The organism is Nonomuraea wenchangensis (genome assembly GCF_900111685.1).
Classification (GTDB): domain Bacteria; phylum Actinomycetota; class Actinomycetes; order Streptosporangiales; family Streptosporangiaceae; genus Nonomuraea; species Nonomuraea wenchangensis.
Genome location: NZ_FOHX01000026.1, coordinates 1 through 57523, shown reverse-complemented (window position 1 = coordinate 57523; position 57523 = coordinate 1). Strand labels below are relative to the sequence as shown.

General features: G+C 72.5%; 51 protein-coding genes (1 of these 51 cut by a window edge). 22 read left to right on the top strand and 29 right to left on the bottom strand.

What is annotated here, in order from left to right; all coding sequences use genetic code 11:
- A protein-coding gene (locus BMW85_RS45165; protein ID WP_091093855.1) for an NsdA family TPR-like regulatory protein crosses the window boundary here: on the bottom strand, window positions 1-574 show its start. Its footprint begins 977 nt before the window's first position; only the first 574 of its 1551 coding nucleotides appear in the window; its start codon is at window positions 572-574; the stop codon falls past the left edge of the window.
- Window positions 575-848: 274 nt separating this feature from the next.
- Between BMW85_RS45165 and BMW85_RS45160 the strand changes: the two genes are divergently transcribed.
- The 4 genes from BMW85_RS45160 (at window position 849) to BMW85_RS45145 (ending at window position 4498) form a co-directional block, all read left to right on the top strand.
- A complete protein-coding gene (locus BMW85_RS45160; RefSeq protein ID WP_091093854.1) occupies window positions 849-1133 on the top strand; it encodes a hypothetical protein in 285 nt (94 codons plus the stop codon).
- 453 nt (window positions 1134-1586) lie between these two features.
- Complete coding sequence (locus tag BMW85_RS45155; protein ID WP_091093853.1) at window positions 1587-2582, top strand: mechanosensitive ion channel family protein; 996 nt, start codon at window positions 1587-1589, stop codon at window positions 2580-2582.
- A gap of 9 nt (window positions 2583-2591) precedes the next feature.
- Window positions 2592-2972, top strand: coding sequence for a globin (locus BMW85_RS45150; RefSeq protein WP_091093851.1), 381 nt, complete (start codon window positions 2592-2594; stop codon window positions 2970-2972).
- A 17-nt stretch (window positions 2973-2989) separates the two neighbouring features.
- Window positions 2990-4498: a glycoside hydrolase family 13 protein gene (locus tag BMW85_RS45145; protein ID WP_091093850.1), complete on the top strand. Its 1509-nt coding sequence runs from the start codon at window positions 2990-2992 to the stop codon at window positions 4496-4498.
- A gap of 3 nt (window positions 4499-4501) precedes the next feature.
- Here BMW85_RS45145 and BMW85_RS45140 read toward each other — a convergent pair whose 3' ends face one another.
- From BMW85_RS45140 to BMW85_RS45130, 3 genes are read right to left on the bottom strand one after another with little or no spacing between them, the layout of a single operon-like run.
- The gene (locus BMW85_RS45140; RefSeq protein WP_091093848.1) at window positions 4502-5665 is read right to left on the bottom strand and encodes an MFS transporter; all 1164 of its coding nucleotides are present in this window, start codon (window positions 5663-5665) and stop codon (window positions 4502-4504) included.
- On the bottom strand, window positions 5665-6081 hold the full coding sequence (locus BMW85_RS45135; RefSeq protein WP_245775466.1) for an acyl-CoA thioesterase: 417 nt from the start codon (window positions 6079-6081) through the stop codon (window positions 5665-5667). Before BMW85_RS45135 ends, BMW85_RS45140 begins: the two co-directional genes overlap by 1 nt.
- A gap of 22 nt (window positions 6082-6103) precedes the next feature.
- Window positions 6104-7537 carry an MFS transporter gene (locus BMW85_RS45130; protein ID WP_091093847.1) on the bottom strand — a complete coding sequence of 478 codons (1434 nt, stop codon included), beginning with the start codon at window positions 7535-7537 and terminating at the stop codon, window positions 6104-6106.
- A gap of 75 nt (window positions 7538-7612) precedes the next feature.
- Here BMW85_RS45130 and BMW85_RS45125 point away from each other — a divergent pair, with 75 nt between their 5' ends.
- Both BMW85_RS45125 and BMW85_RS45120 read left to right on the top strand, forming a co-directional pair.
- Entirely contained in the window at window positions 7613-8512 is a 900-nt protein-coding gene (locus BMW85_RS45125; RefSeq protein ID WP_091093845.1) for an SDR family oxidoreductase, read from the top strand.
- Between the two features lies 1 nt (window position 8513).
- Complete coding sequence (locus BMW85_RS45120) at window positions 8514-9332, top strand: MaoC family dehydratase (RefSeq protein ID WP_091093844.1); 819 nt, start codon at window positions 8514-8516, stop codon at window positions 9330-9332.
- Window positions 9333-9341: 9 nt separating this feature from the next.
- On the opposite strand, the gene BMW85_RS45115 is transcribed toward BMW85_RS45120, so the two are convergent.
- Window positions 9342-9953 carry a TetR/AcrR family transcriptional regulator gene (locus BMW85_RS45115; protein WP_091093842.1) on the bottom strand — a complete coding sequence of 204 codons (612 nt, stop codon included), beginning with the start codon at window positions 9951-9953 and terminating at the stop codon, window positions 9342-9344.
- A 115-nt stretch (window positions 9954-10068) separates the two neighbouring features.
- On the opposite strand from BMW85_RS45115, the gene BMW85_RS45110 reads away from it, so the two are divergent.
- Both BMW85_RS45110 and BMW85_RS45105 read left to right on the top strand, forming a co-directional pair.
- On the top strand, window positions 10069-11223 hold the full coding sequence (locus tag BMW85_RS45110; RefSeq protein ID WP_091093841.1) for an acyl-CoA dehydrogenase family protein: 1155 nt from the start codon (window positions 10069-10071) through the stop codon (window positions 11221-11223).
- Window positions 11224-11227: 4 nt separating this feature from the next.
- A complete protein-coding gene (locus BMW85_RS45105) occupies window positions 11228-13315 on the top strand; it encodes an acetate--CoA ligase family protein (RefSeq protein ID WP_091093839.1) in 2088 nt (695 codons plus the stop codon).
- Between the two features lie 49 nt (window positions 13316-13364).
- Here BMW85_RS45105 and BMW85_RS45100 read toward each other — a convergent pair whose 3' ends face one another.
- From BMW85_RS45100 to BMW85_RS45090, 3 genes are all read right to left on the bottom strand, one after another.
- Window positions 13365-14492 carry a thiolase C-terminal domain-containing protein gene (locus BMW85_RS45100; RefSeq protein WP_091093838.1) on the bottom strand — a complete coding sequence of 376 codons (1128 nt, stop codon included), beginning with the start codon at window positions 14490-14492 and terminating at the stop codon, window positions 13365-13367.
- The gene (locus BMW85_RS45095) at window positions 14489-14908 is read right to left on the bottom strand and encodes a Zn-ribbon domain-containing OB-fold protein (RefSeq protein ID WP_091093836.1); all 420 of its coding nucleotides are present in this window, start codon (window positions 14906-14908) and stop codon (window positions 14489-14491) included. The genes BMW85_RS45100 and BMW85_RS45095 overlap by 4 nt, the downstream gene beginning before the upstream one ends.
- Window positions 14909-15020: 112 nt before the next feature.
- Window positions 15021-15533: a VOC family protein gene (locus tag BMW85_RS45090; RefSeq protein ID WP_091093835.1), complete on the bottom strand. Its 513-nt coding sequence runs from the start codon at window positions 15531-15533 to the stop codon at window positions 15021-15023.
- Window positions 15534-15697: 164 nt separating this feature from the next.
- Between BMW85_RS45090 and BMW85_RS45085 the strand changes: the two genes are divergently transcribed.
- Window positions 15698-17011, top strand: a complete 1314-nt coding sequence (locus tag BMW85_RS45085) for an MFS transporter (RefSeq protein WP_091093833.1) — start codon at window positions 15698-15700, stop codon at window positions 17009-17011.
- A gap of 118 nt (window positions 17012-17129) precedes the next feature.
- Here the strand turns inward: BMW85_RS45085 and ettA are convergent, their stop codons facing one another.
- From ettA to BMW85_RS50115, 11 genes are all read right to left on the bottom strand, one after another.
- Window positions 17130-18794 (bottom strand): energy-dependent translational throttle protein EttA, encoded by a 1665-nt coding sequence (gene ettA, locus BMW85_RS45080; protein WP_091093832.1) that lies wholly within the window; start codon window positions 18792-18794, stop codon window positions 17130-17132.
- A gap of 280 nt (window positions 18795-19074) precedes the next feature.
- On the bottom strand, window positions 19075-20601 hold the full coding sequence (locus tag BMW85_RS45075) for a GGDEF domain-containing protein (RefSeq protein ID WP_091093830.1): 1527 nt from the start codon (window positions 20599-20601) through the stop codon (window positions 19075-19077).
- A 745-nt stretch (window positions 20602-21346) separates the two neighbouring features.
- The gene (locus BMW85_RS45070) at window positions 21347-21904 is read right to left on the bottom strand and encodes a single-stranded DNA-binding protein (RefSeq protein ID WP_091093829.1); all 558 of its coding nucleotides are present in this window, start codon (window positions 21902-21904) and stop codon (window positions 21347-21349) included.
- Window positions 21905-22083: 179 nt separating this feature from the next.
- The gene (locus BMW85_RS45065; RefSeq protein ID WP_091093827.1) at window positions 22084-23709 is read right to left on the bottom strand and encodes a GTP-binding protein; all 1626 of its coding nucleotides are present in this window, start codon (window positions 23707-23709) and stop codon (window positions 22084-22086) included.
- Window positions 23706-26426: a dynamin family protein gene (locus BMW85_RS45060; protein WP_245775465.1), complete on the bottom strand. Its 2721-nt coding sequence runs from the start codon at window positions 26424-26426 to the stop codon at window positions 23706-23708. Before BMW85_RS45060 ends, BMW85_RS45065 begins: the two co-directional genes overlap by 4 nt.
- Complete coding sequence (gene cobA / locus BMW85_RS45055; protein WP_091093824.1) at window positions 26423-27655, bottom strand: uroporphyrinogen-III C-methyltransferase; 1233 nt, start codon at window positions 27653-27655, stop codon at window positions 26423-26425. Before cobA ends, BMW85_RS45060 begins: the two co-directional genes overlap by 4 nt.
- Window positions 27656-27748: 93 nt before the next feature.
- On the bottom strand, window positions 27749-28744 hold the full coding sequence (gene speB, locus BMW85_RS45050) for an agmatinase (protein WP_218156223.1): 996 nt from the start codon (window positions 28742-28744) through the stop codon (window positions 27749-27751).
- Between the two features lie 45 nt (window positions 28745-28789).
- Window positions 28790-29866, bottom strand: coding sequence for a nicotinate-nucleotide--dimethylbenzimidazole phosphoribosyltransferase (gene cobT, locus BMW85_RS45045; protein WP_091093822.1), 1077 nt, complete (start codon window positions 29864-29866; stop codon window positions 28790-28792).
- A gap of 31 nt (window positions 29867-29897) precedes the next feature.
- A complete protein-coding gene (locus BMW85_RS45040) occupies window positions 29898-30737 on the bottom strand; it encodes a sirohydrochlorin chelatase (protein WP_091093821.1) in 840 nt (279 codons plus the stop codon).
- 70 nt (window positions 30738-30807) lie between these two features.
- Window positions 30808-31986, bottom strand: coding sequence for a bifunctional cobalt-precorrin-7 (C(5))-methyltransferase/cobalt-precorrin-6B (C(15))-methyltransferase (locus BMW85_RS45035; RefSeq protein WP_091093819.1), 1179 nt, complete (start codon window positions 31984-31986; stop codon window positions 30808-30810).
- A gap of 84 nt (window positions 31987-32070) precedes the next feature.
- The gene (locus BMW85_RS50115) at window positions 32071-33159 is read right to left on the bottom strand and encodes a GNAT family N-acetyltransferase (RefSeq protein ID WP_177241213.1); all 1089 of its coding nucleotides are present in this window, start codon (window positions 33157-33159) and stop codon (window positions 32071-32073) included.
- Window positions 33160-33236: 77 nt separating this feature from the next.
- Between BMW85_RS50115 and BMW85_RS49050 the strand changes: the two genes are divergently transcribed.
- Together BMW85_RS49050 and BMW85_RS45025 are read left to right on the top strand one after the other, a co-directional pair.
- A complete protein-coding gene (locus tag BMW85_RS49050) occupies window positions 33237-33644 on the top strand; it encodes a DUF2795 domain-containing protein (protein WP_143082623.1) in 408 nt (135 codons plus the stop codon).
- 3 nt (window positions 33645-33647) lie between these two features.
- Entirely contained in the window at window positions 33648-34658 is a 1011-nt protein-coding gene (locus BMW85_RS45025) for a baeRF2 domain-containing protein (RefSeq protein WP_091093816.1), read from the top strand.
- A 12-nt stretch (window positions 34659-34670) separates the two neighbouring features.
- Here BMW85_RS45025 and BMW85_RS45020 read toward each other — a convergent pair whose 3' ends face one another.
- Genes BMW85_RS45020 through BMW85_RS45010 form a run of 3 tightly spaced genes read right to left on the bottom strand, consistent with a single transcriptional unit; the run spans window position 34671 to window position 37343 of the window.
- Window positions 34671-35234 carry a LutC/YkgG family protein gene (locus tag BMW85_RS45020; protein WP_091093814.1) on the bottom strand — a complete coding sequence of 188 codons (564 nt, stop codon included), beginning with the start codon at window positions 35232-35234 and terminating at the stop codon, window positions 34671-34673.
- Window positions 35221-36615, bottom strand: coding sequence for a lactate utilization protein B (locus tag BMW85_RS45015; RefSeq protein WP_091093812.1), 1395 nt, complete (start codon window positions 36613-36615; stop codon window positions 35221-35223). Before BMW85_RS45015 ends, BMW85_RS45020 begins: the two co-directional genes overlap by 14 nt.
- Window positions 36612-37343 carry a (Fe-S)-binding protein gene (locus tag BMW85_RS45010; protein WP_091093810.1) on the bottom strand — a complete coding sequence of 244 codons (732 nt, stop codon included), beginning with the start codon at window positions 37341-37343 and terminating at the stop codon, window positions 36612-36614. Before BMW85_RS45010 ends, BMW85_RS45015 begins: the two co-directional genes overlap by 4 nt.
- Before the next feature lie 87 nt (window positions 37344-37430).
- Between BMW85_RS45010 and BMW85_RS45005 the strand changes: the two genes are divergently transcribed.
- Window positions 37431-38108: a FadR/GntR family transcriptional regulator gene (locus tag BMW85_RS45005; RefSeq protein ID WP_245775464.1), complete on the top strand. Its 678-nt coding sequence runs from the start codon at window positions 37431-37433 to the stop codon at window positions 38106-38108.
- Here the strand turns inward: BMW85_RS45005 and BMW85_RS45000 are convergent.
- Complete coding sequence (locus BMW85_RS45000; RefSeq protein ID WP_245775463.1) at window positions 38102-39487, bottom strand: sulfatase family protein; 1386 nt, start codon at window positions 39485-39487, stop codon at window positions 38102-38104. The two genes, BMW85_RS45005 and BMW85_RS45000, sit on opposite strands and share 7 nt — an antisense overlap.
- A 126-nt stretch (window positions 39488-39613) precedes the next feature.
- On the opposite strand from BMW85_RS45000, the gene BMW85_RS44995 reads away from it, so the two are divergent.
- Window positions 39614-40615 (top strand): LLM class F420-dependent oxidoreductase, encoded by a 1002-nt coding sequence (locus BMW85_RS44995; RefSeq protein ID WP_091093806.1) that lies wholly within the window; start codon window positions 39614-39616, stop codon window positions 40613-40615.
- Window positions 40616-40620: 5 nt separating this feature from the next.
- Here BMW85_RS44995 and BMW85_RS44990 read toward each other — a convergent pair whose 3' ends face one another.
- Complete coding sequence (locus BMW85_RS44990; RefSeq protein WP_091093804.1) at window positions 40621-42570, bottom strand: FtsX-like permease family protein; 1950 nt, start codon at window positions 42568-42570, stop codon at window positions 40621-40623.
- Window positions 42567-43247 (bottom strand): ABC transporter ATP-binding protein, encoded by a 681-nt coding sequence (locus tag BMW85_RS44985; protein ID WP_091093803.1) that lies wholly within the window; start codon window positions 43245-43247, stop codon window positions 42567-42569. Before BMW85_RS44985 ends, BMW85_RS44990 begins: the two co-directional genes overlap by 4 nt.
- A 93-nt stretch (window positions 43248-43340) precedes the next feature.
- Here BMW85_RS44985 and BMW85_RS44980 point away from each other — a divergent pair, with 93 nt between their 5' ends.
- Window positions 43341-43991, top strand: a complete 651-nt coding sequence (locus tag BMW85_RS44980) for a response regulator (protein WP_091093801.1) — start codon at window positions 43341-43343, stop codon at window positions 43989-43991.
- Window positions 43992-44059: 68 nt separating this feature from the next.
- Window positions 44060-44743 (top strand): DUF4328 domain-containing protein, encoded by a 684-nt coding sequence (locus BMW85_RS44975; protein WP_245775462.1) that lies wholly within the window; start codon window positions 44060-44062, stop codon window positions 44741-44743.
- A 24-nt stretch (window positions 44744-44767) separates the two neighbouring features.
- Here the strand turns inward: BMW85_RS44975 and BMW85_RS44970 are convergent, their stop codons facing one another.
- The 3 genes from BMW85_RS44970 to BMW85_RS44960 are packed head-to-tail and all read right to left on the bottom strand — an operon-like array spanning window position 44768 to window position 49505.
- Window positions 44768-48412: a DNA polymerase III subunit alpha gene (locus BMW85_RS44970; protein WP_177241222.1), complete on the bottom strand. Its 3645-nt coding sequence runs from the start codon at window positions 48410-48412 to the stop codon at window positions 44768-44770.
- On the bottom strand, window positions 48412-48678 hold the full coding sequence (locus BMW85_RS44965) for a DUF6504 family protein (RefSeq protein WP_026214111.1): 267 nt from the start codon (window positions 48676-48678) through the stop codon (window positions 48412-48414). The genes BMW85_RS44970 and BMW85_RS44965 overlap by 1 nt, the downstream gene beginning before the upstream one ends.
- A 59-nt stretch (window positions 48679-48737) precedes the next feature.
- Window positions 48738-49505: a GntR family transcriptional regulator gene (locus BMW85_RS44960; protein WP_091093800.1), complete on the bottom strand. Its 768-nt coding sequence runs from the start codon at window positions 49503-49505 to the stop codon at window positions 48738-48740.
- Between the two features lie 112 nt (window positions 49506-49617).
- Here BMW85_RS44960 and BMW85_RS44955 point away from each other — a divergent pair, with 112 nt between their 5' ends.
- The 6 genes from BMW85_RS44955 to BMW85_RS44935 are packed head-to-tail and all read left to right on the top strand — an operon-like array spanning window position 49618 to window position 55829.
- A complete protein-coding gene (locus tag BMW85_RS44955; protein WP_091093798.1) occupies window positions 49618-50772 on the top strand; it encodes an ABC transporter substrate-binding protein in 1155 nt (384 codons plus the stop codon).
- Window positions 50769-51593: an ABC transporter permease gene (locus BMW85_RS44950; protein ID WP_091093797.1), complete on the top strand. Its 825-nt coding sequence runs from the start codon at window positions 50769-50771 to the stop codon at window positions 51591-51593. Before BMW85_RS44955 ends, BMW85_RS44950 begins: the two co-directional genes overlap by 4 nt.
- On the top strand, window positions 51581-52438 hold the full coding sequence (locus BMW85_RS44945) for an ABC transporter permease (RefSeq protein WP_091093795.1): 858 nt from the start codon (window positions 51581-51583) through the stop codon (window positions 52436-52438). Before BMW85_RS44950 ends, BMW85_RS44945 begins: the two co-directional genes overlap by 13 nt.
- Window positions 52435-53520, top strand: coding sequence for an ABC transporter ATP-binding protein (locus tag BMW85_RS44940; protein WP_091093794.1), 1086 nt, complete (start codon window positions 52435-52437; stop codon window positions 53518-53520). Before BMW85_RS44945 ends, BMW85_RS44940 begins: the two co-directional genes overlap by 4 nt.
- Window positions 53510-54139, top strand: coding sequence for an HAD family hydrolase (locus BMW85_RS50110; protein WP_218156222.1), 630 nt, complete (start codon window positions 53510-53512; stop codon window positions 54137-54139). The genes BMW85_RS44940 and BMW85_RS50110 overlap by 11 nt, the downstream gene beginning before the upstream one ends.
- 43 nt (window positions 54140-54182) lie before the next feature.
- Window positions 54183-55829: a serine/threonine-protein kinase gene (locus BMW85_RS44935; protein WP_177241212.1), complete on the top strand. Its 1647-nt coding sequence runs from the start codon at window positions 54183-54185 to the stop codon at window positions 55827-55829.
- Between the two features lie 7 nt (window positions 55830-55836).
- Here BMW85_RS44935 and BMW85_RS44930 read toward each other — a convergent pair whose 3' ends face one another.
- The gene (locus BMW85_RS44930; protein ID WP_091093792.1) at window positions 55837-56430 is read right to left on the bottom strand and encodes a TetR/AcrR family transcriptional regulator; all 594 of its coding nucleotides are present in this window, start codon (window positions 56428-56430) and stop codon (window positions 55837-55839) included.
- A 119-nt stretch (window positions 56431-56549) separates the two neighbouring features.
- Here BMW85_RS44930 and BMW85_RS44925 point away from each other — a divergent pair.
- Window positions 56550-57523: ATP-binding cassette domain-containing protein (locus BMW85_RS44925; RefSeq protein WP_143082622.1), on the top strand; the 974-nt coding region annotated here is incomplete at its 3' end.

The following is a 57523-nucleotide window of genomic DNA, read 5'->3' as shown; positions in this document are numbered from 1 at the left end:
CCTCGCACGCGCCGAGCACCGGGCCGTCGAGCTGCTCCGAGAGGTCCGTGTCGGTGTTGAGCAGGTTTAAGAGCGTGCGGCGGAGGATGTTCTCGTCCTCCTCGGTCTCCGGGTCGATCACCATCGGATGGAGCACCAGATCGCGCTCGGCCAGTGTCAGCGGCCGGGGGATGGGCTCGCCTCCCCCGGGGCCGAGCACGCGGTGGCCGTGCCCGCAGATGCACGGCGCGTCGAACCCGAGCGAGGAGGGCTCGACGCGGTAGACCGTGCAGAGGTAGTGGAGGTATTCGGGCCCGGGACGTTTGAGTCCGCTCTCGTACGCGGACAGCAGCGTCTCGCCGATGCCCGGCGCTGGTTTCTGATCTCGATCGAACAGAGCCCTGACCTGCTCGATCACGTCGGCCAGCGCGATGCCGTGTGCCAGGCGGTGCGCCTTGATCCGGCTCGTGCTGAACTGCGACGCGCATGCTTCGTGGATCTCGTCGGCGATCTGGGCGGACGTGCGCCCCGCGGCCAGGCCCTTGGCCCGGATGCGCCGCGCGATCTCCGTCTCCCTGTGCTGCCTGCCGGACATCCCGGCCCCTCTCACGCAAGTCTCGACCGGTCCGCAACTGATGACTGATCATAGTCATCAAGTCGCAGCGCGCCTACCCATGACTATGAAGCAACGGAGACTGGATGGAAACGCTCCGCGACAAGACTACGGTTAAGGATCGTCCTCCCTGGTGCTGTTTCTTACATCCCATGAGGGAGAAGCAACTCCCCGTAGCCGCGTTCGGCTCGTTGCGCCCGCCGCCGACTTGAGCCATCTTTGGCCCACCAGCAGCGATTCCTAGGGAGGACGAACGGTGGGGGACGACGACTACGAGCGGCTTGAGCGTCTGGTCAAGGAGCTCGGCGCCCGCGGGTTGCTCGCCCGAGTGATCCGGACCCAGGGCGGCCGGCAGTTCGTACGGGTGATCAACCCGAAGGCGACGAGCCTGACCGAGAACGTGACCTGCCGGTCGGCCACCGTATCCGACATGCCGGACTGGTGGTACTGCTGGTCCTGGGGCGAGCGGATGCACACGGCGGACGACCCGGCCGGTGCGGCGACGAAGGTCGCCCGAGTGCTCGCCGCCGTGGGCGAGTGATGACGGCGGTGATCCGGATGGAACGCGGCCATCACGGCTCACCGCGGCCACGGCGGCTCCTCGGAGCCGGCGGGGTGACCGGTGCGGAGGGCTCCGATCGACGGCGCCCTGGTCACTCCGCCGGTTCCCGCCCTCTCACAGGGCGGAAGATCTCGCGCGCACGGCTCGCACCCGTGCGCGCGGCCAAGCCACCCGTCCCACCGGGGCGGGTGTTCGGGGGATCCCTCCCGGAACCGGCGCTGGACATGCTTCCGGGTGCGTGTCCCGTTCCGAGCCGTCCGTCATCGGAGCGTGGGCTCTCTCCCTCCGCGGCCCAGAGAGCCCGCGTCCCCGTCTTCCCCGGCGTGATGTGACGGCGGGCGGTTCGGTCGGCGGTATTTTGGATCCGAACTAGATCAACTAGATCAAATCGATCCAAGCCGATCGAACCGCTTCCGGAGGGGGATCCACCCAGTGCTACTGCTGGTGACGCCGTCGCCACAGCCCTCGTCAACGTCCACGGTCCTGCCCGACCTGGACGAGCTCACGCACGGAGTGAGCACGGTCTGCCAGAACGACACGGTGCTCTGCTCTACGCTGGCGGGCGTGTTCGACAACGCGCCCTGGGCGCCGCTGGTGGCGACCGCCATCACGATCGTGCTGATCGTGGTGTTCGCGTTCGTGATCCGCAACATCGCCCATCGGGTGATCACCCGGGTGGTCAACCGGGCGGCCGCGGGCGGCTCGATCACCAGCAGGTTCCGCAAGGGCGCGGCTCCCGACGGCCTCGACGTGCTGCTGCACGAGCGGCGCAAGCAGCGGGCCGAGACCATGGGCTCGGTGCTGAGGTACATCGCCTCGATCGTCATCCTGGGCACCGCCGTGCTGACCGTGCTCGACCGGCTGACCATCCCCATCGCGCCCGTGCTGACCAGCGTCGGCATCCTCGGCGTGGCCATCGGCTTCGGCGCCCAGGAGCTGGTGAAGGACTTCATCGCGGGCCTGTTCATGCTGATGGAGGACCAGTACGGCGTCGGCGACGTGATCGACGCGGGCGCCGCCGTCGGCACGGTCGAGGCCGTGACGCTGCGGGTGACCCGCCTGCGCGACTCCGACGGCCGCGTCTGGTACGTACGCAACGGCACGATCACCCGCGTCGGCAACGAGTCGCAGGGCTGGTCGCGCGCCTTCGTGGACGTCCCGGTCGCCTACGACGCCGACATCGTCGCCGTGAAGGTGCTGCTGGAGCACACCGCCGAGGAGATGTGGGCCGATTCCGAGCTGCGCGAGAGCAAGATCGTCGAGCAGCCCCAGGTCTACGGCGTGGAGCAGCTCTCCAACAGCTCCATGGTGTTCCGCGTCACGGTCAAGACCCTGCCGTCCGCGCAGGCCGAGGTGGCGCGGGAGCTCCGGCTCCGGGTCAAGACGGCCATGGACACCGCGGGCATTCCCATGGTCGCGATTGCCTAAGCTAATGCTGTGACTGAGACCTCCTTCTACGATGCCGTAGGCGGCGAGGAGACCTTCCGGCGCCTCGTCCACCGTTTCTACGAGGGGGTCGCCGACGACCCGGTCCTGCGGCCGCTCTACCCGGAGCCCGACCTGACGGGCGCCGAGGAGCGGCTGCGGGGCTTCCTCGTCCAATACTGGGGCGGCCCCAAGACCTACAGCGAGCAGCGCGGGCACCCCCGGCTGCGGATGCGGCACATGCCGTTCGTGATCGGCGAGCCCGAGCGGGACGCCTGGCTGCGGCACATGCGGGACGCCGTCGACTCGCTCGACCTGCCGGAGGAGCAGGAGACCCGGCTCTGGGACTATCTGGTCTACGCCGCCCACAGCTTGGTGAATGCTCCCGCCTGACTGGGCAGAGAGCCGTCATGGACATCCCCTGGTGGCGTGACGCCGTCGTTTACGAGATCTATGTACGCAGCTTCGCCGACGCCTCGGGAGACGGCGTCGGCGACCTGGCCGGGGTGCGGCAGCGGCTGCCCTACCTGAAGCGGCTGGGGATCGACGCCATCTGGCTGACACCGTTCTACCCCTCCCCCATGGCCGACGGCGGCTACGACGTGGCCGACTACCGCGGCGTGGACCCGCTGTTCGGCTCCCTGTCCGACTTCGACGCGCTGGTCGCGGAGGCGCACGGGCTGGGGCTGCGGGTGCTGGTCGACATCGTGCCCAACCACAGCTCCGACCAGCATCCGTGGTTCCAGGCGGCGCTGCGGGGCGAGGGCCGCGACCGCTACATCTTCCGCGACACGACCAACAACTGGCAGTCCACCTTCAGCGGCCCGGCCTGGACGCAGACGCCCGACGGCCAGTACTACCTGCACCTGTTCGCCCCGGGCCAGCCCGACTTCAACTGGCGCAACCCCGAGGTGCACGAGGAGTTCCACGACGTGCTGCGGTTCTGGCTGGACCGCGGCGTCGACGGGTTCCGCATCGACGTGGCGATGGGCCTCTACAAGGCGGAGGGCCTGCCCGACGTGGGCGACCAGTCGTTCAAGGCGGCCTCGCCCGTCTGGGGGCAGCCCGAGGTGCACGGCGTCTACCGCGACTGGCGCCGGCTGCTCGACAGCTATCCGGGCGAGCGCATGGCGGTGGGCGAGGTCTGGACCGACAGCCTCGACGACCTCGCGCTCTACGTACGCCCCGACGAGCTGCACCAGAGCTTCAACTTCGCCTGGCTGCAGGCGCCCTGGTCGCCGACGGCCTTCAAGCAGGTGATCGACGACACGCTCGGCGCGGTCCCCTACGCGACGTGGGTGCTGTCCAACCACGACGTGGTCCGCCACCGCACCCGCTACGGCACGGCCGACCCCGGCACGGGGCTGGCGCGGGCGCGGGCGGCGCTGCTGACCATGCTGGCCCTGCCCGGCTCGGCCTACCTCTACCAGGGCGAGGAGCTGGGCCTGCCCGAGGTGACCGACCTGCCGGCCGAGGCCCGCCAGGACCCGGTGTTCTTCCAGTCGGAGGGCAAGCTGCCGGGGCGCGACGGGTGCCGGGTGCCGATCCCGTGGACGGTGGACGCCCCCTCCTACGGGTTCTCCCCCGACTCGGTGGAGCCGTGGCTGCCGCAGCCGCCGTCGTTCGCGGAGCTGAGCGTGGAGAAGCAGGAGGGCGACGCCGACTCGACGCTGGAGTTCTACCGGCGGGCGCTGGCCAGGCGCCGCGAACTGGTGGAGGAAATTCCTTATACCTTGGAGTGGGTGGATTCTCCCGAAGGTGCGCTTTTCTTCACCCGCGGCCCGCTGACCTGCGCCGTCAACTGCGGCACCCACCCCGTACGCCTCCCCGCCCACGACGAGGTGATCCTGGCGAGCGGCCCGGTCAAGGGCGGCCTGCTGCCCGCCGACACCGCCGCGTGGCTGCGCCGGGCCGAGTGACCCTCATCCTCGCCCGGCCCGCTCACCCCTCCATGGCACGACCGGCACCGACAGCAGCGTGCACGCCAGCCCCGCGGCGAAGCCCGCCCAGAACCCGGCGCTCTCCATGAGCACGCCGGCGAGCGGCGTGGCGGCCAGGGAGACGGTGTTCTGGACGGTGTTGTGGGTGCCGAGCACCCGCCCCGCCCAGGCCGGTCCGGCGAGCTCGCCCGCCGCGAGGTAGGCGAGCCCGTTGCCGGCCACGGTCATCACGGCGGCCAGCGCCAGCATGACGGTGCCCGGCCAGGTGCGGGTGAGCGTGGCGGCGACCAGCAGGAGCAGCACGACGAGGTTGGCGAAGGTGATCAGCAGCAGGGGCCGCATGCGCAGCCCGACCCGGTCCGACCAGCGACCGGCCGCGACGCGCACCGCGGCCCCGCCGATCGCCGCCACGCCGAACAGCCGGCCGGCCGACACCGTGTCCCAGCCGTAGAGCTCGACCAGGCAGGTGACGCCGTACGTGCTGACCACGATCTGGGGCACCACGTGCAGCGCGCTCGTGGCGTGCACCCGCCAGAGCGCCGGCTGCCGGTACGGCGAGCCGACCGGCGCCGCGCCCTGCCCGGCGACCTCGTGCGGCGGCTCGGTCAGGAAGATCGCGGCCAGCACCGCGGCCAGCAGGCTCACGCCCGCGCAGACGAGGAGCACCCCGGGCAGCCCGTACGCCGCCGCGACCGGCGGGAGCGTGAACGCGCCCACCGCCATGCCCAGCGTGAAGGAGACCTGGCGCACGCCCATGGCGACGCCGCGCTCTGGCGGCCGGAACCAGCGCAGCACGATCCGTCCGCCGCCGACCATCGCGGCCGAGCCCGCCGCGCCGGCCAGGGCGAGCAGCGCGGCCACCGCCCAGGCGCTCTCGACGAGGGCGGCGGCGCCGAACAGCACGGCCGCCAGGCCCACGCCGGTGCCGAGCACCACCCGCTCGCCGTGCCGGTCGGCCAGCGCGCCCCACGCGACGAGGGCGGCGAGGATGCCGAAGGCGGAGGCGTTGGCGATGATGCCGGCCACCGGCAGCGACACCCCGAAGTGGCGCTGGATCTCCGGCATGACCAGCGGTAAGCCGAACAGCCCGAGGGTGACGCCGGCGTGGGCGTTGACGCCCAGCGCCAGCATCCACCAGCGCTTCATTACGAGAAGCGCTTGAGGTAGGCCAGCTCGGCCTCGGTGAGCCTGCGCGGGGCGGCCCGCTCGACGTCGTAGGCGGCGATCACGGAGGTGGCCGTGACGTAGAGCTCGTCGTCGTCGCGGATCTCGTAACGCAGCCGGAAGCGCACCGCCCGCACCTCCTCCACCCAGGTCTCCACGCGCACCGGCTGCGGGCGGAAGCCGAGCGGGCGGCGGTAGTCGATCTCGTGCCGGGTGACGACCAGGCCGCCGAACGGCTCCTCCCCCGCGTTGTGCGGGTCGATGGCGAACATGCCGAAGCGGGCGTCCTCCAGGTAGTCGAGGAAGCGCACGTTGTTGACGTGCCCTTGGGAGTCGACGTCGCCGAAGCGCACCGCGCGGAGGTAGATGTGTCGCCGGGGACCGTTGCGTTCAACCACCTCGCCACCGTACCGGTTTCCGTCAGGTGGCCCTGCGCCGGGCCAGGCAGGCCAGCACGGTCAGCACCGAGATCGCGGCCATGGCGGCGAGCGCGTAGCGGTAGCCGGCGACGAGCTGGTCGACCGCGCCGCCCGACAGCCGGCCGAGCGTGCCGGCGAAGACCTGCTGGTGCAGGGCGGCCGGGAGCGGGGAGGTGATGATCGACAGGACGAGGGCGGTGCCGACGACGTTGCCGGTGTTCTGGAGCATGAGGCGCATGGCGTTGACGATGCCGAGCCGGTGGGAGGGCAGGCCGTCGAGGATGGCGGTGGTGTTGGAGGGCAGGAACACCCCCGAGCCGAGCCCGATGAGCACCAGCCCGAGCGCCATGGCCGGATAGGGGACGTCGGTGGACATCACGGTCAGCATGACGATCAGGCCGCAGGTGGTGGCGGCTGCGCCGCCGACGGCCAGCGTACGGGCGGTGAGCAGGCGCTGCAGGAACCCGGAGACCACGGAGGCGGTCATCGCGGCCACCGCGAGCGGCAGCACCTTGAGTCCGGCCTGCACCGGGTCCTCACCGCGTACGGCCTGGTAGTAGAGGGCGACGAGGAACACCATGCCCATGCGGGCGACGGCGTTGAGGAACGAGGCGAGCGTCCCGAAGGCGAACGCCCGGTCGCGGAAGAGCCCCAGGTCCACCACGGGGTGCGTGGCCCGGCGTTCCCTGGCCAGGAAGAGCGGCAGCCCGGCGACGGCGGCCACCAGCCCGGACACCACGATCGGGTGGCTCCAGCCGAGCCTGGTGAACTCCGACAGCGCGAGCAGCAGCCCGCCCAGCGTGACCAGCACGAGCAGGCTTCCGGGCAGGTCGAGGCCGCGGTCCCGGTCGCCGGGCGCGGGGCCGCGCAGCACGAGCGCGCCCCAGACCAGGCAGGCCACGCCGATGGGCACGTTGAACCAGAACACCCACCGCCAGCCCAGGCTCTCGGCCAGGAACCCGCCGAGCGTCGGCCCGATGAGCCCGGCGATGGAGAAGGAGGCCACGTACACGCCCATGCCCTCGCCCAGCCGCTCGCGGGGGAAGGCGTCGCTGACGAGGGCGGCGCTGTTGGTGAGGAGCATCGCGGCCCCGGCGGCCTGCACGACGCGGAGGGCGACGATCACCCAGGCGTTGGGCGAGAAGCCGGCGAGGAGGGCGGCGAAGGTGTAGACGCCCAGCCCGAGCAGGTACATGCGGCGCCGGCCGAACAGATCGGCGAGCCGGCCTAATACCACCATGAGCACGGTCGTGGTCAACTGGAAGCCCAGGAGGATCCAGCCGGCCGCCGTGGCGTCCGCTCCGGTGTGCCGGGCGATCTCGGGCAGCGCGACGTTCATCGAGCTGCCGCCGAGACCGGTCAGCACGCTGGCGAGGCTCACGACCGACAACGTTCGCCAGGCCTGGCCCATGGGGGTGGTGGTCGCGAGCGTCAAGAGACCCTGTCCTTTCTAGATTTTAATACTAGAATCCAATTCGCATCGTCAGCCGGTCAAGGATCGAGGTGTCGGATGAGCGGGATAGTCGACGGCCGCGTGGTCATCGTCACGGGCGGGGCGCGGGGCATCGGGCGCGGGCACGCGCTGGAGTTCGCCCGGCAGGGGGCCAAGGTGGTGGTCAACGACCTGGGCGCGGAGGTGGACGGCACCGGCTCGTCCGGGGCCGCGGCGGACGTGGTGGCCGAGATCGAGGCCATGGGCGGGGAGGCGATCGTCAACGGCGAGGACGTCTCCGACTTCGACGGCGCCGAACGCCTGGTGCGCGCCGCGATCGAGCGTTTCGGCGACCTGCACGTGCTGGTCAACAACGCGGGCATCCTGCGCGACCGGATGCTCGTCAACATGACCGCCGACGAGTGGGACGCGGTCATCAGGGTGCATCTGCGGGGAACGTTCGCGCCGCTGCGCCACGCCGCCGCCTACTGGCGGGGCAAGGCCAAGGCGGGCGAACCGGTGGATGCCCGGATCATCAACACGACCTCGTCCTCCGGCATCTACGGCAACCCGGGACAGGGCAACTACGGCGCGGCCAAGGCGGGCATCGCGGGCCTGACCGTCATCGCGGCGCGGGAGCTGGAGCGCTACGGCGTCACCGTCAACGCCGTCGCCCCCGCCGCGCTCACCCGCATGACCGAGAACCTCATGCCCGCCGGGGCCAAGGGCGCCGACCCCGACGACATCGCGCCGCTGGTCGTCTGGCTGGCCAGCGCGGAGGCGCGCGGCATCACCGGACGGGTGTTCAACGTGCGCGGCGGCGCGATCAGTGTGGCCGAGGGCTGGCACGCGGGGCCCGGCGTCGACAAGGGCTCGCGGTGGGACCCGGCCGAGCTGGGCGCGGTCGTCCCCGCCCTGGTCGAGAAGGCCGCGCCCAACGCGCTCACCAACGGCCGCATCCCGGGACGGGAGGACTGACATGCCGCTCGACCACGGCGTCGTCGGCCAGGAGGGGCCGGCGCACGAGCGCACCTGGACGGCCAGGGACACCATGCTGTACGCGCTCGGCGTCGGCGCGGGCCTCTCGGAGCTGGAGTTCGCGACCGAGAAGGGCCAGCGGGTGCTGCCGACGTTCGCGGTGCTGGCCGCGCAGTCGCCGGGGCGGCGGCTCGGCGACTTCGACCGGGCCATGCTGGTCCACGCCGAGCAGGCGTTCGAGCTGTTCCGCGAGCTGCCGCCGGCCGGCGGGGTGCGCACCTCCAGCACGGTCACCGGCATCTACGACAAGGGCTCGGGCGCGCTGGTGACCTCCGAGGCGCGGGCGGTGGACCTGGAGACCGGCGAGCCGGTCATCGTCAGCCGCAGCTCGGTGTTCATCAGGGGCGAGGGCGGCTTCGGCGGCGAACGCGGGCCGCGCGACGACTGGCGGGCGCCGGACCGGGCCCCCGACCACAAGATCACCTATGCGACGCGGCCCGAGCAGGCGCTGGTCTACCGGCTGTCGGGCGACTACAACCCGCTGCACAGCGATCCCGAGTTCGCCGCGCGGGCGGGCTTCGACCGGCCGATCCTGCACGGGCTGTGCACGTACGGGGTGACCGGGCGGGCGCTGCTGCACGCGGTCGCGGGCTCGGACCCGGCCCGGTTCAGGGCGATGTCGGGCCGGTTCAGCAGCCCCGTCTTCCCCGGGGAGTCGCTGACGGTGTCGATCTGGGCGGACGGGGGCGACGTGCTGTTCCGTACCGCGAAGGACGACGGCACGGTGGTCATCGACCGCGGCCGGGCCACCGTCGCCTGAGCCCAGGTCTCAGCTCTCGTCGAGCACCCGCAGGGGGTCGAGGCGGTGGATCAGCGTCATCGCCGCCTCGATCACCTCCTGGGCCTCCTCCTCGGTGTCGGAGGTGGCGACCTCGCGCGCGGCCTCGCCGATGATGCTGGTCAGCACGGCCACGGTGAACCGGTCGAGCGGGTCGCCGCCGGCGCCGAGGAGCACGGCGTTCTGGCGGACCCACTCGCGGCCCCGGGTGCGCCTGATCAGCTCGAAGCCGGGCGGCCCGTCGCCGTCGATGAACAGCCGGACCAGGTCACGGCGCTCCCACGCCCCGGCGAGGTAGGCGCGCGCCCCGGCGATCAGCAGCTCGACCGGGTCGCTCACGCCCTCCTTCTTGGCCTTGGACACGCTGGCGGCCGAGGCCTGCTCGTGCGCCGCCTGGTGGTCCTCGTAGAGGGCGAGGAACAGCTCGGTCTTGCCGCCGAAGTGGTGGTAGAGGCTGCCGACGCTGGATCCGGCGCGGGCCACCACCTCGGAGACGTTGGCCTCGGCGAAGCCGTGCTCGCTGAAGACCTCGCGGGCCGCCTGCAGCATGCTCTTGCGCGTCTGCGCGGTGCGGCTCCACTCCCACGACGACTTGCGTGCCATGCGTGCCATCGTATCGCCTCCAAATTCTAGAATCTGATTCTTGACACCGGACCTCCTTGCCCCGAATGTATTCCTAGAGAAAGATTCTAGAAATTTCCGCAGGCAGGAGGCGGCCGTGGACTTCTCGCTCACCCCCGAGGAACGGCAGATCCGCGACACCGTACGGTCCTTCATCGAGAAAGAGGTCATGCCGCTGGAGCCCGAGGTCCTGCGCAACGAGCGCGAGGGCCGCCCCGCGCTCGACCGCGACATACTGCGCGACCTGCGCGCCAAGGCCAGGAAGTCCGGGTTCTGGGGCATCAACACCCCCGAGGAGTACGGCGGCGCCGCCCTCGGCCCCGTCATGTCCGCGATCATCGCCATGGAGCTGGGCCGTACGTTCGTGCCGTTCACCTTCGGCGGCACCGCCGACAACATCCTCTACGCCGGCACCGAGGAGCAGAAGCGCCGCTACCTCGTCCCCACCATCGAGGGCGAGCGCCGCTCCTGCTTCGCGATCACCGAGCCGGGCGCGGGCTCCGACGCCCGCAACATCCGCGCCAAGGCCGTCCGCGACGGCAACGAATGGATCATCAACGGCGAGAAGACCTTCATCACCAACGGCAGCGAGGCCGACTTCGTCATGGTGTTCGCCGTGGCCGAGGAGCACGGCGTCACCTGCTTCCTCGTGGACAGGGAGATGGGCTGGACGTCCGAGCCGATCCCGACCATGGGCGAGTGGGGCCCGGCGTCGCTGGTGTTCCAGGACGTCCGCGTGCCGGAGGAGAACATCCTCGGCGAGCTGGGTAAGGGCTTCGAGCTGGCCATGCAGTGGATCGGCCAGGGCCGCTACATGATCCCCGCCCGCGCCATCGGCTCGGCCGAGCGCATGCTCCAGATGGCCGTCGACTACGCCAAGATCCGCAAGTCGATGGGGCAGGCGATCGCGGAGTACCAGGCCATCCAGTGGATGATCGCCGACTCCCAGGTGGAGATCGAGGCCGCCAAGTGGCTCACGCTGTACGCGGCCTGGCGGGTCCAGGAGGGCATGGACGCCCGGCACGCCTCCTCCATCGCCAAGCTCAACGGCGCGGTCATGGCCAACCAGGTCGTCGATCGGGTGCTCCAGATCCACGGGGGTATGGGCTACACGAAGGAGCTGCCGATCGAGCGCTGGTATCGGGAGCTGCGGCTGCTGCGCATCTTCGAGGGCACCGACGAGATCCAGCGCCGCACCATCGCCCGCAACCTGATCAAGGGACACGCGCGGCTGGGTCTCATCGGGGAGTGATCGCATGTCGGTCCACGCACTGTTCAACCCGCGCTCGATCGCCCTGGTCGGCGCCACCGACAAGTCCGGCTGGTCGGTCAGCACCCTGCTCAACCTGCGTACGCACGGCTTCCCCGGGCCGGTGCACCTGGTGAACCCGCGCGGCGGCGTGGTGCACGGCCAGCCCGCCCACCGCAGCCTCACCGACATCCCCGAGCCCGTCGATCTCGCGTACGTCATGGTGCCGACCCCGGCGGTGCTCGGCGTGCTCAAGGAGGGCGCCAAACTCGGCATCCGCGACTACGTGGTGCTGACGGCGGGCTTCGGCGAGTCGGGCGAGGCGGGCGCGCGGATGGAGGCCGAGCTCGCCGCCTTCGCCCGCGAGCACGGCCTGACCGTCCTCGGGCCCAACGGCAACGGCTACATCAACGCCGCCGCCGGGATCACCCCGTACGGGCTGCCCATCCCCGAGCCGCTGCTGCGCGGCTCGGTCGGGGTGGTGCTGCAGAGCGGCGCGCTGGCCAGCTCGGTGCTGGGCTTCGCGCTGGCCCGCAACGTCGGCGTCAGCCTGCTCACCTCGATGGGCAACGAGTCGGTCGTCACGGTCACCGACGTGGTCGACCACCTGGTGGACGACCCGGCGACCAAGGTCATCGCGCTGTTCCTGGAGACGATCAGGAACCCGGCCGAGTTCTCCCGGGTGGCGCGGCGGGCGCTGGAGGCCGGCAAGCCCGTCGTGGCGCTGAAGATCGGGCGCAGCACGCTGGCCTCGCGTACCGCGCAGGCCCACACGGGCGCGCTCGTCGGCGACGACGACGTCATCGACGCCGCCCTGCGGCAGCTCGGCGTGATCCGGGTGCGCTCACTGGAGGACCTGATCATCACGGCCGGCCTGCTGGCCGCGACCGGGCCGCTGCCCGGCCGGCGGGTCGGCGTCGTGACGCCCTCGGGCGGCGCGTCGGAGATCATCGCCGACCGGGCCGAGGACGAAGGGCTGGAGCTGCCGGCGTTCGCGCCCGAGACCGTGGCCAAACTGGCCGAGATCGTGCCGGCGTTCGGCACCGTGCAGAACCCCCTCGACGTCACCGGCTACGTCCTCATCGACCGGACCCTGCTGGGGCGGGCGCTGGAGGTGGTCACCGCCGATCCCGGCATCGACGTCGTGCTGCTGCTGTCCGAGCCGCCCAAGGTCGCGCCGCCCGACCCGGCGCCGGTCTTCGCGCTGTACTCGGCGAGCGCGCGGCGCATCGCCGAGTCGCCGGTGCCGGTCGTCGTGGTGAGCAACGTGCTCACGGACGTCACGGAGTTCGGGCGGCGGGTGCAGCGGGAGACCGGCTATCCGTACGTGGCGGGCGGGATCGAGCACGGCCTCCAGGCCATCGCGGCCGCGGTCCGCTGGTCCGAGACACGGGAGCACGCCCTGTCCCGGCCCGTCGCGGCTCCGCCCGCCTCCGTCCCTGTTCCCGAAGGAGCGGCCGGGGTGTGGGCCGAGCACCGGGCCGCCGCCCTGCTGGCCGAGGCCGGGCTGCCCGTCGTCCCGTCGGCGCTCGCCAGGACCGCGGACGAGGCGGTCGCGGCGGCCGAGAGCTTCGGCTATCCCGTCGTGCTCAAGGTGGCCGCGGAAGGGCTCGGCCACAAGAGCGACATCGGCGGGGTCCGCCTGGGCGTGCCGGACGCCGCCGCGGTCCGGCGGATCCACGGCGAGCTCATGGCCGCGGTGCCGGACGCGGACGGGGTGCTCGTGCAGCCGCAGCGCGGCGGCGGGATCGAGCTGCTGGTCGGGATCGTCCGCGACCCCGCCTGGGGGCTGACGCTCGCCGTCGGGCTCGGCGGGGTGTGGGTCGAGGTGCTGCGGGACGCGGCGCTGCGCGTGCTGCCGGTGGACGCCGCCGAGGTCCGCCGGGCCCTGTCGGAGCTGCGCGGCGTGGCGCTGCTGCAGGGGGCCAGGGGCGCCGAGCCTGCGGACCTCGACGCGGTGGCCGGGGTGGTGGCGCGGATCGCGGCGTTCGCCGGGAGCCTCGGCGAACGCCTGGAGTCCCTGGAGATCAACCCACTCCTCGTCACCGGCTCCCGCGTCGAGGCCCTGGACGCGCTGGTGACCTGGCGCGACTGACCGCCGGCCGGGGACCCCAGGGTCCCCGGCCGGCGCGCCGTCACGTTCGTCAGGGCAGGCGGTTGGCGAGGACGAGGGTCGCGGCCGAGGCGAACATGCCGCCGTTGCCCAGCACGACGCTCACCTCCACGCCGGGCACCTGGGCCGCCGCCTCGCCGCGGAGCTGGCGCACCGCCTCCTGGATGGCGAACATGCCGTACATGCCGGTATGGGTGTAGGACAGGCCGCCGCCGTTGGTGTTCATCGGCAGCCGGCCGCCGGGCGAGGTGTGCCCCTCGGCGATGAACGCCCCCGCCTCGCCCCGGCCCACGAACCCGAGGTCCTCCAGGCCGTAGATCGGCACGTGGGCGAAGGCGTCGTACACCATGAGGTGATCGACGTCCTCGTGCGTGATCTTGGCCTCGGCGAACGCGGCCTCCCCGGACCGCCGGAACGCCTTGGAGGTGGTGAAGTCCTCCATCTGCGAGATGATCGGCGACTCCGCGGACTCGCCCGAGCCCAGCAGGTGGACCGGGGAGCGGCGGGCACGCTCGGCGGAGGTGACGACCAGGGCGCCGCCGCCGTCCGTGACCAGGCAACATTCCAGCAGGTGGAACGGGTAGGCGACCATGCGCGAGGCGAAGACATCCTCGACCGTGATGAGATCGCGGAACATCGCCCGCGGGTTGAGGTGCGACCAGCGCCGCTGCGCCACCGCCACCTCGGCCAGCTGCTCGTGGGTGAGGCCGGTCTCCTTCATGTAGCGCAGCGCGGTGATCGTGAACGACGTGGGCGGCCCGACCACGCCGTACGGCACCTCGAACTGGCCCAGCAGCGAGTCCGGGCCCATGCCGTACCGGCCGGCCCCGACGCGCGAGCGGCCCGACTCGCCGTGCGTGATGAGCACGGTGTGGCACAGCCCGGCGCGGATCGCCGCCGCCGCGTGCCGTACGTGGAACAGGAACGACGAGCCGCCCACGCCCGTGCCGTCCAGCCAGGCGGGGGTGATGCCGAGGGCGTGGGCCACCTGGATCGGGCCGGGCGTGCCGACCGTGGCGACGCCGTCGATGTCGTCCTTGGTCAGCCCCGCGTCGGCGAGCGCGTTGCGCGCCGCCTCAAGGTGGAGCTGGAGGGTCGAGTGGTGCGGGAGGCGGCCGACCTCGTCGGTCTCGGCGGCGCCGGCGATCACGACGTTCATCGGGCGCCTCCCGCGTCCGTCGCGGCGGGCTCGAAGAGGGGCACCGACACCTCGCCGCGCCGCTCGAACACCACCCGCAGCTCCATGTCCAGCGGCAGCTTCTCGGGGACGTTCTCGACGCCCACGAGGTTGGTCATCATGCGTACGCCCTCCTCCAGCTCGACGACCGCGATGGCGTACGGGCCTTCGTCCTCGAAGCCGGGGGCGGGGCGGTGGTTGATCACGTACGAGTAGAGGGTCGCACGGCCGCTGGCCCGGACCCATTCGACCTGGTCACTGCCGCAATGGGGGCAGCACGGGCGCGGGTAGAAGTAGTGGCGCGCGCACGTCTGGCAGCGCTGGATCCTGAGCTCTCCCGCGGCCGTGCCGTCCCAGAACGGCTGGGTGTCGGGTGTGGGCTTAGGTGCCGGCTTCATCGGCCTCCCCAATCTGGTTCTAGAATCTCACTCTAGATCTGGCCGCGCCAGAGAGGGAAGACCCACGACGACGATCATCGCCCCGCAAGGCAGGGCCGGAGCCGTTGCCCGATCAGGCGCTGGGGATGCCGTTGCCGTTACGGCCGTGCCCGGCGAGCACCTCCTCCAGGCTCGGCCGCGGCTCGTTCGCGTCGCGGAAGCCCGGCTGGGCGAGCTGGATCAGCACCCCGTGCGCCTCCTTGGGGTGCAGGAACACCTCCTGCCAGCGCGCGTCGGCCCGGTTGAGCCCGTGCAGGCGGAAGCCGCGGGCGGTGAGCCGGGCGACGGCCGCGTCCAGGTCGTTGACGTGGAAGTTCAGGTGGTGGACGCCGCCCCGGCCCCGGGTGAGCTCGAAGAAGCTGTCGAAGAAGGACGAGCCCGCCAGCGGCTCCATCAGCTCGACCTTGCCGCCGTTCGCGTACGTGAGCTGCAGGGTGCGGTAGCCGCTGACCCGGTTGTCGCCCCCGCCGCCCAGATGCCGGCCGCCGAGCAGGTCGCCGTAGATCGGCAGCAGGTCCCTGATGCGCGGCGCGGCCACGGCGGTGTGGTCGAAGGTCACCTCAAGGCCGTCCAGTTCCAGGTCCAAGGCGAGACTCCCTTACTCCGTCGAATCCTAGAATTTCATTCTAGCGTGCGGACCGCGGCTCACCCTTGACGGAGGCCGGTTGTGAGGAGCAGCATCACAGAAACCGATTCTAGAGCTAGCTTCTAGAACTAGGCGGGGGTCCAGCCCGATCAGAAAGGCCGTCCATGAGGCTGTCCTACGTCCGCGAGCTCGACGAGTACCCGACCGGCGCCCGGCGCATGAAGATCCTCACCATGGCCGTCCTGGCCATCCTCATCGGCTCCTACGAAGGGCAGATCGCGCCCGTCGTCCCGCTGCTGCTGAAAGACCTGGACATGACGCTCGCCACGTACGGCGCCGTGTCCGGCGCGGCGGCCGTGGCCGGCGCGATCGCCTCCATCCTCGGCGGCCGGCTCACCGACCGGGTGGGCCGAGTGCGGCTGCTCATCCCGCTCATGGCGCTGACCGCCGTGTGCTGCTTCGCCATGACGCTCGTGCACAGCCCACGCGACCTGCTGATCGCCAGGATCGTGCTGGCCTTCGTGGACGGCGTGGCGATGGCCAGCACGGCCCCGCTGATCCGCGACTTCTCCCCGCGGCTCGGCCGGGCGCAGGCGTTCGGGTTCTGGACATGGGGGCCGGTCGGCGCGAACTTCCTGGCCGCCGCCGTCGCCGGCTGGACCCTGCCGATCTTCAACGACTCCTGGCGCTCGCAGTTCGTCATCATGGGCTGCTTCTCGCTGGTCATCTCCATCGTCATCGCGCTCAACATCGCCGACCTCTCCCCCGAACTGCGGGCCAGGATCCAGCACACCGAGCGCGCCGCCACCGAGGCCGTGGACGTGACGCGGCCGGCCCGCATCTCGGCGCTGTTCTCCCGGCCCAACATCTGGGCGCACGTCGTCGGCATCTCGCTGTGGCTGGTCCTCTACATCACGCTGTCGCTGTTCGGGCAGACCATGCTGGTCGGCGCCCTCGGCGTGAGCAGCGCGGAGGCGTCCACGATCATGGCCGCGTTCTGGAGCCTCAACCTCATCACGCTCATCGTCACCGGCCGCCTGTCCGACCGGCTCCAGCTCCGCAAGCCGTTCACCCTCGGGGGGACGATCGCCGCCGTGCTCGTCACCGCCTTCCTCGCCGTGCTCCTCGGCCGGCCCGAGGTCTCCTCCGGGACGCTCATGGTCGTCGGCGCGCTGCTCGGCGGCTCGCTCGGCGTGGCGTACGCGCCGTGGATGGCGAACTACTCCGAGGACGCCGAGGACGCCGACCCGCGCCTGCAGGGCACCGCGTGGGGCCTGTTCGGCTTCCTGTCCAAGGGCATCGCGGTGGTCGGGCTGCTCGTCATCCCGCGCGTCGTCGAGGCCACCGGCTGGCAGACCTGGCTGTACGTGGCGCTCGGCTGCCTCGTGCTGTTCGTCCCCGCGATCCTGATGTTCAACGGCCCCTGGCGGCGCACCACCCGGACCCCCGTCAACGTGGCCCTGAAGGCGGAAGGCTGACCCCTTCCTACTCGCCTACCGCCTGAAACGACGAAGCGGCAGGCGCCAGTCCCAAGGGGGGAACCGGCGCCTGCCGCTTCACGTACGACCCGGGGGGTGCCGGGCGCGCTGCCGCTCGCTAGTCGCGGTGCAGCTTGCGATACGTCACCCGGTGCGGACGCGCCGCGTCCGCACCCAGCCGCTCGACCTTGTTCTTCTCGTAGTCGGCGTAGTTGCCCTCGAACCAGAACCAGTTCGACCCTTCCTCCCACGCCAGGATGTGCGTGGCGATGCGGTCGAGGAACCACCGGTCGTGCGAGGTGATGACCGCGCAGCCCGGGAAGTCGAGCAGCGCGTTCTCCAGCGACGACAGGGTCTCGGTGTCGAGGTCGTTGGTCGGCTCGTCCAGCAGCAGCACGTTGCCGCCCTGCTTGAGGGTGAGCGCCAGGTTGAGCCGGTTGCGCTCGCCGCCCGACAGCACCCCGGCCTTCTTCTGCTGGTCGGGGCCCTTGAACCCGAACGCCGCGATGTAGGCCCGCGACGGCATCTCGACGTTGCCGACCTTGATGTGGTCGAGCCCGTCGGAGACGACCTCCCAGACGTTCTTGTTCGGGTCGATGCCGCCGCGGCTCTGGTCCGCGTACGAGATCTTGACCGTGTCGCCGACCGTGATCGACCCCTTGTCGGGCGTCTCGCTGCCGGTGATCATCCGGAACAGCGTGGTCTTGCCGACGCCGTTGGGGCCGATGATGCCGACGATGCCGTTGCGCGGCAGGTCGAACGTCAAGCCCTCCATCAGCAGCCGGTCGCCGAAGCCCTTGGTGAGCTCGTCGGCCCTGATGACCGTGGTGCCGAGACGCGGGCCCGGCGGGATCTGGATCTCGTCGAAGTCCAGCTTGCGGAACTTGTCAGCCTCGGCCGCCATCTCCTCGTACCGCTGGAGACGGGCCTTGCTCTTGGTCTGGCGGGCCTTCGGGTTGGAGCGGACCCACTCCAGCTCGTCCTCCAGGCGCTTCTTGCGCTTGACGTCCTTCTGCCCCTCGACCTTGAGCCGCTGCGCCTTCGCCTCCAGGTAGGTCGAGTAGTTGCCCTCGTAGGCGTAGGCCCGGCCGCGGTCGAGCTCCAGGATCCAGCCCGCCACGTTGTCCAGGAAGTAGCGGTCGTGGGTGACGGCCAGCACGGTGCCGGCGTACTTCTCCAGGTGCTGCTCCAGCCACTGCACGCTCTCGGCGTCGAGGTGGTTGGTGGGCTCGTCGAGCAGCAGCAGGTCGGGGGCCTCCAGCAGCAGCTTGCACAGCGCGACCCGGCGGCGCTCACCACCGGACAGCGTGGTCACGTCGGCGTCGGGCGGCGGGCAGCGCAGGGCGTCCATCGCCTGCTCGAGCTGGCTGTCGAGGTCCCAGGCGTTGCGGTGCTCCAACTGGTCCTGCAGCTTGCCCATCTCGTCCATCAGCTCGTCGCTGTAGTCGGTGGCCATCTGCTCGGCGATCTCGTTGAAGCGCTGGAGCATCGCCATCGTCTCGGCGACGCCCTCCTGCACGTTGCCGAGGACCGTCTTCTCCTCGTTGAGCGGGGGCTCCTGCTGGAGCATGCCCACCGTGAACCCGGGCATGAGCCGCGCATCACCGTTGGACGGCTGCTCCAAACCGGCCATCATCCGGAGCAGCGTGGACTTCCCGGTGCCGTTCGGCCCCAGAACACCGATCTTGGCTCCGGGCAGGAAGGACAGCGTGACGTCGTCAAGGACCACCTTGTCGCCGTGCGCCTTACGCACGCGCTGCAGCGTGTAGATGTACTCCGGCATGCCCCCTAGCTTAGGGGCTCCTGACCCAGGCTTCCGCCGCTCCTCCCCACCGCCCCGAATTCCCTGCTCCGCACCCCCGACGGCACGTACGCGATGCCCTGACGGAAGCGGAGGTCTTCGGAGACAGGAGGGACACCTGTTGAGTTCGAGCGCCCTCCTCCGACGGCAGCTCGCAGACCTCGGGCCGAGGAAGAGAACGGACCTGGACCTGGGGCTGAACCGAAATCTGACGCTCACTCTGGGCCTGAGACCGGGCCCGATGCTGAGGCCGAAACCCGGCCTAGGGCTGGGGCTGGGGCTGAGATCCGGGCAGGGGCGGAGGGTCGAGGTCAGGGCCGAGACGAGGGGCGGAGTCGGGGTCGAATTGGTGCTGGGGCTGGGACTGCGATCGAGGCAGAGCCTGAGGAGGCGACGAGGGAGACAGAGGCAGGGACGGGGCCTGGATCTGGGATTGGGACTGAGGCGGGATCTCGGGGTGTGGATGCGGACCGGGCTCGGGGAGGGGATGGGGCTCCGGATGGGGCTGCTCGTCGGGCGGGGAGCCGGGCTGGGGCTGGATGACGGACACGCAGACACGGTCGCGGCCCAGCTCCTTGGCACGGTAGAGAGCCAGGTCGGCAGCGGCCAGCAACTCGATGAGGTCGTCGCCGTGGACGTACATCAGAGCCACGCCGGTCGAGACGGTGACCCTGATCAGGGTGTCATCGGCGGGGACGGCCAGATGGCGGATGCGGGTGCGCAGGCGCTCGGCGACACGGCGGGCCTCGTGGGCGTCGGCGCCCGGCAGCAGCACCACGAACTCCTCGCCGCCGAAGCGGCCCACCACGTCGTACTCGCGAAGCTGGCCGCGCAACGTGGACGCCACCCCGACGAGCACCTGGTCGCCGGCCAGGTGACCGTGGGCGTCGTTGACGCGTTTGAAATGGTCGATGTCGATGATCAGAAGGGCCAGACTCGCGCCCGTGCGCCGCGCCCGGACGATCTCCATGTCGGCCTCGCGATGCCAGGCGGCGGCGTTGAGCAGCCCGGTCTTGGCGTCGGTGCGCGCCGCCGCCTGGAGCTGAGCGTGCAGCAGGCTGCGTTGCAGCAGGACGACAGGCGGCAGGGCGAGCAGGAGCAGGGCCAGGTTGAGCCCGCAGACGATCGCGACGGAGATGCCCAGACACAACTCGACGATGTCGAGCAGGAGGCTCTCTTTGTCCCAGAGGACCTCGCGCCAGCCCATGTCCGGCTCGGCGGTCAGGGCTGCGATGGCGATGAGGGCGATGTTGAGCAGCGCGAAGAGGACGGCGGCCAAGACCGCGAAGATGATCGGCGGTCCGCTCCCCTGCGACAGCAGCCCCGGCTCCGCGACGAAACGATGGAACAGCACCGAAGCCGTGCATCCCGCCAGGCCGATGGCGGCCGCACTGGTGACCCGCCGGTAGAGGACGGTCGCCCGGACCCGTACCTGTAGGAGCGCCTGCAGGACGATCGGCGCGAACAGCGCGTAGAGCGGCGGCAGGAGCAGCGCCACCGGCAACCACCAGGCCGACAGCAGGTCGCGTGAGACTCCGGCCGGCACGCCGAGCCGCCGGGTCGCCTCGATGCAGACCGCGCCGCAGCCCATGAGAGCGGCGAAGGTGTAGACGTCCGGCCACCGGAAGTCCAGTGTTACCGCGAACACCGTGATCGCGACGAGGTCGAGGGCGACCATCGCGGCCAGGTAGATCACGAGCGCCCGGCGTTGCCCGAGCAACGGCCAGCGGCCGACCAGTGTTGACACACCGTGGCGAGGCTGGATCGAGGCGTGACTGGTCGCCGCCATCTCGTCTCCTCCCTAACTAACGATGTGTAACACAATAATTGCGGAGTGTGCGTTGTGCGATGGGAACCTATACGTTGGCATGGACCGTGCCTGCTCACTCCGGGAGCGGGCCGTGCCGGAAAGGAGCAGCCATGGTGCGGGGCGTCATCTGGACCTGATAGATGCTCTCTCGGGATTTAATGCTGGTGAACACGTGATCGGCCGCCCTCGGGGTGAAGGAACGGGCCTGGCCGATGCCCCCCCTCCCCCAGCTTTCCCCGCCCATCTCCCCCCGCTCCTTCGGCGGCGGCCCCTGCCTGAACGGCCGGTTGTCCGCCTGGGAGCGGGTCAGGGCGTTCCATACCCGCAGCCGTACGCCGCCCGCTGTCGCCCTCCGCCCGCCGCCGCCCGCCGCTCTCGCGCGAACCGGCCCACGCCAACGCACCCAGCGAACGGGACCGGTGGACGGAGCCGGCAGACGGCACCGGGGGCGGACCGGTTGGCAGGGCCGGTTGACGGGACCGGGGGACAGGACCGGGGGACAGGACCGGCGAATGCGACCGGCTGACGGGACACGGCGAACGGGACTGCGCAGGCTGGCCCGCCCAACCCGGCCCGTGCCACCTGGCCCGCGCAGCTCGGCCAGGTCGCACGCTGGCGCGCGTGGCCGGGCCGGGTTGCACGCTGCCGGGCGCGGTGGCCAGCCCGGGTGGCACGCTGCCGGCCTGCCCGTACGTCAGCCCCGCGCCACACAGCAGTAGCCGGGCTAGGCTGCCGCTCGTTCCTCCGTCGTGTGTGTCTCGGTGTCGTCGTCCAAGAGGTCGGGCTGCTCCTGGTCGGGGGCGCCGAGGATGCGTACGTTGGGCGAAGAGGCGCGGCCGGGGCGCGTGGCCATGGCCCAGTCCTGGGTCTCCTCGTCGAGGCGGTCGCGCATCTCCTTGCTCATCGAGGTCGTGCCGCCGCCCCGCTCGGGCTTGGTGAAGGCGCCGGTGCCCCAGCGCAGGTCATGGCCCACGGCGCTGGCCTCGATCTCCGGCATGAAACGGCGGTCGCCCTCCGGGCCGAACTCGCGGATGCGCAGCCTGCCGGACACCACGACGGGCTGCCCGGCCCGTACGGACGTGGCGACGTTGTCGCCGAGGGCGCGCCAGCAGCGGACCGTGAAGCAGACGCGGTCGCCGTCCGTCCACTGGCCGGTCTTCTTGTCGAAGTAGCGATGTGAGGTGAGCACCCTCAGCGAGGTGACCCTGAGGCCGTCCTCGAAGGTGTATTGCCTGGGCTCTGCTGCGACGTTGCCGGTGAGCGTGATGTAGATGTCGTTCATCCTGTGCCTTCCCCTGCTGCGGACGGCGGCGGGCGGGGTGCCCGCGGCCTGGTGACAAGGTGCCGCAGACGGCGGCGGCCACGGGCGGGCGAACGGGATTCTGTGGATGGAGGCGTTCGGGCGAAGGGCGCACGCCCCCCGCTCACGCCCCCACCCGTGGCCGGGAGGAAGGCGCGAGGTCAGGCGGACAGGTCGCGCAGCGCCGTGTAGAACGTGTGGTGGCGGGCCAGCTCGCGTTCGACGGGCTCGACGACCATCGTGGCCGACACGGCGGCGACCCGGCGGCGCATCTCGCGTTCGAGGCGTTCGCGCTCCCGCGAGGCCCCCAGCTCCACGAAGTTGCGGGCCGCGATGCCGGACAGGACGCCCAGCCCCAGCACCGAGGCCATCATGAGGCCCACCCACGGCAGCGTCGCGCTGTCGCCCAGCAGCTCCAGCGACGACGGCAGCGAGCCCGGCATGAGCAGCCCGGCCGCCAGCCAGACCACGCCCGCCAGGAACGCCGCCACCAGCGCGTACTGCCACACCTTGAGCGCCCACCACCAGCCGGGCACGTGGTCGAGGCGGGGGGCCACCTCCGTCAGGTCCTCGGTCAGCGCCTTGGGCAGCTGCTTGGCCCGCGACTTCGCCGCCTGCCGGACGGCGGTGCGCCACACGGGGTGCATGTTCATGGACAGACCGTCGGCCAGGGCGTGCACCGCGTTGGCGACCTCGGCCGACTGCGCGCTCACCGAGCCGGTCGTGATCCCGCGGATCTCCTCGCTGACGTCCTCCAGCCGAAGGCTCTTCAGCGGGTCGGCGCGGAACCTGTCGATCCAGCGCGGGTAGGGCCACCCCACCCACTTGCCGGAACGCTCGGCGTAGACGTTCTCCATGGCCTCGCCCACCGCCGGGACGCCGACCGCGTCGCACAGCGCGTCCGTCAGGCCCATGCGGCGGGCCTCGTCCACGGAGGCGGGCGCGGACAGTGACTCGCCGAGCGGCATGGTCTCGGCGATGCGCTGCTCCAGCCGCTGCAGGTCGGCCTCCAGCTTCTGGATCGCGGCGCGGCGGCGGGAGACGGCGGTGGCGATGACGCTCTTCAGGCTCTCGACGCCCCGCCCGGTGACCGCCGAGGTCGGCACCACGCTCGGGTGCTCGACGCCTTCGCGGCGCAGCAGGTCGTTGAGGTCGATGAGCAGCTCGGCCAGCTCCTCGGTGGCGAGCTTGTCGGCCTGGTTGAGCGCGAACACGGTGACCGCGTCGTGCCCCGCCAGCTCGGTGACGTAGCGCCGGTGGGTGGAGGCGTCGGCGTACTTCTGCGGGTCGAGCACCCACACGACCAGGTCGGCCAGGCCGATGAGCCGGTCGGCCTCGGTGTCGGTGAGCGCCCTGATCGAGTCGTGGTCGGGCAGGTCGAGCAGGACGAGCCCGTTGAGCTGGGTGTCGCCCTTGTCGAGCGCGCTGGCCCGGGAGAAGCGGTGCCGCCACTGGATCTGCAGCCAGTCGAGCAGCGGCGCGGAACCGTCCTCCCCCCACACGCAGGCGTGCGTGCGGCCGGTGGTCGGCCGGCGTACGCCTGTGGGCGACAGCTCCAGCCCCGAGATGGCGTTGAACAACGACGACTTGCCGCTGCCCGTGCCGCCCGCGAGCGCGACGACGGTGTGCTCGGAGGAGAGCTTGAGGCGTTCGCCGGCCCGCTGCAGCAGCGCCGTCGCCTCGTCGAGCAGCTTCTTGTCGAGCCGGCCCGCGCCCACCTCGACCACCTTGGTGAGCGCGGTCAGCCGCGCGGCGAGCCCCGGCCTGGGGGTGGTCGTGGTGGTCATCGAGCGACCTCAAGGTTGTAAGTCGCCTGGTAGAGGCGGGTCGCAGCGGACTCGTCGGGCACGCCCGCGGAGTCGAGCGCTTGCACGTAACGCATGGCTTCCTCGTCGAACAACATACCGATCCTGGCCCGCAGGTCGCTCAGCGCCTTCGCGCCGATGCCGCGCAACGACTCGGCGCCGAGCAGGGCGTTGACCAGGCGGTGCGGCACGCCCTCGCCGTTCGCGCCGCTGAACATGGCGACCGTGAAGATCAGGGCCAGCGAGTCGGGATCGAACGACACGATCTTCGACACCGAGCGCTTGGCCACGCCTTCGGTCCGTACGAGCTCGCCCAGGTGATCCTGCCAGGACGCGATGGCCCGCCCGGCGTTGCGTACGAGCGTGTCGGAGGGGTGGTCGAGCCCTTCGCCGAGCTTGCCGCCCAGCTCGGCGCGGTGCCGCCAGCGCGCGACGACCTCGGCCGTGGCGCGGTTGGCGGCGGCGACGATCACCGACTCCAGGCCGGTGCGGATCGCCGCCCTGAACGCGGTCACCCGCTCCGGCGCCTGCCTGGCCGCCCGGCCGCGCCGGCGGAGCTGCAGCGAGCGCATGAGGTCGCCAGAGCCGGCGAAGTCCTGCCAGCGGGCCAGCACCTCGCCGTGTAGCAGCGAACCGCTCCTCGCCGCCTTGTCGATGTCGCTCAGCGCGCCGAAGAACGCGGCCTCCACGTCCTTGCGCAGCTCAGCGCGGAACGCGACCTGCGCCTCCAGGTGCTTGGCCAGCGCGGGTACGCGGGTGCGGAAGCTGTCGAGGACGCCATTGAGCGTCTCGCGGACGGCCTGGGCGCGCCGCTCCTCGTCGACCGACAGCTCGGCCAGCCACAGGCGCAGGTCGGTGACCTCGCTGTCGGGCAGCCTGCCGTCGGTGACCTCCGACTCGTGGATGACGAACCGGTCGATGTCGCCCAGACCGTATTCGGTGAGCATGCGGACGAAGTGCTTCTGCACGACGTCCACCGCCTTCGGCTGCACTCGCGACAGCACGATCGCCAGCCGGGCGCCGCGCTCCTTGGCCAGCTTGAGCAGGCTCCAGGCGGGGGCGTCGGCGTAACGGGCCGCCGTGGTCACGAAGATCCACAGGTCGGCGGCGTCGAGCATGCGGTGCGCGATCTCGTGGTGCTCCTCGACGACCGAGTCGATGTCGGGGGTGTCGAGCAGCGCCACGCCCTGCGGAAGCTTCTCGGTCGAGACCAGGACCAGGCCGTCGTTGGTGCCCGTGCCCGCGCCGCCGCCCCGGTTGGCGGTGGGCTCGGGCTGGTCGAGCCGCTGTACGGTGCCGAGCAGCTCGCCCTCGGCGAACCACTGGCGGTCGTCCGGATGGCACACCAGGACGGGGGTGCCGGTGGTCGGGCGGCGGATGCCGGTGCGGGAGACGTTGCGCTCGGCGAGGCTGTTGACCAGCGTGGACTTGCCCGCGCCGGTGGAGCCGGCCACCACGATCAGGGCGGGGGCCGTGCTGGTCCGCACCCTGGGCAGGACGTAGTTGTCCAGCTGGGCCAGGATGTCGGTGCGGGTTTGCCTGGCCTCCTTGACGCCGGGGAGGTCCAGGCCCAGGCGAAGGTCGGTGATGCTCTCGCGGAGCTGGTCGAGCGCGGCGGTCAGCGCTTTCACGGTCTCCGGTGGGAGGGCTTCGGTACGGGTGCCGTCGGCGGGCGGCTGCTCGCCGGAGGCGGCGTCCTTCTCCGTGTCCTCTTCCGTGTCCTTTTCCGCGCCTTCGCCTTCGCCTTCGTCGTCTTCCTCGCCCTCGTCGAGGGTGGTGGCCTCGGCCTGGCGGAAGGCGTTCTCCGCCAAGGGGTCGTCCGCGGGTGCGGCGGCTTCTGCGGACGGGGCGGGGGTGGGCTCTTCGCCGTCGTGCGGCTCAGCTTCTGGCTCGTCCGGTTCTGCCGACGGATCCGGGTCGGCGGAGACGTCAGCGTCCCCGGAGGAGACGGCGTCGGTCGAGGGGGCGGGGTCCTCGGATGGGGGGAGGTCTGGTGAGGTGTCCGAGTCCTCCGACGGGCTCAGGTCCTCTGGAGAGCTTGCCTCGTCGTCAGTGGACGGGTCGGTGGCGACCCCCTGGTCCACGGCGCTGGGCTGGTCGTCGGTGGGTGGGACGTTCAGGGCGGCGGGTCTGGTGAAGAGGGAGGGGCCGCCGGGGGCGGGGCGGTCCGCTGAGGGGGTGTCCTCTGGGGCGGGGGAAGTGTCGGCGGCGGGCTTGCGGGGGGTGAAGAAGTCGACGCGTTCGGCGGGCTTGGCCGGGGCGCCGAAGAGGTTGACCTCGCTCGGCCCGCCTTGGCCCTCAAGGGCGCCCGTGGCGGGGTGCCCGGGAAAGGCCGGGCGGTTGGGGGACGTGGGGCGACGCCTGGGAAGTGGCTCGTGCGCCTGCTGCGGCTCCCGGCCCTGCTGCGGCTCCCGGCCCTGAACCTGCTGTGGCTCGCGGCTCTGCTGAGGCTCCCGGCCCTGCTGCGGCTCGACGGCGCGGCGTAGTTCGCGTACGTGCTCCGCCTCGCCGGGCCGTCGTTCGCGGGGCTCCTGGGCGTCGCGGGGCCGGCGCGGCTCGCGGGGTGTGTCCGCGGGGTTCTTCTTGGCATCCCCGGTGGGGGTGAAGGCGTCGAAGGTGTCGTCGTCGCTTATCGAGGGGAACGACAGTGTCTGCTCCCCCAGCGACTCCGGCCGCCCGTCATCCATGGCCGTGTTCACGGCAGGCGCTCCGCTCGAACCATCTCGACCTCCTGGCCGACCCTGACGACGTCCCCGACGACGACGATCGCCGGCGGTCGTATCCCAGCCGCGGACACGCGGTCGGCCACGGTGGAAAGCGAAGCGACGACCGCCCGCTGCGTCGGAAGGGTACCGTCCTGCACCACCATTACGGGAGTATCCGGCGAACGTCCGTCTCGAAGGAGCGCCTCGGCCACCTTCGGCAGCCGCTCGACGGCCATCAGGAGCACCAGCGTGCCCTGGGAACGGGCCAGGCCGGGCCAGTCGACGGTGGAGCGTTCGTCGTCGGGCGCCACGTGCACGGAGATGACGTGGAACTCCTGGCTGACCCCCCGGTGGGTCACCGGGACGCCGGCCGCCGCGGGGACGGCGACGGCGCTGGTGATGCCGGGGACGACGAGCACCGGGATGCCGGCCTCCGCGCAGGCGATCATCTCCTCGCCGCCCCGCCCGAAGACGAACGGGTCGCCGCCCTTGAGCCGCACCACGAACTTTCCCTGTCTGGCGCGGTCCACCAGGATGTCGTTGATCGTCTCCTGGGACAGCGAGCGGCCGTAGGGGACCTTGGCGGCGTCGATCAGCTCGACGTCGGGGGCGAGCTCGTCGAGCAGGGCGCGCGGCGCGAGCCGGTCGGCGACGACCACGTCGGCCTGCGCGAGGAGCTGCCGCCCGCGTACGGTGATGAGCCCGGGATCGCCGGGGCCGCCGCCGACGAGGGCGACGCCGACGGGTTTGGTGCGGTTGCGGCGGGCGTCGACGGTGCCGTCGCGCAGGGCCTCGACCACGGCGTCGCGGATGCCGGCGGCCCGTCTGGGGTCGCCGCCCGCGGTGACGGCCACGCTGATCTCGCCGACGCGCCCGCTGGCGGGGGTCCAGGCGGCGGCGGCGTCCTTGTCGTCGGCGCGCACGCACCACACGCGCTTGGCCTCCGCCTCGGCGGCGACGGCGGTGTTGACGGACCTGTCGTCGGTGCACGCCTGGACGAGCCAGGCGCCGTCGCAGTCGCCGACCTCGTAGGGCCGGGCGTGCCAGATGATCCGCCCGGCGGCGATGAGGTCGTCGAGTGCCGGGGTCACGCTCGGCGAGACGACCGTGACCTCCGCACCGGCCTCCAGGAGCGCGGGCACCCGCCGTTGGGCGACGCGGCCGCCGCCCACGACGAGCACCCGGCGGCCGGAAAGCCGCAGGCCGAGGAGGTAGGGACCCATGGGGGAAATCTCCCGTTCGCGCAGGTTGTGTTAAGAGGTAAACCTACCGGCTTCGCATCCTTCATTTACTGCGCACAGGTTAACGGGAACAAGTCAACGACCGTCGAGAAGCGGCTGACGCGGATCCCAGCGCGGCCCGCCCTCGTCGTCCTTGCGGCGTCTGGCCATCGCTGACAGAGCCTCAAGGATAACCCGGTTGCCGAGGAAGGCGGTGATGTCCGCGTGATCGTACGGCGGTGCCACCTCCACCAGCTCCATGCCGGCGACGGGCAGCTCGTAGCAGATGCGGCGTACGGCGTCGAGGAGCTGGCGGGCCGTCAGGCCGCCGGGCTCGGGCGTGCCGGTGCCGGGAGCGTGGCCCGGGTCGCAGACGTCGATGTCGACCGACAGGAAGATCTGGTCGCACTCGTCCAGCGCGATCGCGGACGCCTCCGTCAGCACCTCGTCCAGGCCGCGGGCGACGATCTCGGTCATCTCGTACGAGCGCATCCGCTGCCCGGCCATCCACGACAGCGTCTCCGGCTCGGGCCAGTAGCCGCGCAGGCCGATCTGCAGGAACCGGTCGCCGCGGATGGCGCCTGACTCGATGAGCCGCCGCATGGGCTGCCCGTGGCCGTACAGGTGGCCGAAGGTGATGTCGCCGGTGTCGGCGTGCGCGTCGAAGTGGATCATCGAGGTGCGGCCGGGGAGGTGCGCCCTGGCCGTGCCGCGCGCGTCGGGCAGCGCGATCGTGTGGTCGCCGCCCAGCACCAGGGGCACCGCCCCGGAGGCCGCGATCCGGTGCACGGCGTCCTCGATGACCTGCAAGGAGTTCTCGACGTCGCCCGAGTAGCACTCGACGTCGCCGGCGTCGAGCACGCGCAGGTCCTTCAGCGCGTCCACGCGCAGCGCCAGGCTGGGACGTGATCCGTCGTGCGGCAGGTAGCACGCCTGCCGCAGCGCCTGCGGGCCGAACCTGGCGCCCGGCCGGTGTGAGGTGCCGCCGTCGAAAGGGGCGCCCAGGATCACGACGTCGGCGCCCTCGTAGGACGCGGGATCCCCGAGGTCGCAGCGGTCCACCCCCAGGAACGTGTAATCCGGGCCGTACATAGCGCCGTATCGGGACAACAGGCTCACCTCCAGTGAGCACCATCCTTACACGGGCTTCTCGGTGACCCCCGCCGAGTCGAACGTCGCGACCTCGTGCATCACCCGTACGGCCGCGCACAGCACGGGGTGGGCCAGCAGCGCTCCGGTGCCCTCGCCGAGCCGGAGCTCCAGGTCCACCAGAGGACGCAGCCCGAGACGGGCGAGCGCGGCGGCGTGGCCGGGCTCGGCCGAGCGGTGCCCGGCCACGCAGTGGTCGAGCGCGGACGGGTCGAGGGCGGCGGCGACCAGGGCCGAGGCCCCGGCGATCACGCCGTCGAGCAGCACCGGGACGCGGGCCGCCGCGCCGCCGAGTATGAAGCCGGCGAGCGCGGCGTGCTCGAACCCGCCGACGGCGGCCAGCGCCCGCAACGCCTCGCTGGCCGAGGAACCGAGCGTGCCGCCGTCGAGGCCGTTCACGCGCAGCGCCTCGCGGACGATCCCGACCTTCCGCTCGTACGTCTCGTCGTCGATGCCGGTGCCCCTGCCGGTCACCTCGGCCGGGTCGGCGCCGGTGAAGACGGAGATGAGGGCGGCCGAGGCGGTGGTGTTGGCGATGCCCATGTCGCCGGTGATCAGGCAGCGGGCCCCGCCCGCCACCAGGTCGCGGGCGACCGTGATGCCCGCCTCCATGGCCCTGACGGCCTGGTCGACGGTCATGGCGGGCCCGCGCGACAGGTCGGCGGTGCCGTAGCCGACCTTCCGCTTGACCAGGGCGGGCGCGTCGGGCAGGTCGGCGGCGACGCCGACGTCCACGACGGTGACAGGGACGCCGGCCTGGGCGGCGAAGGCGTTGGCGACCGCGCCGCCGGCCAGGAAGTTGGCCACCATCTGCACGGTGACCTCCTGCGGCCAGGGCGTGACCCCCGCGGCGTGCACGCCGTGGTCGGCCGCGAAGATGGCCAGCGCGGCCGGGGCGGGCAGGGGCGGCGGGCAGGCGCCGGCCGCGCCGGCCAGGCGGACCGCGACGTCCTCCAGCACGCCGAGCGAGCCGCGCGGCTTGGTGAGGCGGTCCTGGAACGCTCGGGCCTCGGCGATCGCCACCGGGTCGGCGGCGCGGATCGCGGCGAGGGTCTCGGCCAGCACGGCGTACCTCCGGGAAGAAGGATCTGGGGGATCAGTGGACGAGCTGGAGGGCTTCCTCGTAACGCTCGATGACGACGTCGGCCAGGGGCTCGCAGTCGCCGATCACCTCGGCGCAGCGAATGTCGAGATCGGGGTGGCCGGCGCCGTACGCCAGCGCCTGCGCCCACACGCGCTCCAGCATGCCGCCCGCGAAGAGCAGGTAAGGCACCACGATCACGCGCCTGGCCCCGAGGCGGCGGCAGCGTTCGAGCCCGCCGGGCACGCCGGGGGGCGTGACCGACACGAACGCGGTCTCGACGGTCATGAAGTCGTAGGCGTGCGTCTCCCAGAACAGCCGGGACACGCGGTGGATCTCGGCGTTGGCCGCCGGGTCCGTCGAGCCCTCGCCGACCAGCACGATGCCGGTCTCGCCCGGCTCGACGTGCAGGTCCTCGTCGACGGGGGTGTCCACGGCGCGCAGCCGGGGGCGGGCGCCCGCGGGCTCCAGCGCGCGCGGCTTGGACAGGTCGGCGGCGGCCTCGGTGAGCCGCTCGGCCAGCAGCGACAGCACGCGGGGGTCGGGGCCGAGCGGGCGGCCGTAGTCGTACATGAGGGTGGGGTGGCGCTGCTGTTCGCGTTCCATGGCGGCGCCGAGGTCGTCGCTCGTCCTGCTGAGGCTGAGCGGCAGGGCGACGAGCCGGTGGTGGCCCCTCGCGACCAGGGAGGCGACGGAGTCGCTCAGCCCCGGCGTGGCGCGCTCCAGGTAGCCGCCGGAGACGTCGACGGCCGTCCGGTCGAGGCGGCAGCGGAGCCGGTGTACGAACCTGCCGAACTCCGCGGCGTAGGCGTCATCGTGCGAGCCCTGCCCGATCAGCAGGAGCGGCGGCTTCATGGTGAGGGAATCTCCGGTGCGGTGGACAAGGACACGCGAGGATAACCGATGCGCGGCAGTAGGGAACAGGTCACGTTCCGTGCGCGGGGGTCGCGTGGACGACGAAAACGGGGTCGGCGGCGGCCAGGCGGTGCGTCCCGTCGAGGTTGACGGTCAGCGCCGAGGCGATGATCTGGGTGCCCGTGCCACGGTAGCCGTGCTCGCGCAGCCGGTCGAGCACGGCCGAGACCTGCTCGACGGTGCGCAGCGCGCACACCAGCGAGCGCGGGCGGCGCGCGGCGCAGGCCGCCACCACGTCGGCCCCGCCGCCGCCGACGTACACGGCGTCGGGGTCGGGCAGGGGCTCCAGCGCGGGCGGGGCCTGGCCCCGGGTGAGCGCGACCTTGACGCCGTGGGCGAGCACGTTGGCGCGCAGCCGGGCGCAGTTGGCCTCCTCGCGTTCGACGGCGACGACGGCCGCGCCGTGCCTGGCGCACTCGACGGCGATCTCTCCGACGCCCGCGCCGACGTCCCAGACGAGGTCGCCGAGGCGGGGGCCGAGCTTGGCCAGCACGTACGCCCGCACCTCGGGCGGCAGCCCGCCCCCCTCGAACGGCAGCGCCCACTCGGCGGGACCCGGCTGCGCCCCCGCCACCCAGCCCGGCTCCTTGGCCTGGTGGAGCGGGTCGAGGACGAGGACGACGTCGGGGTCCTTCCACGGCCGGGTGGTGGCCTCGCCCATGCGGCTGTGCGTGACCCGCTGTTCGGGCCCGCCGAGGTCCTCGCAGACGATGAGCGCGCGGGGCGTGGTGGGGGCCAGCTCGCGGGCCAGCTCGGCGGGGCCGACGCCGGGCGCGACCAGCAGCGCGACCTTAGGGTGGGCGCGGCAGGCGTTGACGGCCCTGCCGAGCTGGTGGGGGCCGGCGGGCGCGACGACCAGCGCGTCCTCCCAGTTGAGCCCGGCGCAGGCGAAGGCCCGGGTGACCAGCGAGGTCGCGGGCAGGACGTCCGGTTTGAGGCCGCGCGCCCGCAACGTGCGTACGACGCCGAAAAACCCGGGATCGCCCTCGGCGATCACGACCGCGAGACCGTCGCCGTTCTCGAGATGGTCGTCCAGCGCCTGGAGCAGCGCGCCGTCGGCCACGGTCGCGGCGTTGAGCGTGAGCCGGCCGAGCAGGACGTCGGGGCCCACGACGAGGGCGGCCTCGCGCAGCCGGTCGAGCGCGGCGGGCGGCAGCTCGGTCCCGTCCCAGCCGACAACCGTGATCATCGTGCCTCCACCTCCCCTTCAAGGGTGACGGTTGCCGGCGGGTTTCACAAAGGGGTGCGAGAGCCAGTACGGCGTGCCTTCCGGCTACGCGGGAAACTCCAGGTCCGACGGCAGGAGGCTGAAGACGGCCAGGTCCTCGCCCACGAGCGCGGCGCGGGCCACGCCCTCGCGGACGAAGCCGGCCTTCTCGGCGACGCGCTGCGACTGCGGGTTGTTCACGGCGGCGCGGAGCTGGAGCCGGCTGAAGCCCTGCCGCTCGAACAGCCAGCGCGCGACCGCGAGCACGGCCTCGCCCGCGTAGCCGTTGCCGCGCGCCCAGGGAGCGGTCATGTAGCCGATCTCGGCGGTGCGGTGGCTCCAGTCGACGTCGCGCAGGTCCACGTTGACGGCGAAGCGGCCGGTCGCCTGCTCGATCGCCGACCAGGCGATGCCGGCGCCGCGGACGCGTACCCGCTCGGCGTGGTCGATGAAGGCGAGCGCGTGCTCGACGCTGTAGCCGCGCGGCACGCCGGTCCTGGCCTGGGTGAGCGGGTCGGCTCCGGTGGCGGCCAGGTCGGCCGCGTCGGCGGGCTCGGGCGCGCGCAGGAGCAGGCGCGGCGTGCGCAGCTCGGCGCGCGGCAGGATGGCGGCCGGAGAACGGCCGTCGCCCCGCAGCAGGCCGAACACGACCAGGTCGTGCGGACCGTCGTCCTCCAGGACCGCGCCGCGCAGCACGCCCTCCCAGGTGAAGCCCGCTTTCTGGGCGACGCGCAGCGACGGCAGGTTGTCCAGGTTGGCGGTCAGGTCGATCCGGCGCAGCCGGGTCCTGTCGAAGACCCATTCGGTGAGGCCGCGCAGGGCCTCGGTGGCCAGGCCGCGGCCCCGGTACAGCGGGTGCACGCCGTAGCCGACCTCGGTCGTACCGGCCTCCCATGAGGTCTTGAAGAGGCTGATGGCCCCCACGACCAGGCCGTCCAGGTCGATCATCGCGAGGTGCACGCCCTGCCCCGACCTGCGCAGCTCGTGCACGCCCCGGTCGAGCCACTGCTCGACGCCGGACGCCTTGGCGGGCGCGCCGGGGGGCAGGAAGGCCGCGCCGGACCCCACGATCGACCGGATCCGCGCCGCGTCCTGGGGGGCGAACGGCCGCAGGGTCAGGCGGGCCGTCGCGATGGTGATGTCGGCATCGAACACGCACGGCAGGGTACACAGCGGCGATGTTTGCCCACGAAAGCGGGGGTAGGGGCGCTGAGGAGAGAGGTGACGCGAACATGCAACGTGGGAGCGACAAGCACGGCCCCCGTCTGGACGGCCAGCAGAAGCACGAGACCGAGGGCATGATGCGCGGCGGCGGCACGACGCACGCCGAGGAGTGGAAGGAGCCCGAGTCCATGCCGGCAGCAGGCGAGGAATCCATGCGGTCGTACCCGCCCGGCCACGAGCCCGGCGTGCCGGAAGGCATGACGGGGCGGAGCGTGGACGCGCGCGCCGACCTGGCCAAGTGGCTGAGCGACACCCACTGGCCCAAGTCGAAGGCGGACCTGGTCCGGCAGGCGGAGGAGGCGGACGCCCCCGACCGGGTGACGGACATGGTGCGCTCACTTCCCGAGCGGGAGTACACGAACATGGCCGACGTGGGCGAGGCGCTCGGGCTCGGCGTGGAGAAGCGGAGGTGGTGACGGGTGCGCCTCGACTTCATCCGGCCGCTGTACGAGCGGCGGGGCCCGTACGCCTCCGTCTACCTGGGGGCGCTGACCGGCCCGGAGCGTGAGACGCACTGGCACAGCGTGCGCGACGCGCTCGACGGGGTGGACCCGGCGACCGTCGCGGCGCTCGAGGAGGTGGCCGAGCGGGCGGCCGCGGGGCAGGCGCTGTTCGCCGCGCACGGCGAGGTGGTGCTGGCCGAGCCGCTGTCGCGGCCGCCGTACGAGCGGGCGACCTGGTCCCTGCTGCCGAACGTCGCGCCGATGTTGCTGGAGCGCGGCGAGAACGTGCCGCACCTGCGGGTCATCGTGGACCACGCGGGGGCGGAGCTGACGGTTTACGGGAGCGGGGCCCCACGCAAGCGTACGGTGGCGGCCACCACCTGGCCGCTGCAGAAGACCGCGCAGGGCGGCTGGTCGCAGCGCCGTTACGAGGTGTCCGTCGAGAACGCCTGGGAGCAGAACGCGCAGGCGGTCGCGCACGAGATCGACGAGCAGGTACGCCGCCTCGGCACCGAGCTGATCATCGTGGCCGGCGAGCCGAAGTCCCGTTCGTACCTGATGCACCACCTCGGCACCAAGGCGACCGACCGGGTGGTGATGGTCGAGCACGGCAGCCGCTCCGACCACGGCCAGTTCGAGGAGGACGTCGAGCAGGCGCTCGACGACTGGCTCGACCGCCGCCGCGCCGAGCTGCTGGAGCGCCACCAGGAGAGCGGCGGTCCTGTCGGCCTGTCGCAGGTGGCGCGGGCGCTGCGCGACGGGCGGGTGCAGGCGCTGCTGCTGCCCGGCGAGCGGCCGGAGCCGATCTGGATCGGCGAGGGCGGCGCCCAGCTCGACACCGACCGGGGCGAGCTGCGGCACTGGGGCGTGGCCGAGCCGGTGCGCGAGCGCGCGGACGCCGCCCTGGTCAGGGCCACCGCGATGACGGACGCCGAGCTGTGGTTCACGGACGGCGTCAAGGACGTGGCGGCGGTGCTGAGGTACTGACGGCCACGGCGCTCAGGTACTGATGATCACTTCGAGGGTGCGGGGGCCGTGCACGCCCTCGACCCGGTTGAGCTCGATGTCGCTGGTGGCCGACGGGCCGCTGATCCAGGTGAGCGGCCGGGCCGGGTCGAGCCGGGCGACGGCCTCGGGCACCGAGGAGACGATCTGGTCGGCCCGCACCACGCACAGGTGGTAGTCGGGCACCAGCGTCTGGGCGCGCGTGCCCTGGCCGGGGCCGTGGTCGAGGACGATCGTGCCGGTCAGCGCGACGCCGACGGCGCAGCCGGTGACGACCCCGTCGGCGGTGTGCAGGTCGGGCCAGCTCTCGTGCCCGTCCAGGTCGAAACCGTCGGGGACGATCATGCGGCGGCCGGCCAGGCGTTCCTTGATCCAGCCGGGCACCTCGGCGGCCGGCAGGACGTGGACGACGGCCCGGTAGTCGTCCACCCGCTCCGCGAACAGCTCGACGAGATCGCCGGTCGCAGCCTGGGTGCGGTAGTCGCGAGGGATCTCGACGTCCTCGGTGCCCGCCACGGCCTTGGCGATCCGGGCCAGGATCTCCTCACGCGCGCTCATTCCGCTCCCACCAGTCTCTGAACGATTCTTCCGGGATCTCCGGCACGTCCCGGGTGTCGGTCCAGGCCGACATCGGGCCGGGCAGCCGCTTCTTCGGCACCAGCCCGCGCACCTTGGACGCGAGCCGCTGGGCCGCGGCCAGCCGCCGGTGGTCGTCGAGTATCCAGCCGGCGACCTTCATGCCGGCCTTCTCGGCCGCCGCGTGCGGGGCCTTGGCGCGCAGGTCCACCAGGACCTCGGGGATGTCGATGGCGACCGGGCAGACGTCGTAGCAGGCGCCGCACAGGCTGGAGGCGTACGGCAGCGAGGCGTCCAGCTCGGAGCCCATGCCGCGCAGCTGCGGGGTGAGGATGGCGCCGATCGGGCCCGGGTAGACGGAGCCGTAGGCGTGGCCACCCGCGCGCTCGTAGACCGGGCACACGTTGAGGCAGGCCGAGCAGCGGATGCAGCGCAGCGCCTGGCGGCCGACCTCGTCGGCGAGCACGCCGGTGCGGCCGTTGTCGAGCAGCACGAGGTGGAAGTCCTGGCCCTCGACCGCGCCGGTCCACATGCTGGTGTACGGGTTCATCCGCTCACCTGTGGAGCTTCTGGGCAGCAGCTGGAGGAACACCTCCAGATCCCGCCAGGTGGGCAGGAGCTTCTCGATCCCCACCACGCTGATCAGCGTCTCGGGCAGGGTGAGGCACATGCGGCCGTTGCCCTCGGACTCCAGCACGACCAGCGTGCCGGTCTCGGCCACCATGAAGTTGGCCCCGGAGATCGCGACCTTGCTGCGCAGGAAACGTTCGCGCAGGTGGAGCCGGGCGGCCTCGGCCAGCGCGGGCGGGTCGTCGGTGAGCCCTGCGGGGGTCTCCGGCATCTTCTCCAGGAAGATCTCGCGGATCTCCGACCGGTTGCGGTGGATCGCGGGCACCAGGATGTGGCTGGGGAAGTCGTCGCCGAGCTGCACGATCAGCTCGGCGAGGTCGGTCTCGTACGCGGTGATGCCCTCGGCGGCCAGCGCCTGGTTGAGCTCGATCTCCTGGGTGGCCATCGACTTGACCTTGACGACCTCGCGCTCGCCGGTGGCCTTGACCAGGCCGGTGACGATGCGGTTGGCCTCGGCGGCGTCGCGCGCCCAGTGGACGGTGCCGCCCGCGTCCTGGACGGCCCGTTCGAGCTGGACCAGGTAGCGGTCGAGGTTGCGCAGCGTGTGGTCCTTGATGGCCTTGCCGGCGGCGCGCAGCTCCGCCCAGTCGGGCAGCTCGCCGACGACGTCGGCCCGCTTGCCGCGGATGGTGTGAGTGGCTTTGCGGAGGTTGTAGCGGAGCTGGGAGTCCTGAACGGCCTTCTGCGAGTTTTCCGGGAAATTTCCGGGCATGCCGAGGAATGTCGCGCTCATTGGCTCTCCTCCGTGGACGCCAGGATCTCGGCCAGGTGCATCGTCCGCACGCCCGTCTTCTGGCGGCTCAGCGTGCCGCCGATGTGCATGAGGCACGAGTTGTCGGCCGCGCACAGCACCTCGGCGCCGGTGTCCATGATGTTGCGGGTCTTGTCGGCGCCCATCGCCGCCGAGACCGCCGGGTTCTTCACCGCGAACGTGCCGCCGAAGCCGCAGCACTCCTCCGCCCCGGGCAGCGGCACCAGCTCCAGGCCGCGCACGTGGCGCAGCAGCCGGGCGGGCCGGTCGCCGAGCCGCAGGCCGCGCAGCGAGTGGCAGGTCGGGTGGTAGGTGACGCGGTGCGGGAAGTACGCGCCCACGTCCTCGACCTTGAGCACGTCGATCAGGAACTCCGACAGCTCGTACACCTTGGGCGCGACCTCCGCGATCGCCGCGGCCCCCTTGCTGCCCGGCCGGGCCAGCTTGGGGTACTGCTCGCGGACCATGGCCGCGCACGAGCCCGACGGGGCCACCACGGCGTCGTACCCGGCGAAGACCTCGGTGAAGTGCCGGGCCAGGCGCACCCCCTCCGCGCGGTAGCCGGTGTTGACGTGCATCTGACCGCAGCACGTCTGGGCGGCGGGGAAGTCGACCTCGCAGCCGAGCCTGCGCAGCAGGGACACCACGGCCTTGCCGGTGCCGGGGAAGAGCGTGTCGTTCACGCACGTGATGAACAGGGCGACTCGCACGCCTCTCCTCTCGAAAGGTATGGTCTGACCACAATATGGTCAGACCATAGCAGGGAGGCCCGGGTGGACGGCAGTGGGTGGGGTCCGGTGAAGCGCACGCGCACGTTCGAGGACGTGCTCGCGCAGATCGAGCGGCGCATCGCCGAGGACGGCCTCACGGCCGGGGACCGCCTGCCCGCCGAGCGCCGGCTCGCCGAACAGCTCGGCGTCAGCCGCTCGTCCGTGCGCGAGGCGATGCGCGTGCTGGAGACGCTGGGCGTGGTCTCCTCCCAGGTCGGACGGGGTCCCGACGCGGGCGCGGTGCTGATCGCCCGCCCCGACTCGGCCCTGACCGGCCTGCTGCGGCTGCACCTCGGCCTCGCCACCCTGGAGCTGCGCGAGGTCATCGACACCCGGCACATGATCGAGCAGTGGGCCGCCGCCCGCGCCGCCTCCGCCCGCGCCGGCGGCGAGGCGCTGGCCGCCGCCCTCGCCGGCATGGACGCGGCGCGCACCGCCGAGGAGTTCGTCGAGCACGACACCGCCTTCCACTGCGCGCTCGCGGACGCCTCCGGCAACCGGCTCGTCTCCGCCGTCATGCGCTCACTCCGGGACACGATGCGCAAATTCTCGGTCGAGGCGGTCGAACGCCTCGGCGACACCGCGATCCTGCGCGCCGGCCACGTCCGCATCCTGGCCGCGATCGAGGCGGGCGACCCCGGCGAGGCCGCCGCGGCCGTGTCGGAGCACCTCGCCGACGCCTACCCCGAGCTGTTCACTCACTGAAGGGCGTCGGCCTGGCGGCAGCTCGCGCCCGAGCAGCGTGCCATCGTGTCCAACCTGGTGTCCAGGTTCGCCAGTAGCTTGGCGTCGGCCGTGGCCGCGAGGTTCTGCAGCTCGTACGGATCCGTCCGCAGGTCGTAGAGCTGTTTCTCGCCGGTGGCGTAGCGGACGTAGGTGTAGTGCTCGGTGCGCAGCGCGGTGTAGTCCGGCACCGGCGTCTGCCGCGCCGACGACCGGTTGGTGGGCCGGTGGAACTCGATGAGCGCGTTGTGCCGCCACACCGCCGGCTTGCACCCCTTGAGCAGCGGCTTCAACGACCGCCCTTCGGCGAACGGAGGCAGCGTGGCCCCGCCCAGGTCGGCGACGGTCGCCGCGAGGTCGACGGTGGCGCCCATCTGGCCGATCCTCGATCCGGGCCGGATGCCGGGCCCGCGCACCACCAGCGGGATCCTGATCGCCTCCTCGTACGGCGTGGTCTTGCCCTGCGGCAGCCGGTGGGTGCCGAGGTGGAAGCCGTTGTCCGAGGTGAACATGATGTAGGTGTCGTCGAGGTGCCCGCTCTCGCGCAGCGCGTCGACGACGGCCCCGACCAGGTCGTCCACGCCGAGCATCGCGCGCAGCCTGGCGCGGTGGCGGCGGTCCACGGCGTCGATCTGCTCCTGCGACAGCGGGAGCCTGCCGCGCAGCCACAGCGGCTCGGCGCTGACGTCGGCCTGGTTGAACGACGGCGTCCGGGGCGCGGTCACGTGGGGGAACGCCTCCTCGTGCCGCCAGGCGGGGTTGGCCGGGTTGTGCGGCGCGATCGGCGCCAGGTAGAGGAAGAACGGTTTGTCCGAGCTCTTGATGAACTGCCGGCTCTTGTCGGCGAGCACGTCCGACAGGTAGTCCTCCTGGCCCCAGCCGTGCTCGGTCAGGGCGCCGTTCTCGTTGAGCCGGTAGCCGTACTCCTCGTAGAGGTTGGTCACCGGGACGGCCCACTCGTTCCAGCCGGGCGGCACGTACGTCTCCGTGGCGGTGCGCCCCGGATAGTGGTTGAGGAACTTGCCCATCAGCGCGGTGCGGTAGCCGGCCGACTGCATCCAGGTGCCGATGGTGGAGTCTTCCAGGCCGAGGGTGTGGAAGCGGTCGAAACCGCCCTCCGGTGCGGTGTTGGTGAGCACGCCATGGCTGTGGACGTACTGGGAGCGCAGGATCGACGCCCGCGACGGGCAGCACCAGGAGTTCGTCACGAAGAACCGGTCGAACGTGGCCCCCCGGCGCACCAGATGCCGGGTGATCTGGGGGAAGTACGCCAGTGTGCCCGCCTCCAGGTCGTCGGTGACGATGAGGACGATGTTCGGCCGCGACGCGCTCGCGGCCACCAGGGGCTCGGCCGCGGGCAACAGCAGGAGCAGGACGCACGCTACGCGACAGAGACCTTTGACCACGGACTGTGACTGCCCGGAGGATCCTCCATTGACACCCGGCCCCCTCACGGGGGTAATAGAACTTAATTCCGGAGGTGTCACATGAAGCTCGGGCTCCAGTTGGGCTACTGGCAGCGCAACGCCGACGACGCGACCGCATCCGTGCTGGCGGCCGAGCGCCTCGGCTACGACTCGGTGTGGACGGCCGAGGCGTACGGCAGCGACGCGTTCACCCCGCTCGCCTGGTACGGCGCGCGCACCAGCCGCATCAAGCTCGGCACGTCGGTCGCGCAGTTGTCGGCCAGGCCGCCGGTGACGACCGCCATGACGGCCATGACGCTCGACCATCTGACCGGCGGCCGGCTGCTGCTCGGCGTGGGCGCCTCGGGCCCGCAGGTCGTCGAGGGCTGGTACGGCCAGCCGTTCGCCAGACCTCTCGCCAGGACCCGCGAGTACGTCGAGATCATGCGCAAGGTCTGGCGCCGCGAGGAGCCGGTCACCGCCGACGGCCCCCACTACCCGCTGCCGCTGCCTGACGGCCTCGGCAAGCCGCTCAAGCTCATCACCCACCCGCTGCGCCCCGACATCCCCGTCTACCTGGGCGCGGAGGGCCCCAAGAACGTCGCGCTCGCCGCCGACATCGCCCAGGGCTGGCTGCCGCTGTTCGCCTTCCCCGAGAAGATCGAGGAGATGTACGGCGGCGCGCTCGCCGGCGCCCCCGCCGGCTTCGAGGTGGCGGCCATGGTGACGGTGGTGGTCTCCAACGACGTACGGGCCGCGCTCGACGGCGTGAAGCTCATGCTCACCCTCTACATCGGCGGCATGGGCGCCCGGCACCGCAACTTCCACGCCGACATCATCGGCCGCATGGGCTACGGCGAGGCCGCCGAGCACATCCAGGCGCTCTACCTGGCCGGGCGCAAGGACGAGGCGTTCCGGGCGATCCCCGACGAGCTGGCCGACGGCATCTCGCTCGTCGGCCCGCCCGGCCGCATCAGGGAGCGGCTGGAGCTGTGGCGCAAGAGCCCGGTGACGAGCCTGCTCGTCATGGGCCCGCGCGACGAGCCCACGCTGAAACTGGTCCGCGACCTGGTCCTCGGGTAGCCGGTTCAGTCGGGTCGGGGCGCGGGATCGGCCGTGACCGACCTCAGCAGCGGCCGGCTCAGCGCCCCCGCCCCGATCACCCCGGCGAACCCGAGCACCACGCAGACCACCAGCGTGACGACCCCGGCCACGCTGACCCCGCCGATCATGAACGGCGTCGCGCAGAACGCCCCCACCAGGATCGCGCCGCCGCCCATCACGCCCAGCGGGATCAGCGTCTCGGCCCGCCTGGCCCGGTCCAGCACCTCCAGCGGCGTCCCGGCGAGGCGCAGCAGCCCGTACGTCTGCCGCCGGTCGAGGACCGACGAGGCGGCCGTGATGCCCGCGCTCGCGATGGCCACCAGGAACGACACCGACAGCACCACGATCGTCCCCACCCGCACGTCGGCCAGCAGTTGATCGCCGAAGCCCCGCTCGTCGGCCTCGGTCGTCGGGGTGCGGCCCGGGACGAGCCCGGCGAGCGCCGTACGCGCCCGGTCCATGGCCGCCGCGTCGAGCGGGCCCGACGGCGCGGCGACGACGGTCCGCTTGACGACCGTGACCACGGCGGGCACCTTCGCCGCCGCCAGCCGCTCGCGGGCCTGCCCGGCCACCTGCTCGGCCTGCCCGGCGGGCGCGAGGACACGGAGCTGCGGCGGCCCGTCGGCCTGCGCGAACGCGCCCGGGCTGAGCAGGCCGAGGAAGCCCGCCACGAACCCGGTCAGCGCCACCCCGCTCACCGTCCGCCAGGCGGAGCGCGGGTCGTCCACCAGCCTGCGCCCGGCCAGCAGCCGGGCGGGGCCGCGCGCCGTGCCCGCCGTGATCCGGCCGATGAGGCCCACCACCCACGGCCCGGCCAGGTTCAGGCACAGGAACGCGAGCCCGAGCGCCACGGCCACGATCGCCACGCTGGTCCCCTGGGTCAGCATCGGGAACGCGGCCAGCACCGCGAGCAGCGCGAGCACCCGGACGAAGCGCATGCCGGGCGGCGTCTCCCGCTTGGCCACGCCGAGCGGGCTCACCACCACCCGGCGCAGCCCCGCGACCGCCGACAACCCCACCAGCAGCGGCACCGCCACCAGCACCCCGGCCAGCACCGCCAGGCCGGGGAACAGGTCCCCCGCGAACCAGGCGCCGCCCTGGATCTCGATCAGCGTCAGCAGCGGCACGGCCAGCGCGAACGCCACCGCCCCGACCAGCGCCCCGGCCAGCGCCACGAGCACCGCCTCGGCCACCGTCATCCGCACCACCTGCCCGGGCGTCGCGCCGACCAGCCGGAGCGCGGCCAGCCTCCGGTCCCGCCTGGCCACCGTGAGCCGGGCCGCCGCGCCCCCGAACACCAGCAGCGGCACCACCATGAGCACGCTCGCGATGACCGCGAGCACCTTGTACGCCTCCGCGTCCTCGCTCGGCGTCCCCGCCAGGCTCGCGACCCTCACCGGCGGCTTGCCCACGATCCAGTCGTCACTGCGCTCGGCGGTCATCGCCGGCGCGTCCGGCGCGTGGCCGACGACCGCGACCAGCTCCCCCGGGTACACCAGGGCCTCGTCCCCCAGGACGCCCGCCGGGCGCGGGTAACGGTCGCCCAGCTCGGCGGGGAGCAGCTCACGGGCCAGCTCCGCGAGCGCGGGCGACAGCCACGTCTCCCCCGGCTTCGGGAAGCGCGGCAGGCCGGGCGGCGGAGCGGCGTCGGGCCGGAGCGCGGCGAGATCCACGACGGTGATCGCCCGGTCGCGTACGTAGTCGAAGCGGGACGCCTCGACGGCCACCGCGTCCTTGGCGGCCGCGTCCTTGGCCACCGGCACCGGGTTGCGCCAGGCACCGCGCTCGGCGCGGGCGTCGAAGGCCAGGTTCGCGGCCACGGCGAACAGCAGCAGCGCCGTGGACACGGCGACGGCCCCCAGCGTCAGCCAGACGCCCAGCAGCCCCTTACGGCCGCCGCCCTTGAGCAGCCGCCACGTCAGATCCAGGTTCACGCCGTCGCTCCGCTCATGGTCACCAGGTGGCCGTCACGGACCTCGACGGTGCGGTCGCACCAGGCGGCCACGTTCGGGTCGTGGGTGACGACGATCAGCGAGGCGTCGTTGTGCCGGGTCGCCTCCACCAGCAGCCGCATCGTGTCCTGCCCGGTCCGCTGGTCGAGCGCCCCGGTCGGCTCGTCGGCGAACACCACCGCCGGCCTGGTCACCAACGCCCTCGCGATGGCCACCCGCTGGGCCTGCCCGCCGGACAGCTCGCCCGGCCGCCGCGTCTCCATGCCCGGCAGGCCGAGCGGCGCGAACCACTCGCGGGCCTGCCGGACCGCCTGCTGCCGGGACACGCCGCCCAGCATGAGCGGCAGGGCCACGTTCTCCTCCGCCGGCAGCTCGGGCAGGAGCTGCCCGAACTGGAAGACGAAACCGAACCGGGTACGCCGCAGCGCGCTGCGCTTGCGCTCCCCCATCGCGTCGATGCGCTGCCCCAGCAGGTGCACCTCGCCCTCGTCCGGCCGCATGATGCCCGCGAGGCAGTGCAGCAGGGTGGACTTGCCTGACCCGCTCGGCCCCATGATCGCCACGGCCTCACCGGCCCGCACCGCGATGTCCACGCCGCCGAGGGCGACCGTCTGCCCGAACCTCTTGACCAGGGCCCGTCCAACAAGCACGTCGTTCATGCCCCTCAGCCTCCCGGCAGGCCCGTATCCACCGGATCGGCCGTGCGGCCATCCCGTCTCGACCGAACGGCCGATCTCTTTAGAGTTGGGGCCGTGACTATTCGGGTTCTCGTCGCCGACGACCAGCAACTAGTACGTACCGGCTTTCAGATGATCTTGGATGCGCAACCGGACATGGAGGTCGTCGCGGCGGTGGCCGACGGGGCCGAGGCGGTGGCGGAGGCGCGGCGGCTGCGGCCCGACGTGTGCCTCCTGGACATCAGGATGCCCAGGCTCGACGGCATCGAGGTGACCAGGATCCTGGCCGGCCCCGGCGTGGAGAACCCGCTGCGGGTGGTCATCGTCACCACGTTCGACCTCGACGAGTACGTCTACGGCGCGCTGCGCTCCGGCGCGACCGGCTTCCTGCTCAAGGACAGCGGGCCCACGCTGCTCATCGAGGCGGTGCGGGCGGCCGCGGCCGGAGACGCGCTGGTGTCGCCGTCGGTCACCGTACGGCTGCTGCAGCACCTCGCCCAGCCCCGGCGGGCCGCGCCGCCGCCCATGAACGACCCGCTGACCGAGCGCGAGCTGGACGTGGTGCGGCTGATCGCGCGGGGGCGCACCAACCAGGAGGTGGCCGCCGAGCTGTTCGTGTCGTTGTCGACCGTCAAGACGCACCTCGGCAGCATCTTCGCCAAGCTCGGCGTTCGCAATCGGGTCGAAATCGCTGCTTGGGCGTGGGAATCCGGCGTGGTGAGCTGATTAACGGCGGGCCTCGCGGGATAAAAAGTGAATCAGAACCGCAGCGCAAGGCCCGGGGAGAGAACATCGTGCGCCACACCCAGGCACCGCCCAGCAGAGCCGCCTCCGCCGTCTACGTCACGCTCGCCGCGCAGGTCCTCTCCCTCGCCGCTCTGGTGATCTTCGAGCAGGTTCGCGGGCGGCAGCTCGCCGCCCAGCTCGCCGCGTTCGGCGGACGGCCCCAGGGGGCCGAGGCGGAGGCGGTCGTGGGCGCGGTGACCGTGTTCGCGGTGCTGATCATGCTGGTGGCGGGCACCTCGGTCGCGGCCGGGGCCGCGTACGCGACGTGGCTCGTACGGGCCAGGCAGGCCAACGACCGCTCGGCGGCGACCGCGCCGGTGGCGGCGGCCTGGCTGATCCCCGGCGTCAACCTGGTGGCGCCCGCGCTGCTCCTGGACGAGGTCTGGCGCGGCACCCGGCCGCCCGCGGGGCGGCGCGGCCGATGGCTGGCGCTGCTGGCCGGGTGGTGGGTGAGCTGGCTGGCCACGCTCGCGCTGGTCACGATCCGGCTGCCGCTCGACTCCGCGGCCCGCGGCCTGACCGGGGTGGGGGCGCCCGAGCTGCTGTGCGCGGCGGTCGCCGCGGCGCTGTGCGCGGGCACCGTCCGCGAGCTGACCCGGCTCCAGCGCGCCGCCCGCTCCCCCCTCGCCTCCCTCCGCCCCCTCGCCGCCGAACCCGCCTCCGGCTCCACCCCCCTCAGCCACCCCATGTGACCCGCCCGGCCCCGGGCGAAGGGGTCAGGCGGCGGTGGGGCCGGAGCTGCCGGGGCTGGCGTGCCAGAGCCGGCGGGGCGGGGTGACGGCCGGGGCGATGTCGGAGTAGGGCGACAGCCGGAACCCGTTCGGATACTCGATGCGCCGCCCGCCCACGCCCGCCGGCTCCCCCGGCGTACGGCTGAGCAGGTCGCGGACCGCGTCGATGCCCTGCGACCGCCACAGGCCGTCCAGGTCGGCGAGGTCCCAGCAGTCGACGGCCCGCAGCGACACCGCCCGCACGCCGGTGCGCCGCACCACCCCCTTGGCCAGCATGAGCCACGCCCCGAACACGGTCGCGGCGCAGTGCCCCTGGACCGACTCGAAGAAGGTCAGGTCGATCGGCCCGGTGGAGTCATCCAGGGTGGTGAAGATGACCCGCTGCCCGGAGCGCACCGCGGGCGTCTGCGTGGCCACCTTGACCCCGGCCACCAGCACCTCGGACCCGTTGCGCCGGCGCAGCAGGTCGCGGGCGCGTACCACGCCGAGCAGGTCGAGCAGCTCGTCGTGGAAGCTGATGACGTGCCGGCTGACGTCGATGCCGAGGATCTCCAGCTCGGCCTCGACCATCTCGGCCTCGGTCATCTCGGGCAGCTCGCCGGGCGGCAGGTGCTCGGTGAAGCCCAGCGGGAGCTGCGCCGACGGCTGGGTTTCGGACGGCCGGGTTTCCAAGGGGCGGGTGTAGTGCTTGGAGGCGCGCGGCCCGGCCCGCACGCCGCTCGCCGACGAGCGTTCGAGCGCGCCGATCCGCGCGATCAGGTCGCGCCGGGTCAGCTCGCCGGGCTTCCAGCGCGGCCCGCCCGGACGCAGGTCGTGCAGCGCGTCGAGGCCGCCGACCTGCACGATCCGCTCGATGACGGGCCGCGAGGGCCGGGCGCGGTCCCAGAAGTCGGCCAGCGACGTGTACGGCTGCCCGGCCACCATCCGCTCCACCTCGGCCTCGCTCACCCCCTTGACCGCCGAGAACGGCACCCGCAGCGCGTACCCCTTGCCGAGGTCCTCGGCCCGGAACTCGCGCCGCCGAGGCTGCGCGTCCCGCGGGCCGGCGGCGAGCCGGTCGGGCCGCACCCGCACCGGCACGCGCGGCCCGAGCCGCTCCACCCGCCAGTCCTTGCCTGACTTGTTGACGTCGAGCGGCAGGATCTTGACCCCGCACTGCCTGGCCTCGTCGACGATGACCCGCGAGGGGTACATGCCGGGGTCGTGCGTGAGCACCCCCGCGAAGAACGCGGCCGCGTGGTGCCGCTTCAGCCACGCCGACTGGTAGGTGGGCAGCGCGAACGCCGCCGCGTGCGCCTTGCAGAACCCGAACCCGCCGAACGCGTCCAGCACCCGCCAGGCCCGGTCCACGGCCGCGTCGTCGAAGCCGTTGGCCCGCGCCAGTGGCACGAACGTCTTGCGCACCCGTTCGCGTCCCTCCGGCGTGCCGAGGGTGCGCCGCAGCAGCTCGGCGAAGGACAGGTCGCGCCCGGTCATCACCGAGATGATCTTCAGGACCTGCTCGTGGAACACCACGACGCCGTGCGTCTCGCGCAGCGCCTCGCGCAGCCGCTCGTGCGGGTAGTGCGGCTGCCGCCACCCCTGCCTGGCCTCCAGGTAGGGGGTGATCATGTCGGAGTTGACCGGCCCCGGCCGGAACAGCGAGATGTCCACGATCAGGTCGTGCATGGCGCGCGGCTCCAGCTTGGCCACCAGCTCCCGCTGACCGGGCGACTCGATCTGGAAGCACCCGATCGTGCGGGCGGCGCAGATCATGTCGTAGGTCTCCTGGTCGTCGTGCGGGACGTACTGAACGTCCGGGTCCTCCCCGCGCTGGGCGTCCAGCTCGACGGTGACGCCGTCCACGCGCTTGACCTCGCCCAGCGCGTACGCCAGCGCCGACTGCATCCGCACGCCCAGCACGTCCAGCTTGAGCAGCCCGGCCTCCTCCACGTCCTCCTTGTCGAACTGCGACATCGGGAACTCCAGCAGGCTGCGTTCGACCGGCGTCCGGTCGAGGAGGCCGGAGTTGCCCACGAGCACCCCGCACGGGTGCAGCGCGATGTGCCGGGGCAGCCCGTCGAGCCGTTCGGCGAGGCGGAACACCCGGTCCAGCCCGGCGTCGCCGAGCCGGCTGCCGCGCAGCTCGGGCAGGTCGGCGAGCGAGGCGGTGATCTGCCTGGCCCTGATGTGCGGGAACGCCTTGGCGATCGTGTCGATCTCGTGCGGCGGCAGGCCCATCGCCCCGGCGACGTCGCGGATGGCGCTGCGCGCCCGGTAGGTCTCCATCATGGACACGCAGGCCACGCGGTCCTCGCCGTACCGGTCGAAGATCGCCCTGTAGCAGTCGAGTCGGCGGGCGGACTCGACGTCCACGTCGATGTCGGGCAGCCCGACGCGCCCCTCGGACAGGAACCGCTCCATGAGCAGGCCGTGGTCGAGCGGATTGACCTCGCCGATGCCGATGAGGTAGTTGACCAGGCTGCCGGCGCCCGAGCCGCGGATGGCGCAGCGCACGCCCATGCCGCGGATCATGTCGGTGATGCCGGCCACCGCGATGAAGTAGCCGGACAGGCGCTTGCGCTCGATGATCGTCATCTCCTCGCCGAGCCGCCGCCGGGCGTCCGCGTCACGGCCGAGGCCGCGCCGGAGCAGGCCGTCCTCGACGCGGTGACGCAGCAGCGGCACCGGGTCCCTGCCGATCTCGGGCAGGTGCAGGTCGGGCGGGTCGTTGCGGAGCGCGAGCAGCCGCAGCGGGTCCATCGCGCACGCCTCGGCCAGCCGCCTGGTGGTGAACAGCAGCCGCCCCACCCGCGTCCGGTCGGCGCCGCAGACCTTGGCCGCCACCTGCCACATCTCCTTGGTGCTCTTGAGATAGGCGTGCGAGGTCGTCCGGTCGAGGTGGCGCGGGTGCAGGGGGACGAGCTGGCGGGCCGCGTCGAGCACGTCGCCCACCTGGTGGTCGGCCGGGTCGAGGTAGCGCACCGCGTTGGTGAGCACGGCGGGCACGCCCATGGACTCGGCCAGGCCGAGCATGCGCACGGCGGTGGTCGCGTCGCGGAAGCCGTACTGGTCGACCAGCTCGATCACCACGGCGGGCACCGCCGCCCGCCACAGGCCGAGCAGCGTCCGCGCGTGCTCGTCGCGCCGCGCGGCCACCGCGCGGCCCACGTCGGAACGGGGGCCGAGCAACACCACGAGCCCGTCGTCGGCGCCGAACCCGTGCTCGCCGCCGGGCCCGCCCGCCCATGCGCCGACCAGCTCGCGGGTCACCTTCGGCCGGCCGCGCTCGCCGGCCCGGTGGGCGGCGGTGACCAGGCGCGCCAGGCGCGACCAGCCCTCGCCGCGGGCCAGCACGGTGACGCGGTCCTCGGCCTCGGGGCCGGTGCGGGGCCGCTCGGCGCGCATGCCGGGCGCCGGACCGGCCGGCGGGGCGTCGAGCGCCAGGTCGACCCCGACGACCGGCGCGATCCCGGCGTCGGCGCACGCCTGGACGTGCTTGACGGCACCGTAGAGCCCGTCGCGGTCGGTCAGGGCCAGGATGTCCATGCCGTGCTCCGCGGCGCGCTGGGCGAGGGCCTGCGGGAAGGCGGTGCCGTAGCGCATGGAGTAGGCCGAGCACACATGGAGATGCGGGAACGGCGGCGCCATCAGTCCCACGCCCTCAGCAGCAGCCAGCCGTTGGCGGCGGTGTCGTAGCGCAGCTCGTAGGAGCCCACCTCGCGGCCGGGGCCGGCGTCCACGCGCCAGAACCGGCGCTCGCCCGGATCTCCCTCGCTCGTCTTCCACCATTCGCGCGCGACCACCCAGTGGTCGAGGACGCGGCGGACGAGGTAGAGCCGGTCGCGCCAGACGAACTGGATCGGCTCTCCGTCCCTCGTCCACACCTCTATCGGATCGCCATAGAGTCTGCTCAAGACGCTTCTCCCACGCGGCTCTGGTCGTGTTCGTGAGCCACCCGGGGGAAGGCGGGCGCTTATGACTCGAACATATGTTCTCCGGGCGCGGAACGCAAGTCGATCGCCTGCCGCACGAGCGGGTTGGCGCCGATCGAGTTGCGGATGCTGAAGGCCACGCTGCCCGCGCGGTAACGGTCGTCGGAGGACTCCACCGGGCGGCCCTCCTGCGTCGTCGTGGTGCGGCGCTGGCGCAGCAGCGGGCTGCCGCGGCGCACCCCCAGCAGGCGGGCGTCCTGGGCGCCGGCGGCGACCGCGTCGATGAGGTGTTCGCCGTAGGCGCACACGAGGCCGGTGGTGTCGTACAGGGCCTGGGTGACCGACTCGCAGTCGGCGGGCAGCGCCTCGACGGCGGGAGCCACCCAGGCGGCGTACACCGTCCGCTCGACCAGCACCGGCTCCCCCTCCAGCGTGCGCAGCCGCAGCACCTCCAGCACCTCGCCGCCGCCGAGCCTCGCCGACTCCGCGGCGCTCGCGGGGCGGCGGCGCTGCTCGATCACCTGGCCGCCGAAGCGGTGGCCGCCCGCGCGCGCCCACTGCGCGAAGCTGTGCAGCTCGGCGAAGCTCTGGCTGCGCGCCGCGCCGAGCACAATGCGCCGGGCGCCCTGCCTGGAGCCCACCAGTCCCTCGGCGGCGAGCACCGCCACCGCCTGGCGCACCGTGCCGCGCGCCGCGCCGTGCCGCCGGGCCAGCTCGGCCTCGCTGGGGAGCTGCGAGCCCACCGGGTACGCGCCGGAGATGATGCCTTCCCGCAGGTCATCGGCGATCAGTTCATAGCGAGCAGCCACGCCCGCCCCTCCCCGTTCATGAAAGAGCAACGTTCATGCGACTAACTGGTGCTCGCTTGTTTGTACAAGCTCCCCTAGTTTCGTGCCATACCCCCTGCACAATGGAGGCGTCGTGCTCACCTCTCGCGCCCGAGCGGCCGGAATCGCCGCGATACTCGCACTCGCAACCGCGGCCTGCGGCGCCGCCCCCGGCACCCAGCAGACCACCGAGGCGTCACAGGGCGGGGCGAACGCCGCCACCGCCACCTCCGCCGCCGACTTCGGCGGGCTGGACAAGCTCGTCGAGGCCGCCAAGAAGGAAGGCGCGCTCCACGTCATCGCCCTGCCGCCGGACTGGGCGAACTACGGCGAGATCATCGAGAAGTTCCAGGCCAAGTACGGCATCAAGATCGAGAGCGAGACCCCCGACGCGTCCAGCGCCGACGAGATCAACGCCGTCAAGACCCGCAAGGGCCAGGACCGCGCCCCCGACGTGCTCGACCTCGGCCAGTCGTTCGCGCTCAGCGGCGCGGCCGAGGGGCTGTTCGCGCCGTACAAGGTGCAGACCTTCGACAAGATCCCCGAGGGCCAGAAGGAGCAGACCGGCCTCTGGGTCAACGACTACGGCGGCTACGTGTCCATCGGCTGCGACGCCAAGAAGATCGCCACCTGCCCCACCAGCTTCCAGGACCTGCTCAAGCCCGAGTACAAGGGCAAGGTCGCGATGAACGGCAACCCGACCAAGGCGGGCTCCGCCTTCGCCGGCGTGTACGCCGCCGCGCTCGCGAACGGCGGCTCGTACGACGACATCCAGCCCGGCATCGACTTCTTCAAGAAGCTCAAGGACACCGGCAACTACAACCCGGTCGAGACCACCCCGGCCACCATCGAGAAGGGCGAGACCCAGATCAGCATCGACTGGGACTACAACAACGCCGCCTACGCCCCCCAGATGGCCGGCAAGGGCATCGACTGGCAGGTCAACATCCCCTCCGACGGCAAGTACTTCCAGATGTACGCCCAGGCGATCAACAAGGACGCCCCGCACCCGGCCGCCGCCCGGCTGTGGCAGGAGTACCTCTACAGCGCCGAGGGCCAGAACCTGTTCCTCAAGGGCTTCGCCCGTCCCGTGCTGCTGCCCGCCATGACCTCCGACGGCACCGCCGACCAGGCGCTCGCCGACAAGCTGCCCAAGGTGGACGGCGAGCCGACCTTCCCCACCACCGAGCAGGTCGACGCGGCCAAGGCCAAGCTGGCCAGCGGCTGGGACGCCGCGATCTCCGGATGAGCCGTACCCGGTCGAGCGGCTGGCTGGGCGCGCTGCCCCTGCTGGCGTTCTTCGCGCTGGTCTTCGGCGTCCCCGCCGTCGTGCTGGTGGCGGGGGCGTTCACCGCGGAGGGGCGGCCCAGCACGGCCAACCTGGCGCTGAGCCTGCAGGGCGGCTACCTGACCGCCCTGCTCGGCAGCGTGAAGCTGTCGGCCGTGGTGGCGCTGGCGGGGGCCGTGCTCGGCACGTTCCTCGCCTACGCCGTCGTCACCTCGCGCTCGCGGCTGCTGCGGGAGGCGGTGCTGACCGCCTCCGGCGTGCTGGCCAACTTCGGCGGGGTGCCGCTGGCGTTCTTCTGGATCGCCACGCTCGGCAACTCCGGCGTGGTCAGCGGGCTGGTCGGGCTGCCGTCGGGGTCGCTCTACACGTTCTGGGGGCTCGCCGTCGTCTACCTGTACTTCTCGGTGCCGCTGATGGTGCTCGCCATGGCGCCGGCGCTGGACGGCCTGCGCCCGCAGTGGCGGGAGGCGGCGGCCAACAGCGGCGCCACCGCCTGGCACTACTGGCGCTACGTGGCGCTGCCGGTGCTGGCCCCGGCCATGCTGGGCGGGGTGGTGCTGCTGTTCGGCTCGGCCTTCTCCGCCTACGCCACCGCCAACGCCATGGTCGGCACCGTCGTGCCGCTCGTCACCCTGAAGATCGCCGCCGCGCTCACCGGCGACGTGCTGATCGGCTACGAGAACATCGCGCTGGCGCTCAGCCTCGACATGATCGTGGTGGCCGGCCTGGTCATGGCGATCTACCTGCCGCTGCAGAGGAGGACCTCGCGATGGCTGCACTGACCGGGCTGGAGCCCGTCGCCACCGCCGCCCCCGCGAAGGCGCCCGCCCGGCCGCGGGTGTGGCGCGGGCTGGTGTTCCTGGTGGCCGGGCTCTACTTCCTGGTGCCGCTCGGCGCCTCGCTCTGGTACACCCTCTACTCGCCCGGCTCCGGGGTGTCGTTCGCGCCCTACGCCGAACTGCTGACGGCCGAGGGCTTCGCGAGCTCCCTGACGCTGTCGCTGGGGCTCGCCGCGGCCACGATCGCCGTGGTGCTGCTGCTGGCGCTGCCCGCGATGCTGGCCGTACGGCTGTTCGCGCCGCGGCTGCGGCCGGTCATGGAGGTGCTGTGCACGCTGCCGCTGGTGGTGCCGCCGATCACGTTCGTGGCGGGGCTGTCCACCGCGCTGCGGAACGGCACCGAACTGCTGGCGCCGACGCCGTTCTGGGCCACGATCATCGCGGTCCAGGACCCGGGGTTCCCGATCGTGCTGGTGCTCGCGTACGTGGTGCTGGTGCTGCCGTTCGTGTACCGGTCGCTGGACGCCGGGCTGCGCACGATGGACGTGCGGACGCTGGTGGAGGCGGCGCGCAACCTGGGGGCCTCGTGGCCGTACGTGCTGTTCCGGGTCGTCGTGCCCAACCTGCGCTCGGCCCTCGCCAGCGCGTCGTTCCTGACGCTCGCGCTCGTCCTCGGCGAGTACACCGTCGCCAGCCTGCTCGGCTACCAGCCGTTCGCGGTGTGGATCGTGACCGTGTCCGGGTCGAAGGGCCAGCTCTCGGTGGCCGTCTCGATCCTGAGCCTGCTCATCATCTGGCTGCTCCTGCTGGCCGTCTCGACCGTCTTCGGTAAGGAGAAGAGGAAATGACCGCATCGGCTCCGGCGTCCGTCGAATTCCGGGCGCTGCGGCGGGAGTTCGGGAAGACGGTCGCGCTGGACGGGCTCGACCTGCTCATCGAGCCCGGCGAGTTCGTCGCCCTGCTCGGTCCTTCCGGGTGCGGCAAGACGACGGCGCTGCGGTGCGTGGCCGGGTTCGAGCGGCCCGACTCCGGCGCGGTGCTCGTGGACGGCAAGGACGTCACCCGCGTGCCCGCCAACAAGCGCGACGCCGGGATGGTCTTCCAGTCGTACTCGCTGTTCCCCAACCTGAACGCCCGCGACAACGTCGCCTTCGGGCTGCGCGTGCGCAAGGTGCCCGCCGCCACCCGGCGGGCCCGCGCGGACGAGCTGCTGGAGCTGGTCGGCCTGCCCCAGCACGCCGACCGCTACCCCCACCAGCTCTCCGGCGGCCAGCAGCAGCGGGTCGCGCTGGCCCGCGCGCTCGCCCTGGAGCCGCGCGTGCTGCTGCTCGACGAGCCGCTGTCGGCGCTGGACGCCAAGGTACGGGTCATCCTGCGCGAGGAGATCCGGCGGCTCCAGCTCGACCTGGGCATCACCACCGTCTTCGTCACCCACGACCAGGAGGAGGCGCTGTCGGTCGCCGACCGGGTCGCGGTCCTGCGGGACGGGCGGCTGGAGCAGGTGGGCGCGCCCGCCGAGATCTACGACCGGCCCGCCACGCCGTTCGTCGCGGAGTTCGTCGGCACCATGAACCACCTCGCCGGGCGGCTCGGCGGCGACCGGGTGAGCGTGCTCGGCCAGAGCCTGCCCGTGGACGGCCCCGTCCCTGACGGCTCGGACGTGGACGTGCTGGTCCGGCCGGAGGCGGTCAGGGTGGAGCCCGCCGAGGACGGGCCCGCCGAGGTGCTGGCGGCGTCCTTCCGTGGCTCGTCCGTACGGCTCAGGCTCGCCGTGGACGGCGGCGAGGTGCTGGCCGACGTGCCCGGCCACGAGGCGGCGCGGCTCGGGCCCGGGACGCGGGTCGCGGTGCGGCTGGTGGAGCGGCCCGTGCTGGTGGCGGCCCGTACGGTCACGACGCCCGCCCCCGTCGTGGCCGCCGATGCCGTCTGATCCCGACGCCGTCCTGCTCGATCTGGACGGGACGCTGGTGGACACCGAGGGGGCGTGGTGGCGGGCGGTGGCCGGGGTCGCCGCCGCGTCGCTCGGGCGGCGGCTGGAGGAGGCCGACGTGCCGCACGTACGCGGCCGTACCGCCGCCGACGCCGCCGCCCACCTCCTCCCCGCCGCCGCGTCCGGAGCCGCTGTGGCCGCGCTGGCGGAGCGGCTGGTGGACGCCTTCGCCGAACGGCTCGCCCGCGACGGCGTGCCGGTGCTGCCCGGGGCCCGCGAGCTCCTGACCGACCTCGCGGCCGCGTCCATCCCCACGGCCCTGGTCAGCGCGTCGCCTCGGCGCGTGGTCGAGCTGGTGCTCCCCTGCCTGCGCCACTCGTTCCACCTGGTGGTCGCCGACGGGGAGACGGCGCGCGGCAAGCCGTATCCGGACCCGTACCTGGAGGCGGCCCGGCGGCTCGGCGCGGCCCCCGAGCGCTGCGTGGCCGTCGAGGACAGCCCGGCGGGCGTCGCGGCGGCCACCGCCGCGCGGTGCCGGGTGCTGGTGACGGGGCCGGCGGGACCGCCGTCGCTGGCCAGGATCCGCGCCTGCCTCGCCGCGTCGGGAGATGCCTTGTGACCATGCTCCCGCGATCACGGCGGTGTCGGTAAGCTTGCGCGGCGTGAAGAACGGTGAAACCTCCCACATCGGGCGCTACAGGGTGCTGAGCGTGCTGGGGCGGGGCGGCATGGGCACGGTTCATCTCGCCGAGGACCCCGCCGGCCAGCGGGTCGCCGTCAAGGTCATCAACCCCGAGCTGAGCCAGCACGAGCAGTTCCGCCTGCGCTTCCGCAGGGAGGCCGACGCCGCGCGCCGGGTGCGCAGGTTCTGCACGGCGGCGGTGCTGGAGGCGGCGCTCGACGGCGACCAGCTCTACGTCGTCACCGAGTACGTGCCGGGCCCCAGCCTGGAGCAGGCCGTACGCGAGTCCGGCCCGCTGCGCGGCTCCAGCCTGGACGCGCTGGCCGTGAGCGTGGCGACCGCGCTGACCTCCATCCACGCGGCCGGGGTCGTCCACCGCGACCTCAAGCCGTCCAACGTGCTGCTGTCGCCGGTCGGCCCGCGCGTGATCGACTTCGGCATCGCGCGGGCGCTCGACACGCTCGGCGGCGTCACCGGCACCGGCGAGCTGGTCGGCACGCCCCGCTACATGGCGCCCGAGGTGCTGCGGGGCGAGCCGGTCTCGCCGGCCTGCGACGTGTTCTCGTGGGGGTGCCTGGTGGCGTTCGCGGCGAGCGGGCGGGCGCCGTTCCCTGGTGACACGCTGCCCACCATCGTCTACCAGGTGCTCAACACCGAGCCCGCGCTCGACGACGTCGATCCCGGGATGCGCGAGCTGGTCAGGGCCGCGCTGCGCAAGGACCCGGCCACCCGGCCGACCGCCCAGCAGCTCCTCGACCACCTCGTCGGGCGGGCCGCCGAGCCGGAGCAGGCCACGCGGACGGTCCAGGCGACCTGGCAGCACGCCGGCGGCCCGTACGCGCCCGGCCCCACCCTGCCGCGGCCGGTGTACGGGGCGCGGCGCGGCAAGCTGTACGCGGCGGCCGCCGCCGGGGCCGCGCTGCTCGTGGCCGCGTCCGTGGGGGCGTGGGCGCTGCTGTCGCCCGGCGGCCCGCCCGACCTCGGCATCCTGTACGCCGAGGACTTCACCCAGACCTCCGGCGGCTGGAACGGCACCTACGACGCCAACGCCGACGCCTCCTACGGATACCGGACGGACGGGACGTACGGGCTGGACGTCAAGCAGGGCAGCGGCTACGAGGAGCGGTGGGCGAAGGCTCCCATCCCCTTCCTCGTCGCCACGCCGACCACCACGCCCAACCCGACGGCCAAGCCCACGCCGATGCTGCCGACATCGGTGGTCATCGGCGTCACCGCCGAGGTCAAGAAGGCGTCGGGCACCGGCGAGTACGGCGTCTACTGCCACAGCACCGACGAGGAGGGCTACTACGAGTTCGGGCTGGACACCGGGGGCAAGGCCAGGATCCGGCGGGTCCTGGACGGCTCGGGCGGCACCCTCACCCCTCCGGTGCAGGTGGACGGGCTGACCGGCGGGCCGGTCAGGATCGTGGTGGCGTGCGAGCAGATCGACACGACGACGCGGCTGACCATGTGGGTCAACGACGACCGGGTGCTCCGGGTGGAGGACCCCGACGGGATCAGCAACGGGTCGCTCGGGCTGTTCGCGCGTACGACGAAGGCCGAGGGGTCGCTGCTGCAGACCACGTTCGACGACTTCGAGCTGCGCGGCAAGAAGGCCGACCCCTGATCGCCGGTCAGAGAACCCCCGCGCGCGCGGCGGCGAGTGCGGCGTCGGCGGCGCGGTCGGCGTCCCGCTCGCTCACCGGCTCGTGCGCCACGAACAGCCGGTAGTAGACGGGCGCGACCGCCACCCTGATCACCTCGCGGACGTCCACCACGTCGGGCAGCTCGCCCCGGGCGACCGCCCGCCGTACGACCTCGGCCGACTGCTCGTGCCTGGCCACGAAGAAGTCGTGCAGCGCCCGCGCCGCCGCGTCGTTCTGCACGGCGGCCGCCACGAACGCCAACGACACCGGCCCCAGCTCGGGATCGGCGAACCCCGACCGTACGAGCTGCACGACGCCCCGCAGGTCGCCCTCGATCGTCCCGGTGTCGGGGATGGGCCACGGCTCGTCGCGCGCCAGCTCCAGGGCGTCGGAGATGAGCCCTTCCACGTTGCCCCAGCGCCGGTAGACGGTCGTCTTGTGCACGCCGGACCGCTCGGCCACCCGCTCCACCGTCAGCCCGGTGTAGCCGTGCTCGGCCAGCTCGGCGAGGGTCGCCTGGCGTACGGCGTCGCGTACGCGCGCGCTGCGCCCTCCCGGCCGCTTGCTGCCACCCGCTTCCAAAAACTACTCCAGTTGCGTTTGCTTGCTCGGTTGTGCTTAGCTAACGCTACCGCAGTTGCGATTGGAGTTCCATCCTGATCCACCTTCACAGCGTTTCCAAGTCCTACGGCGAGCGCGTCGTGCTCGACGACGTCACCGTGTCCGTCAAGGCGGGCGAGCGCGCGGGCGTCGTCGGCGAGAACGGCTCGGGCAAGTCCACCCTGCTCCGGCTCCTGGCCGGGGTCGAGCGTCCCGACGACGGCGAGATCACCGTACCCACCGCCACCGACGACGTCGGCTACCTCGGCCAGACCCTCGACCTGCCGCCCACGCACACCGTCCAGCAGGCCGTGGACGCCGCCCTGGCCGGGCTCCGGGCCATCGAGCGCCGCCTGCGCGGCCTGGAGTCGACCCTCACGACGGCCACCGGCGACACCGCCGCCGCGGCCCTGGCCGAATACGGCGAGCTCCAGACCCTCTACGAAGCGCGCGGCGGCTACGAGGCCGACGCCCGCGTCGACAAGGCGTTCCACGGCCTCGGCCTCGCCCACGTCGGCCGCGACCGGGCTCTCGGCAGCCTGTCGGGAGGCGAGCTGGCCCGGCTCGGGCTGGCCTGCGTCCTCGCCGCCGCGCCCCGCGTCCTGCTCCTCGACGAGCCCACCAACCACCTCGACGAGCCGGCCCTGACCTGGCTCGAAGACCGCCTGCGCGAGCACCGCGGCACGGTCGTCGTGGTCTCCCACGACCGCGTCTTCCTCGGCCGCGTCGCCACCGCCGTCCTGGAGGTCGAGGGCGGGGCCGTCACCCGCTTCGGCGGCGGCTACGACGGCTTCCTCGCCGCCAAGGCGACGGCACGGGCCCGCTGGGAGCAGGCGTACGCGGCCTGGTGCGCGGAGGTGCGCCAGGTGCGCGAGCACGCCGCCACCACCGCCCACCGCGTCGCCGCCGGCGGCCTCATGCGCGACAACAACAAGATGGCCTACGACCGCAACGCGGGACGCGTGCAGAGCTCGGTCTCCAGCCGCGTCCGCAACGCCCACGAACGCCTCCGCCGCCTCCTCGACAACCCGATCCCCCGCCCCCCGTCCCCCCTCCACTTCCACTCCCCCTTCAC

Coding starts and splice junctions, on each gene's coding strand:
- BMW85_RS45145 (WP_091093850.1), top strand. CDS start 2,990: ATGGACATCCCCTGGTGGCGTGACGCCGTCGTTTACGAGATCTATGTA.
- BMW85_RS45140 (WP_091093848.1), bottom strand. CDS start 5,665: ATGAAGCGCTGGTGGATGCTGGCGCTGGGCGTCAACGCCCACGCCGGC.
- BMW85_RS45125 (WP_091093845.1), top strand. CDS start 7,613: ATGAGCGGGATAGTCGACGGCCGCGTGGTCATCGTCACGGGCGGGGCG.
- BMW85_RS45120 (WP_091093844.1), top strand. CDS start 8,514: ATGCCGCTCGACCACGGCGTCGTCGGCCAGGAGGGGCCGGCGCACGAG.
- BMW85_RS45115 (WP_091093842.1), bottom strand. CDS start 9,953: ATGGCACGCAAGTCGTCGTGGGAGTGGAGCCGCACCGCGCAGACGCGC.
- BMW85_RS45105 (WP_091093839.1), top strand. CDS start 11,228: ATGTCGGTCCACGCACTGTTCAACCCGCGCTCGATCGCCCTGGTCGGC.
- BMW85_RS45100 (WP_091093838.1), bottom strand. CDS start 14,492: ATGAACGTCGTGATCGCCGGCGCCGCCGAGACCGACGAGGTCGGCCGC.
- BMW85_RS45095 (WP_091093836.1), bottom strand. CDS start 14,908: ATGAAGCCGGCACCTAAGCCCACACCCGACACCCAGCCGTTCTGGGAC.
- BMW85_RS45085 (WP_091093833.1), top strand. CDS start 15,698: ATGAGGCTGTCCTACGTCCGCGAGCTCGACGAGTACCCGACCGGCGCC.
- ettA (WP_091093832.1), bottom strand. CDS start 18,794: ATGCCGGAGTACATCTACACGCTGCAGCGCGTGCGTAAGGCGCACGGC.
- BMW85_RS45075 (WP_091093830.1), bottom strand. CDS start 20,601: ATGGCGGCGACCAGTCACGCCTCGATCCAGCCTCGCCACGGTGTGTCA.
- BMW85_RS45070 (WP_091093829.1), bottom strand. CDS start 21,904: ATGAACGACATCTACATCACGCTCACCGGCAACGTCGCAGCAGAGCCC.
- BMW85_RS45065 (WP_091093827.1), bottom strand. CDS start 23,709: ATGACCACCACGACCACCCCCAGGCCGGGGCTCGCCGCGCGGCTGACC.
- cobA (WP_091093824.1), bottom strand. CDS start 27,655: ATGGGTCCCTACCTCCTCGGCCTGCGGCTTTCCGGCCGCCGGGTGCTC.
- speB (WP_218156223.1), bottom strand. CDS start 28,744: ATGTACGGCCCGGATTACACGTTCCTGGGGGTGGACCGCTGCGACCTC.
- BMW85_RS45040 (WP_091093821.1), bottom strand. CDS start 30,737: ATGAAGCCGCCGCTCCTGCTGATCGGGCAGGGCTCGCACGATGACGCC.
- BMW85_RS45035 (WP_091093819.1), bottom strand. CDS start 31,986: ATGATCACGGTTGTCGGCTGGGACGGGACCGAGCTGCCGCCCGCCGCG.
- BMW85_RS49050 (WP_143082623.1), top strand. CDS start 33,237: ATGCAACGTGGGAGCGACAAGCACGGCCCCCGTCTGGACGGCCAGCAG.
- BMW85_RS45020 (WP_091093814.1), bottom strand. CDS start 35,234: ATGAGCGCGCGTGAGGAGATCCTGGCCCGGATCGCCAAGGCCGTGGCG.
- BMW85_RS45015 (WP_091093812.1), bottom strand. CDS start 36,615: ATGAGCGCGACATTCCTCGGCATGCCCGGAAATTTCCCGGAAAACTCG.
- BMW85_RS44995 (WP_091093806.1), top strand. CDS start 39,614: ATGAAGCTCGGGCTCCAGTTGGGCTACTGGCAGCGCAACGCCGACGAC.
- BMW85_RS44985 (WP_091093803.1), bottom strand. CDS start 43,247: ATGAACGACGTGCTTGTTGGACGGGCCCTGGTCAAGAGGTTCGGGCAG.
- BMW85_RS44970 (WP_177241222.1), bottom strand. CDS start 48,412: ATGGCGCCGCCGTTCCCGCATCTCCATGTGTGCTCGGCCTACTCCATG.
- BMW85_RS44950 (WP_091093797.1), top strand. CDS start 50,769: ATGAGCCGTACCCGGTCGAGCGGCTGGCTGGGCGCGCTGCCCCTGCTG.
- BMW85_RS44945 (WP_091093795.1), top strand. CDS start 51,581: ATGGCTGCACTGACCGGGCTGGAGCCCGTCGCCACCGCCGCCCCCGCG.
- BMW85_RS44940 (WP_091093794.1), top strand. CDS start 52,435: ATGACCGCATCGGCTCCGGCGTCCGTCGAATTCCGGGCGCTGCGGCGG.
- BMW85_RS50110 (WP_218156222.1), top strand. CDS start 53,510: ATGCCGTCTGATCCCGACGCCGTCCTGCTCGATCTGGACGGGACGCTG.